Below are 57,671 nucleotides of genomic sequence, written 5' to 3'. Positions count from 1 at the left end.
ATCTGCCAGTACCGTAGGCTTGTTCCAAGAGAAGTTATTGGTGTATGATATTTTTGTTGGAAGATTTTTCTTACCTGATTTGGTTTTAATTAAAACGACTCCAAACGCCGCCCTTGCTCCATAAATTGACGTTGATGCAGCATCTTTTAGAACGGATACACTCTCAATATCGGCCGGGTTAATGATGGAAAGATCGGGAGTTTCTACGTTATCAACAATAATTAACGGTCTACTATTTCCATTTATGGAACCAACTCCTCTAATATTAATGTTAGGCCCTGCAGTTAACCCACCATTGCCATACGTAATGGTTAAACCTGGAACAACACCTTGTAATGCTTTTGTAGGATCGTTTAATGGTTTACTCCCAAAAGTTTTTGCAACATCTACCGTGGTTACTGCACCGGTTAAGTTTGCCTTTTTCTGCGTACCAAAGCCCACAACAACGACTTCCTGAAGCCCTTGTGAATCGGAGGCCAATGAAACATTAATCGTATTGCTCGCGCCCACAGTTTTTTCTTGAGTGGCATACCCTATAAAAGAAAATACCAGAACATCGCCTTTGTTGGCTTTTATGGAATATGCTCCGTTTCCATCTGTTTGTACTACGGTTGTTCCTGTTTTTACCCTAACAGAAACCCCTGGTATTGGCCCATCCTCTGATGTAACCTTACCCGTAATGGTGGTTTGTTGCGCAATGGCATGAGCCACCAGCAAAAATACACCAAGAAAGATTGATAGTAATTTTTTTTTCATAAACACTAGTTAATGCTATTTGTTGTTAGTTTAGATTCACAAACACGCAGAATACCGCATACTCCTGAATTTTAAGTAAATATCATAATTGTTTTCCACTTATTTACAAATATTCAGGCGATAAGTACTGTAATTAGTTTGATATTATTGCAAAAAACCGCACAAAAGCGCAATTAAATAGATTCTAATCTCATTTTAATACTATAAATTTTTAATAAAAAAAGCCACCACTAAATTAGTGGCAGCTTAAACTAAACCAAAGAGACAAAAATTATCTGATCAGGAAGAAACCCAGATAGGGCTTTCTTACCGCATCTGTCCTACCGGTATAACCAGTTGCAAAGGCCGCATACACTCTTCTGTTAAGCATGGTACTGGCACTGGTATATGTTGCCAGGGTAGCTGTTCCACCGGTAGCCTTAACAGTCCAGGCCAAAGCAGTTCCCGTTAAAACCGGCCTGATAAAATATTCGCTTTCTTTTAAATAACCTACATTCGAACACACGAGTGTAGCACCATAATAAAGGTCAACCGCTGGCACATTTGGCATGAGGTTAACGAATTTATATTTTACCATCCCCGAATCCGGCAGTGCGAAATTATCAAAAGCCAAAAAGCTTTTGGTATTGGCCGCAGTATCTGTTAAGTGGAGTGTATATGCTTTGCCTGCCTCAGCAGAAACTGTAGTTTTATTCAAAACAACAGAATCAATAGCCGTACCCTTTTTCGGTATAGAAATCGATACTTCAGAAGTTCCCGGTTTAATTACCAGGTAATCGGGCCTCGAGTCGCCCAATGTTCCATATCCTCCTCCAGGATAGGGATAACGGGTTTTTATCAGCGTACTTACCCTCTGTCCATTGATATTGATTTGCACATTCGGATCAGCTGTATATGCAATGTTGTAATTTACCTTCAGCATGGCCTGATCATCTTTCAACACTTCAAAATCCCCATAATTGATTTCGTTTTTACCACAGGAAATCACAAAGGCCAAAACACCTATCGCTAAGAATATTTTTATAATGAATTTCATATCTATAATTTTAATTTAAGGAAGATTAGACCATGTTTCTTTAGTATGATAATCTGTCTGCAAACCACCCCACTTGGCTAATTCATCCTGGTTCCAAATATATTCCGAACTATATCTCGGCCTTAAACGGTAGGCATACTTTCCGTTGTTCCGCTCGAAAAAATCACCCGCCTCAAGCTGTTTATATGTTTTATACACCAATGGGTCATAATGATATTTTCTTAAATCGCTCCATTGTTCCATCCCTGCCCAGCCCCATTGTGCAACATATTTTTGCTGCATAATATCAGCTATGGTTAATGCTGCAGCATTTTGAGCAACTTCAGTACTAGCTAGATAGCTGTTTATTTCGGCGGTGGAAATTGTAGCTGCTGCCGGGGAACCATTTCTTCCATACTGGTTTATAAAATCCATATGGCCCTTAATGCCGTTAATGTAAGCAGTAAATGCCGTACCAGTTGTTCCTTTCCTAAATAATGCTTCAGCCTTGGCAAATTGCAACTGGGCATAGCTCATAATGGGATACCTGGCAGCATTGGCATAAATATATTTGCCAGGAAATGGCACAACAGAGGTTCCGGATAACGCACCTAAAATATGAGGGGTTGCTGCCGTTCCGTTAAAAGGAAGCGCTCCCCTGTAAACACCCGAAACAGATATAGGGTTCATCATCCTGGTCAATCTTGGGTCAACCCCGGGCAATACCGGATCAACAGCAGCTGCCCCCCTCATTCCGCCCGTAAGTAAACTAACAACAGGCTGCCCAATTCTTCCATAGGTTGGAGCGGTAGTAGCTGTGGCGGTATACATCCCAAAATTCTGACTAAAAGGGTTTGAATCATTGCTATTTGTACCACCGAAATTAATTGTTGCATCATCTGCAGCCGATGCGAAAGACAGGTCTACATATTTTACCACGCTATCTGCGTATTTAGTATTAAATTCGGCTTTATTAATTAAATGGCTGTATTGCTGCGCCAACAAACCGTAAACAAATTTGCGCCACTTAACGCGATCGCCCTTATACATCTGGTCTCCAGACACACCAGCCAGTAACGCTGCAGTACCTGCCGCATCAGTTTTATTAAAACACTCCAATGCCTTTTGACTCCATTCCTGTACCCTTTGATAAACTTCGGGCTGATCCTGATATTTGAATTTCAACTGATTTGCATAAGCCTCATCCAAAATTACAGGGCCATGGGCATCAGTTAATAACTGGAAACCCCAGGCTTTAATGGCATAACCGATTCCGGCATAGGTCCATTTATTTGTAGCTTCGGCATCCTTTATCATATCTTCCAGATTTAAACCGAAGTTGACATACACCATCCGCCACATAGATCCGCCCAGATCGCTTGCCGATTGATAGCCATGTTTCTCCCAGGCAACAGTAAAACTGGTAACATCCTGTCCAAACATATCCTGGGTATATTTAAAAATCAATCTATTGTCTGTAGCAGTATTATTTGCCATCTGGAACATAATGGGCGACAGCAGATATTCGGCCTTAGTAACCTGTGGTGTAGCCGGATCGGTATTAACATCAAGCCATTTCTTACAGCTGGTTATGCATAACACAACAGCTGAAAATATTATTATCTTAAAACATTTCATATTCTATAATTTTAATCTGAAACCAATATTAACTCCTAAAGGCCTTCCCATATTTCCATAATCTATACCATAACCACCAGCTCCGCCTAACGATGGGTTATTTGCGTTGGCATCCGGATCGGTTCCTGAATAATTGGTGATCAGGAAAACGTCAGTTAAGGTTACATAAGCCCCAAGCCCTTGAAGGAAATTAGTCCGCGAAAGCATTTTTGAGGGAAAATCGTACGAGATGGTAACATCCCTTAATCTTAAGGATTTAATATTTTTCTCTACAAACATTTCTGGTGCAATACCACTTGTTGTTGAACTATAATAATTTGTATTTGCCGATGGGGTAATCAAAATGGTGTTAATCGTTGGGTTAGCGGTATTTTCCAGGCCATCCTTTAACACACCGGTTACCACCCTGGGTACATCCCGATCAAGTGTTTTAACACTTAACCCTCTTCTGTAAAGCTCGTACTGAGTTTGGTTATAAACGTCGCCACCCACTCTCAAATCCAATAGGAACGAAAGGCTGAAATTTTTATAGTTTAAACTATTTACAAAACCGAGATTGAATTTAGGGGTTCGATCTCCGATTACGGGAAACTCCTGGTCACTTCCCAAAATTGGCAAACCGGTTGCGGGGTTGATTAAAAGATCACCCCTGTTGTTCCGTTGGTTAACCCACCCAGCAATAGCAAGCGTACTAGCACCAGGGAAAACGGCGCCTCTTAGTCCGTTCGCAACCCAGGTATCTGAATCATAAAGCTCGGGAAGCTCATCAGCTATCGATAGTACTGTGCCCTTATTATGGGTAAAATTAAAGGTCATGTCCCAGTTAAAATCCTTAGACCGGATTGGCGATCCTTTCAATTGTATTTCAACTCCTTTATTAACCACGTCGCCACCGTTCATTAACCTGATTACGGAACCCGTACCATAGCTGATCCTAGGCGCTATAATCTGTTTATGACTATTAAGTTTATAATATGTAAAATCTACGCTAATCCTATCCTTTAGGAAGCCGAATTCAAATCCGGTTTCAAAGTTCTTGGTCTGTTCTGGCACTAAATCGGGGTTTCCTCCATTGGCAAGATCATAGTTAAATCCGCCACCAGTGCTATTTACAGTTAATAAACGTGTAGCCAGTGCGTACGCTTTATACGGCTCCTTACCCGTTATACCTGCTGAAGCCCTCAACTTTCCACTACTAAAAACATTCCATTTTTTAACCGCTTCGAGTTCTGTAAAATTAAAAGCGAAACTTGCTGAAGGGTAAGCAAAATATGGGTTGCTTGGCATTAGCCTTGATGCTGCATCTACCCTACCTGATAATGTTAGATAAAACAAAGACTGGTAACCCAACACTGCCTGGGCAAAAACACCTGCATTCCGGTAACGATTAATAGCTAGTTTGGCCGACTGCGTTGATGGAAGGGTATTGTTTATGCTGTAGAAATCGGGGTCGAACATATTCTGCCCTCTGGCCGAATTGATCGTATTATTTACGTCAGAAAAATTGGCACCAATGATGTAGGTATTATTAAATTTCCCAAATTTATGTGCTGCAGATGCCGTTAAAGAACCGTCTAATCTTTTATTTAAAGCCTGATAGGTATTGATGGTACCGCCCGTTGGTGTAGCCGCACTGCCTGAGCCCGAAAAAGACTGGGTGTGATAGACGGTTAAGCCTGTGGTGTTCGAAATATTGGTACCTAAAATACCCGTAATGGTTAACCATTTGGTTGGCTTATATGATAGATTTGCATTACCAACAATTGCATTGGTTTTATCTTCAGACAGATTTTTGTTTACATCCCAGAACGGGTTATCGCTTTCGCTATAAATGGTACCTGTTGTTACTACCCTGTTGCCTACCGGATCAATCCAATTGTTAACATCAAACCGGGAAGGAAACCTCAATAAACCCATCAAATAACCCTGCACACCCTTATTTGCTTTTTTATTATAAGCATTTGTATAACTAAACCTCGTAGTTACTTTTATTTTATCAGAAATTGGGATTACCCCTGTTACACTTGATACAAAACGCTGATATCTTGTAGTTGGGATAGTTCCTTTATTATCGGTATATTCATTAGACCACCTATAGGTTAAAGCTTCTTTTCCGCCTTCAATTACAACATTGTGTTTTTGTGCGGTACCAACTTTAAAGAAACTTCCAACATTATCATAAATGGGCAATCCTTCGGGATATTTTGGCCCAAAAAAATTAAAAGATCCCCCATTAAATATCCCATTTGCATCACCCTGTCCGTAAACCTGCTGCACTTCAGGAGCATTATTAACGGTCTCAATCCTTAACGAACCATTATATGAAACGCTTGATTTACCTGCTTTGGCTTTTTTTGTGGTAATTACAATAGCCCCACTTGCCCCAAGGTTTCCGTAAAGCGCTGTAGCTTCGGGCCCTTTTAAAATAGTATAACTTTCTATATCTGCCGGATTGATATCGGATGCCCTGTTGGTATAATCCTGACTTCTATTATTCCCGTTCATGGCTGTACTACCCTGATTTAAAACGGAGTTATCAATTGGCACACCATCCAGAACAATCAATGGAGAGTTATCGCCCGTCATGGATACAATACCCCTCAAAATGATCTGGGAAGATGCCCCTGGGTCTCCCGATGTTGGATTTACAAAAAGTCCAGGAACCCTGCCAGCCAAACCATTGATAAAATTTTCACGGCCTGTCTGGGTCACTTCATCACCCCGAACCGTGGGCGTAGAGTAACCTAAGCTTTTGGCATTCCGTTCAATCCCATAAGCGGTAACCACCACCTCATTAAGATTGCTGGCATCGGCAGAAAGGATTACATTAATTGTGCTATTTGCACCAACAACTCTTTCAACACTTTTGTATCCAACATAAGAAAATGTTAATACATCGGTCTTTAATGCCTTTATCGAATAATTTCCATTACCATTGGATTGTGACACCATGGCACTCCCCTTTACCCGAATAGAAACGCCGGGAATGGGGCCATCAGCGGAGCTGACCTTACCGGTAATCGTTATCTGTTGCGCGAAAACTTGCGCACACAGCATAATCGTACCGATAAAACTAAAGAATAGTTTTTTCTTCATAATTTGTTAGTAAGAAAGTTGGTTACTGAGGTTGTTGTTTGTTTCCAGTTTATCAAAAACGCAAATTCACGCATTTTTGATCTTAGTTAAGTAAATATCATGAATGTTTTTGACATAAAAAAACAAATAGGCAAGATTTATCAGACAACCAAACAATATTTTATTGCAAAAACACGCAAATACACGCAACATATAGAAAATTTAAAAATCTTTTATACTTTCGCTTAAAACCAGAAACGATATATATGCTGAAAAAAGAACGCCACGATTTCATCATGCGCCAGATCAATCTGCACAACCGCGTGCTTACATCGGATTTGGTTCAACTACTTAATGTTTCTGAAGATACCATCAGAAGAGATTTACAAGAACTCGTTGACGAAAACCTGCTTTACAAGGTCCATGGGGGCGCTTTATCCAAATCGTACCACAGTTCTTTTGACGATAGCACCGTATATGCCCGCGATAGTAAAATCACTATCGGCAAAAAAGCTGTTCGGCTAATAAAGGATGGCATGGTAGTTTTAACGGGTGGCGGAACTACCATTTTAGAGTTTGTAAAACTACTTCCTCAAGGATTATCGGCTACTTTTTTTACCATTAGTCCGCTGGTGGCAGTAGAACTGGCCAAATACAACAACATTGAAGTGATTTTGATTGGCGGCCTGTTTTCTAAAAACTCGCAGGTAACTTACGGTGGACAAGTAATTACACAGTTATCGGAAATTAAGGCTGATTTATGCCTGATGGGCACCAGTGCCATCCACCCCGATGAGGGCTTAACCGATACCTACTGGGAAATTAACCAACTTAAAAAAGCCATGTTGGCCTGTGCAAAAAAAACAGCGGTACTTTGCATTTCCGAGAAATTGGATATTGCTCTACGGTTAAGGGTTTGCCCGATAGAAAGTATCAGCTACCTAATAACGGAGTTGGATATTGAACACGAATCGCTTTCCCACTACAAAGAAAAGGAATTGAATATTTTATAAAAAAGTCCCGATGAAAATCGGGACTTTTTTTAGCTAAAAGCCTGGATCAGCAGGGGTGTTGGTATTGTTATCTCTTTCTGCAAAAGGATAAGGAAAGAAATTACGCCTGCGATCAGCTAAGGGCTGATTAAACCTTCTCATATCCTCAAGTTTTAGCCCAGACATAAAGAGCTCGATGCAACGGTGCTTGTAAATCAGATCTAAAAGCTGTTGTTGTGTATAGCTACCTGTTAAGGCAGGCAAGCCTGCTCCCATTCCGTAGTTTGCATCGAGTGCATTGCCTGTTGACGGACGCGTTACCACCTTATTCAGCTCAGCTAATGAGGCTGTCAGATCAGGAGTAGACTGCCGAGCAAAGGCTTCCGCTTTAATTAAAGTCATTTCACCAGGCAGATAAACAGGAATCGATGTTAAGCTAGCAGCGCCAAAACCATTAATTCGCACGGTAGTATTAATTACGGTATAAAAAGGAATTCTTGCATCGCCTACATCTGGAATATTAACACCAGTTTGCCCTAAGTTGATATTTTTAGGTTGAATTACATTATTGGTGGAGGTAGCGACTTCGAAAATTGGATTTAAATTTTGCGCGTCGTAAGTCAGTGCTGACCTCTTGGTTAAATCAACAGCGTTGGCACTACTTAAGGCAAGAGCATAATTGCCAGCAAACAAGGCGTAACGTGCTTTTAATGCATTTAATGTATTCGGAATATCTACTCCCACAGGTATATTACTCAAAAAAGAGGTGCTAATTGGATTTGCTGCAATCAAAGTCAAGGCATTATCAATAGTGGCAATTGCCTTGTTAAAACCTTCTGCCCTTGTCATAAAAGTTACATTCTGACCGGTTCCTGCCGGAACTTTTTCCCAAAATTCCGACAAATTACCCAAAGCCAGTGCTTTAAAAATACTGGCATGTGCAATTAAGCCTGAGGCCAAACCTTTATCAGCAAGTTTAGTGGCATTATTAATCACATTATCTGCATCAAAAATGATTTTGTTTGAACTGGTCCAAACATTGAGCAATACCGAATTTGTACCATCTACCTGCACACCTCCCGTCATTAAGCGATCTTCATTGGTATTGCCTGTATTAACAGAAATTAACTCGTTCGTAGTGATACCATTTACTGTAATTGCGGCATACAGAAGTCCTGCCCTAGTTGTAGAGAAATTTTTCTGAAGGCCAACCGTAATTCCCGTCAAGCCTCTTGTTGAAAGGAGCACATCATCCGCTACAGCTCCATTAGGGTTTAAATATTCCTTTTTGCAGGCAACCAGTGAAACGGCGAGTGCAAAGAAAAATATGTAGTGAATATTTTTTGATCTTGAATTTTTCATCTTGATATAATTTATTTTTTCAATGATTAGAACTTAGCTTGTAATCCAAAGGAAAATGTACGTGGAATCGGCACCGCACCAAAATCTATGTTTCTTAAAATTGTAGATTGTCCACCTGCGTTCAGTTCTGGATCATAGCCCTTGTAATTATCCCACGAAACCAGATTTCTACCACTAATATTCACGGTGAGATTTTTAACAAACTTTACCTTACCGATATTATAGCTCAGAGAAATTTCTCTTAATTTCACAAAAGAACCATCATCAATACGCCATTCTTCTACATTGTATGCGCCTGCTACATAACCTCTAGGCAATTGGCCCATTTGCTCTGCTTCGGCAATTTTTCCATTGCCTACACCCTGGCGGGTTCTCCAATCGGCGTTCCATACATCTCCGCCCTGTACAGCATCCAACTGAATGTGTAAGCTTAACTTTTTATAAGTAAAATCGTTCACAAATGATCCGGTATAACCTGGGTTTGGATCACCAAGAACCTTACGTAGAGGATCTCCTGTAGGCAATCCATTTGCATCGCGTTGTACACTATATTCCGTTGGCGATTTTTGAACACCTCTTTCTGTTAATGGAATCCCCTGCGCATTGGTTAATAAACTTCCATCGGCATTTCTGGCAAAAAAAGTACCATAAAAAACACCGACAGGATACCCATCTGTTATAGAAACTGGCGCCCCTGCGTTGGTATTGATTAAACGCTGCGCGCCAGATCCGATAATTTTATTTCGGTTTCTATTATAAATTACAGTAGTGGTCCAGGTAAAATCCTGGGTTTTTAATGGCACGCCTGTAAGCATAAGCTCTATCCCTTTGTTCTTAAGTGATCCCCCGATATTATCTAAAAGGCTGGAATATCCTGTTGTTGGTGCAATTACCACTCCTAATAAAAGATCTTTAACGCTTTTATTGTACCAGCTAAATGTTAGGCCCAAACGATTGTTAAAAAATGACATATCCGTACCTAATTCCAACTCTTTTTGCCGTTCTGGCTTAACATCGTTATTAGCCAATGTGCTGCTAGATGCCAGTGATGTTTTACTATTTAACGCGCTTGGCAAATACACGTTAAAACGATCGTAAGCACCAATACCTGTTAAATTACCCGATTCGCCATACGCTGCCCGAAGTTTAAACGCGTTCCACCATGAGGATACGCCAAGATCCTTCCAGTAGTTAGCAGACGACAAAACATAACTTACATTTGCTTTTGGATAAAACTGTGTTCCATTACCCTCACCAAAAACAGTTGATTGATCGACCCTGATAGCTCCTGTTACAAAGAGGTGATCTTTATATTTGAAGTTCTGTTGCAGGTATGCTCCACTAATAGAAAATTCCGAACGGCTATCATTGTTTGGCAATATCGTACTGGCACCATTTACAGTTTGAATAAGTGGAGCAAGGCCCCTGCCATTTAACAAACTGAACAAATCTTTCTGATATTGATATGATCCGCCCAACTGCGTTGTCGAACCCAACAGATCAGATATTTTTGCATCGTAGGTAAAATTCAATTCATTATTAAACAACGTTGTAGTAGCATTTGCCGCACTGGCATAACCATTTAACGATGGATCTAAGCTAGCACCTCCACCATAAAAACCTGTACTCACATTATAAGTAAATGGCGGAATAAAGGTGGTACCATTTTGGATCGAATTATCAACCCCCATGGTATAATCGATAGTCAGGTTTTTTACCGGATTAAGCTTTAAGCCAAGATTGCCAATGATGCGGTTAGTAAACTCACGTTGTTTAATATCTTCGATAACCGATACTGGATTTACACGACCTCTTTCGCCAACAGCCTGTAAGTTACCTAGTATATCGCGGGCAAAAATATCGTGAAAATTACCAATAATAGTGACTGAGTTCATCGGCGAAAAGAATGAATTTCCATCTGGTTTTTCATTGGCATCGCTGTGTACGTAATTAAATCCGGCTGTCATTTTAGCCCAGTTATTAATTTTTTGATCCAGATTCGCCCTAAAGTTCATTCTTTTAAAATCTGTATTCTTTATAATTCCTTGATTTGAAAAATATCCGACCGATGTGTAAAACTTGGTATTATCGTTTCCACCTGAAACAGAAGCGGAGTTATCTGTTCCAATGCCTGTCCTGAAAATATAATCCTGGTAATTATACCTGGTTACCGGAGTTGTTGTGATTAATGCAGGGGATAATACATCCTGAGTTTGTGCAGTTGGCCCATCTGTTGGTCCTCCAAACTTTGCTGGCGATTGATTGACATCAATTTGTTTGCGCAACTCACTAATGGTTAAACTGGTACTGAAACTCACCTGCGGCTCGCCAGTTTTACCCCTCTTGGTAAAAATCTGGATTACCCCTGCATTTGCTCTCGATCCATAAATGGCCGCAGCTGCCGCACCATTTAAAACCTCAATATGATCAATATCAGACGGACTAATATCAACCATTCTGTTCTGACCAATATTTCCAACCTGCACTCCATTATTAATGTTATCATAATTTCCTGAAGTATTGGTTACCCGGGTTGTAGAATTATTTACAATTACTCCATCGATAATGTATAGCGGCTCCGAAGAGGAGTTAACAGAGCTTACACCTCTCAATCGAACAGAAATCCCTCCTGCCGGATCTCCAGAATTTTGGCTGATTTGCGCTCCAGGTGTTTTACCTTGTAATGAGGCCAGTGCATTTCCACTCGGTGCTTTATTTAAATCATCACCTTTTACCGTACTCACATAACTACCGAGCTGTTTACGGGTGGTTCCCTGCGATGTTCCGGTAACAATTACCTCATCGAGCCCCACTGCATCGCCACTCAAAGCACTATTTGCCTGAACCGTGGTATTCTCACCAAGTGTTACAGTTTCGATATTTGATTTAAAACCGATAAAAGAAATCTGGATCTGGTATTTACCAGGCGCTAAATCAACCGAAAAGCTATACATTCCGCCCGAACTCGTGCTTGTTACAAGATTTGTATTGATAATTTTTACTACAGCGCCGGGGACAGGACTGTTATTTGCCGCATCGGTAACCTTACCACTTATGGTATACCGTTTGTTTTGTGCCTGTGCCACCCCTTTAGATAAGAGCAGCAGAAATGGGATCAACAAAATTGCGAAGAATCCTGGTGACCATTTTAGGTAACTTTTTTCCATAAAATTTGGTTTTGTTAGAAGATTAGTTTAAAACAAATTAAACAAAATACCACACAAACCAAATTTTTAACAGATACAAACTGGTTTACAATCTGTAAAACAACTGCATTTTATTAGGCTGGTAAACTGATTTTACCCATGCAAACCGAAGGCACGCCTTGCCTATTGCCAAAGTCTATTGGTTTACCACAGAGCGCTTCGTTGGCCAAAACGACAAACAAAACAGCTTCCTTAGCATCGGGATTAATATTTAAATCTGCCGTTGTTAGGAATTTGCAAAAAGGCAGTTTGCTCTGAAGAAGCTGAACAAGCAGCGGATTGTGCATCCCCCCACCGCTCATAAAAATTTGCGCTTTGGCCTCATCGCCAAAACAACGTTTTATCGCATTTGCAATGGTTTCTGCAGAAAAATGACATAAGGTGGCCATTACATCTTCTTTACCAAGCGCTGTTGTTGAAGATTGCTCTTGGGCCTCTATTAAATATTCCAGGTTAAACAATTCAGGCCCAGTAGTTTTAGGAAAATCCAAATCGAAAAAGCTGCAATTTAACAATGCAGATAATAGACGGGGATTAAATTCACCAGCCAAAGCAACAGCAGCATTTTTATCGTAAAATTGATTAAAATATTTCTGCATATACTGGTCCATCAAAGTATTGCCGGGACCAACATCCGTCGAAAAAATTTCACTGGCATCGGTACTCCCTGGCAAGTAAGTGAAATTTGCTATACCTCCAATGTTCAGCATTATGCGGTCTTCTCCGGCCTCCGAAAATATCAGGTAATCGCCATAAACCGCTAAAGGTGCGCCTTCCCCGCCTGCAGCCAAATGTTTCTGCCTAAAATCAGAAAGCGTAATAATTCCTGTTTTAATGGCAATATGGTCGCCATCACCAATCTGTAGTGTACCATTAGGATAATCGGCCAGTTGATGCAAAGATTTTGGTGCGTGGAAAATCGTTTGTCCATGGCTCGCAATAAAATCAACCTCTTCATTTCGGACACCCCACTCTTTTAGTGCTTCGTTTATGAGCTGCGCATGGGTATTTGCAATATGCTCGTTCATCAGGCACACCAGTTGCAGGTCTACTTCTTTTTTAGAAAATACAGCCTTTATTTTCGCCCTGAAATCATCAGTATAATCGCCGGTTTTAAATTTCAGCACCTGAATGTTGGTGCCTGCCCCACTTCCCTTAACTGAGCATAACGCAATATCAAGCCCATCCATAGAAGTTCCACTCATTAAGCCGATAATAAAACGTTCTGATTTCCCTGCTTTCGAATACAACTTTTCAATCTGTGTGTTCATATTGGTTTTTATCTTAAAAAGATCAAACGTTTGTCTGCCCCTCTAATCGAATTTTATATAAATACTTGCAATAAAAGTAAATAACCTTTGTTACAAATTGGGCATAACTCTCTATATTTACTGCTCCGTACATTAAAATCCATATAAAAAAAATGGCTAGATTAAATCTACTGGAGGAGACACGTTTCGAGAAATTACCAGTAAGCGTGTTCGAAAATCCAAAAATTGCTTCAATTAATGTAGCACACCGCATCGCCGAGCTCATTAAATCAAAACAAGCAAACAACGCACCTGCAGTACTGGGCTTAGCAACAGGTGTTACTCCAATTGCAGTTTATGCCGAATTGGTTAGACTGCACAAAGAAGAGGGCTTGAGTTTTAAGAACGTAATTACTTTTAACTTGGATGAATATTATCCAATGGCGCCAACTGCGACACAGAGTTATGTTACGTTTATGAACGAAAACCTTTTCAATCATATCGATATTGATAAAAAAAATGTTCACATTCCTGATGGCACACTTGCATTAGAAGACATTCCGGCTTTCTGCCTGGAATACGAAAAGAAAATCGGCGATCTTGGTGGTCTTGACATCCAGATTTTAGGTATCGGCCGTACAGGTCACATCGGGTTTAACGAGCCAGGTTCAGCACCAAATTCTGGTACCCGTTTAGTTACTTTAGATGATTTAACACGCCGTGATGCTGCACGCGATTTCGGTGGGAAAACTTTTGTACCAACAAAGGCCATTACCATGGGTATCGGTACAATTTTCAAAGCAAGAGAAATTATATTAATGGCTTGGAGCCGTAAAAAAGCTTCAATTATCAAAAAAGCTGTTGAAGGCGAAATTTCAGGCGAGGTTCCGGCAACATACCTTCAACTATCCGATCATGTAGAGTTTATCCTTGATGTACCTGCAGCTTCAGAACTCACCCGTTTTGATACACCGTGGTTAGTCAAAGATTGCGTTTGGACGGATGCTTTGATCCGCAAGGCAGTAATCTGGTTGGCCAACACGTTAAAAAAACCGATCTTAAAATTAACGGAAGACGATTACAACAATAACGGTATGGCACAACTGGCCACTGAGAAGGGACCAGTTTACAATATCAACATCCATATCTTTAATAAATTACAGCACACCATAACGGGCTGGCCAGGAGGCAAACCGAACGCTGATGATTCTCAACGTCCGGAAAGAGCTGAACCAGCTAAGAAGAGAGTTATTATTTTCTCCCCTCACCCGGATGATGATGTGATCTCGATGGGCGGCACTTTTCTACGCCTAGTTGATCAGGGACATGATGTACATGTGGCTTATCAAACCTCAGGTAATACTGCTGTATGGGATGACGACGCACTTCGTTTTGTAGAGTTTAATGTAGACTTCACAGAGAAAATGGGCATGGACAATACGCAATTAAAGGATCTTTATAATAAGATGAGGGCCTTTATAGAGCAGAAAAAACCAAACCAGATCGATACACCGGAGATCCAAACAGTTAAAGGGCTCATCAGAAAAGGCGAAGCCATAGCTGGCGCAAGATATTGTGGTTTAGAAGATGACCATATCCATTTCCAGGCACTTCCTTTCTACGAAAGCGGTAAGGTTCAGAAAAACCCGGTAACTGATGCTGATATCGAACTCACAACGGCGCTATTGCAAGAAGTTAAACCTCAGCAGGTTTATGCTGCCGGTGATTTTGAAGACCCTCATGGAACGCATATCGTTTGTTTCAAAATTATTTTAGAAGCACTAAAACGCTTACGCAAAACTGAAGCTTGGGCACAAGATTGCTGGTTATGGATGTACCGCGGTGCATGGCATGAGTTTGAAACTTATGAAATAGAAATGGCGGTTCCAATTTCTCCGCAAGAACTGGAGCGCAAGAGAAATGCGATCTTTAAACATCAAAGTCAGAAAGACAAAGCTGTTTTCCCTGGCGACGATTCAAGAGAGTTCTGGCAACGTGCTGAAGACCGTAACCGTGATACTGCAAGAGCTTATGATGAACTCGGACTTGCAGAATACGAGGCGATGGAAGCTTTTGTTCGCTGGAAATTTGAAGACTAGTTTAAAATAAATACCAATCCTGCTTTGTTAACTCAAAGCAGGATTTTTTTATTCTTCCCAGATTGTCATGCTGGGCGCAACGAAGCATCTTTAAAAAAGCTAACAACATCCCGTCAAGTTCAGTCTCAAATTTCAGGACATCTATGCGACAAGCGTAAAGCTGTCATCCTGAGCCTATTGAAGGACTTGCCACAACATAATATCTTTTAGTGTAGCATCTTTAGATAAGAATTATAAAAAACTACATCTGCTAAAGATCCTTCACGTTGTTCAAGGATGACACATAATCTCCTCAACTTCTTATTTATTTCTCATTCTAAAAACAATATTCTAAATTAGTTTGCTGAACCCAAACAAGCTAACCATGACCGAGCCTAAACAACGATTACTTTCTCTTGATTTTTTTAGGGGATTAACTGTAGCTGCGATGATTTTAGTGAATAATCCAGGTAGCTGGGGGCACATATACGCCCCTTTAGAGCATGCAGAATGGAATGGCTGTACACCAACAGACTTAATTTTCCCGTTCTTTCTATGGATTGTTGGTGTATCTATTGCCTTTGCCATGAGCAGTAGCAAAGCCGATCCGTCTACACATCAAAAAACAATTATAAAAGCCGTTAAACGTGGCATTATACTTTATTTACTGGGTTTCTTCCTGGCTATTTTCGGGAAAATTATCAGCGCCATAATAGATAACAGATCCATATGGGAGGCCTTTCAAACTGTAAGATTGTTAGGCGTTTTGCAAAGGATAGGCATTGTTTTCATTATTAGCAGCATCATTTTTATCAAGGTTTCCAACAAAACCATATTTAAAACATTAATAGTAATACTTGCCGTTTATTGGGCATTAATGACCTTTATCCCTGTTCCGGGAGTTGGCTATCCCAATCTGGAAAAAGAAACCAATTTAGCAGCCTGGATTGATCGTGGAATTTTAACAGAGGCACACACCTGGGCTTCATCAAAAACCTGGGATCCAGAGGGCATTTTGAGCACATTACCCGCAATAGGTACCTGTTTATTTGGTATCCTGGTCGGGGTTTGGATGCGCAGGAAAGATGTAGACAATCCAACCAAGGTTGCCTGGCTATTTACTACGGGGATTACGGCAGTTATTTTAGGTTTACTTTGGGATTTACAATTCCCGATTAACAAATCGCTATGGACAAGCTCTTATGTGTTGTATGCCGGTGGCTTAGCCTCTATCGGATTGGCCCTTTGTTACTGGATCATTGATGTTCAGGGTTATAAAAAATTTACCACTCCTTTTGTTGTTTATGGTGTAAATGCCATTACAGTCTTTTTTTTAGCGGGCTTAATGCCCAGAGTATTAAACCTGATCCAGATTACTAAACCTAATGGTACCAAAACAGGATTACTGGTCCGGTTTTATGAAACTTGTTATGCTCCGTTTTTTAGCCCTATAAATGCCTCACTGGTTTGGGCAATAACCTATGTGCTCGGTTTCTATGTGTTATTATATTTTATGTATAAAAAGAACATTATTATTAAGGTTTAATAAATTTATGCTATAATTGAACGATTGCATCCCTAATTGAAAAAGAAAACCACCATATACGATATAGCGAAAGCGCTAAACATTACAGTATCAACTGTTTCGAGGGCACTTAGTGGCTTCCCCGCAATAAGCGATACTACGAGAAAGGCCGTTGTAGAAATGGCTAAAAAATTAAATTATAGCCCAAATAAACTCGCATCTGCATTAAAATCTGGCAAAACCCATATCATTGGTGTAATTGTGCCAAGTGTACAGGCACATTTCTTTGCATCTATTATCCATTGTATAGAAGATGGCCTGAAGGATAGCGGCTACCGTGTTATTATTTATCAATCTAACGAATCTGTTGAAAATGAAATAAACGGCGTAAGAACGCTACTAGAAGCACAGGTAGATGGCATTATGGCTTCAATGTCATTAGAAACAGAAGATGTTTCGCACTTTGACGAAATTATTAAGCAAAATAAGCCCCTTATATTATTCGACCGTGTAAATACAGATTTAAAAGTCCCTACCATTACACTCGATGATTTTAAGGCAGGATATATTGCTACGAAACATTTGATCGACCAGGGCTATCAAAAAATTGCATTTGTAACCACTGTTCACCAGATTAAAATATTTAATGATCGCTTAGAAGGGTACAAGGCAGCTTTAGCAGACCATAACCTTCCGCTAATAGAAGAGCATATTATTTTTGGAGGTTTATCTATTAAAGACGGCCGATTTGGTGCAGGTAAGTTAATGCGTAGCAAAAATAAACCCGATGCTATTATTGCTGGTGATGATTTTACCGCGCTGGGTGTAATTAAAAAGTTAAAAGAGATTGATGAAACACCTCCCGAAATTGGTGTAATTGGCTTTGCCAATGAAGCATTCTCAGCTTACATCACACCTAACCTATCAACAATTGATCAGCATGCATCACAAATGGGCCAAGAATGTGCTAAAATGTTTCTGAAAATGATTAATCAGGAAAACCCATACGCAAATATGGAGCATATTGTGCTTGACCCAGCTGTTGTAGAAAGAGAATCGACCAATAAAAAGAGTTAAAAAAACCTATTACTCCTTTGCTAAAGGGACTTCAATACCAACAGGCCCACTAGGCTCACTTTCATTTTTTAATCGATCTAACGCTGTTACGAGGTAGCTGTACCGCTTTCCACTTTCTACACTGGTATCAATATAGGAAACATAATCTTCAAAGCTTATTTTAATAATGTTCTTAGGATCGAGTATCGAAATCTTCTCTCCTTCATTAAATCGGTAAACTACAAATCCCGAAGCCGTTTCTCCATCTTTTGCCTTTAGTGGAAGTTGCCATTTTAAATGTACACCATCTTTTAGTGCATCAGCGGTTAATGCTTGAGGCTCGTTTGGTGGTACCTCATCCAGCCATGGCATTTGCGGTGGCAAAGCAGGATATTTATAAAGATCGTTCTTTAGCGAATCGCCAACCGCCTTAGCAACCGTGCTTAATGATTTAGAACTAAAAAACACGCTACCCTGAATCCGGTTGTTATCTCTAAGGTATCTAATCTGCTTGGGTATTTCGCTTAGGTTTTTCCAGGCTGCTTCTGCTCTCGAGTTTACCAGATAGGCACCCTGCCCAATATAAACATGCCTACCGAAGGTATTATTGCTCCACCAATCAACTAAAACACCATAAGGTGCTACTCTCCTGGTAAACGTAAAATAAATTTGAGGATTAATGTAATCTACCCAGCCCTCTTTAACCCACTTACGGCTATCGGCAAATAATTCTGCGTAGTTGGATAGGCCACTGGTAGCAGAGCCTTCTGGATCTTCATTTTTATTTTTCCAGATACCAAAAGGACTAATACCAAACTTCACCCATTTCTTATAATGATGGATACTATCGTCAAGCTGTTTGATGAGCAGATCGACGTTGTTACGCCTCCAATCTTTTATGTCCGAAAAATTATTAGGGTATTTGTAAAAAGTGTTACCATCATTAATCGTTTGCCCCTCTACTTTATAAGGGTAAAAATAATCATCGAAATGAATACCATCAATATCATAGCCCTTTACCACGTCTAAAATTACCTGAACAATATATTCCCTCACATCTGGGATACCCGGATCAAACTGTTTTTTGCCTCCATAGGTAAAAAACCAATCGGGATGTTTACGATAAGCATGGTTTTCGCTCAATACAGCAGTGCTGCTCATACTGGCTCTATAAGGATTAAACCAGGCATGAAGCTCCATTCCCCTGAAATGTGCTTCTTTAACGGCGAAGGCCAAAGGATCATATCCAGGTGCTGGTGCCAAACCCTGTTTCCCCATTAACCACTGGCTCCATGGTTCTCTAGATTTTGCATAGAATGCATCTGCCGCGGGCCTAACCTGCAAAATAATAACATTCATCCCTTGGCTTTTATGCCTTTCTAAAAGGCCAATCAGCTCCTGCTTTTGTTGATCAATGCTTAAACCTGGTTTAGATGGCCAGTCTATATTGGTTACAGTAGCTACCCAAACACCTCTAAACTCCCTTTTTGGTGCAATTTTTGATAATGGTTGTGCATTTAATATATAAGGTATTACAGTTAAAGATAAAAGTGCGTATAGGAAGTTTTTAAGCATTATTTCTGTCTTATTTTTTATTCAGGTTGTGTGTTTGTGTTGATTTGAATACAAATGAACATTAGCAATTAAACGATTTTTTTTAAAAACTCTTATAAGTTTTTAAAAAATTTTAATTTGCGCCCTGCTAAAATTAATTGTGTACCCCCATTTACCTATGGAGAACAAAAGTATATTAATTTACAGAAGATACAGCGTTATTAAAAATGGAACCACAAAAGATTAATAAGGGTGATAGAAACAAAATTTACTTCCTGGTCATCGTTATTGCTGCTTTAATTGGCACAAATGCTTACTTGTTTTTTAAAGACCGACAACAAAGCGAAAGATTTGTTACCGTTAGTGCAGAGAAGGATAAACTACGGCTGGAGGTAGAAAAAATCGAGGTTGAGCTGGATAAGGTTAATGCATTGAACCTGGATTTAAACGAGAAACTTGTTGAAGAACAGAAGCTTGCGCGGGTAAAAATTGAAGAACTTAAAACTGCTTTAGAAAAAAACCAGATTACCCAGGGCGAACTCGACAAAGCCAATGCACAAATTAATGACCTGAAAACATTTGTAAAAAATTACAATGATCAGATTATTCAGCTGCAAAAAGACAATATTTTTCTAAAAAATAGTCGCGATAGTTTACAAAACTCACTAAGAAACATCAGTAATAAGGCATCGAACCTGGAGAACGAAAACTCTAATTTAAATGCGAAAGTGAAAACAGCCGCCGCATTAAAGCTTCAATCGGCCGAAATTATTGCTTTCAGAACAAAATCTAACGGCAAAAAAGTAGAAGTGAGCAAATCATCTACGGCCGAAAAGTTAAGTGTGCGTTTTAACGTTGTGCCGAACCAGTTAGCTGAAAAAGGACATCATAACATTTACCTTCGGGTATTTGATCCGGCAGGAAACCTGCTAGCAGACGAAGGGAACCATTTCGAAGCAGATGGACAGGATATGCAATTCAGTCATTCTATTTTTATTGACTACAATAACGATGACAGCACCTATGTTATCGACTGGACAAACCCTAAACCATTTATAAAAGGCATATATACCGTAATTTTATATGCTGATGGTAATACCATGGGCAAGGCGCAAGTGGAGCTGAGATAACCCCTGTCCGATTAACCAATCTACCTTATTTTTCATTTAAACTAAAGGAAAGTTCAGATAGAACGTTGTTCCTAACCCGCTTATTGAGGTAAATTTAACTGAACCGCCAGCATTTTCTACAGCCTGCTTAACAAAGGCTAAACCTAAACCAGTGCCCGATGTTTTTGTAGTAAAGTTCGGTACAAATATTTTATCCTGCAGGGTTGGCGGTATGCCTTTTCCATTATCCTTTATTTCTATATATGCATTTTTCGCATCTACATATACAATAATGGTAATGCAGCATAAAGTTTCCTCATCTATAGCTTCTATCGCGTTTTTAAGCAGGTTATTAAACGTTCTTAAAAGCTGATCGTGGTCTGCCATGATTTCGATATCCTTCTCGCTCTTGTTTAACACATCAATGGTAACGTTTTCGGTGCTTTTAAATACCTCTCTTGCCTGCTCAATAATCGGAAGTAAAGAAAGTCGCTCCAGGTTGGTATCGGGCATTTTGGCAAAATTCGAAAATTCAGAAGCAATTTTCGAAAGGCTATCAATCTGTTCTATAAATGATTTGCTAAACTTATTAAACTTCAGTTCGAAATTAGGATCTTTCTCTTTCCACGATTTCTCCAACAACTGAACACCTAGCTTTAAAGGCGTTAGTGGATTCTTAATTTCGTGAGCAACCTGTTTGGCCATTTCACGCCAGGCACTCTCCCGTTCCGATCTGGCCAGTTTAATTGCACTATCTTCTAAGGCCGCAATCATATGATTATATTCCTTAATTAAAGAGCCGATCTCATCATGTCTACGCCATACAATAGGCTCATTCTTTTGCCCTATTTTAGTTTTACTAATACTATCCTGAATAAAAGTTAAGGGATTGGTAATTTGATTGGCCAAAAATACAGCCAATACCCCAATGGCCACAAATACCAGTGCATAAAGATTAATCAGGTTACTTACAAAAAGCGCCAGTTTATCGGTATATTCTTCTTCGGTAGAGTAATTGGGCAAACCAATATAGGCAATTGTTTTATTTTGAGCGTTCCTAATTGGGGCATATGCAGCAGCATAGGTTAAATTACCAATTTTCTCCTCTGGGTTGATAAATTCTGATCGGTGTAAACCACTTAGAGAAAAGAAGGCTGTTGGCCCCATTTTCTTGCCAATAATTTTATAATTATAAAGCTTAGGATAGGTCGTCATGATCAGGTTGCCATCCAAGTCATATAAATTCAAATCAGCATTATTGATATCGGCAAAATTGTTAAAATCTGCTGCTGCATTCTCATCGTTTGCAATAATGCCATTACTGAAAATCTGCTTTTCAAAGTTCTGCTGAACCTTTCTTATTTTATCTTTTAATATAGTATCCTGCTGCTCACGGTACTCATGGTTCATGTAATAGTAGGTTCCCCAGCCCACAATAACCAAGGTTGCTACAACGGCCAATACAATAGAAACCTGGATTCTGGTTTTATACAAAATCTTATTGGCATTGATCATTAAAGACCTGTTGATACTGAACCAGCCCACCTTATCATCATCAAGGTTTTTGATTAACCATATTAACCCATAAAGCACTAAGGAGAAGATGATAAACACCAGAAAAAAGAAAGACAGCGCTGCCAAACGTTCTACATAATCTACCTTTGCTTTACTTATCACCACCATTTTACTTGCAGAAGGCTTATAAACCAAATGGCTGTAATGCAAACTATCATCGCTAAGGGTAACAAAATCATCTTTCCTACCTTTAAATATGCTTCCATCTAAAGGATATGTATAATTTCCAGATTGATTAAGCAATTTATTATTGCTGTACAAAGCAATGGAATAACCCTTAAAATCTTCATCTTTGATTAATTTTTGATCACCTAAGAGGTCGGGTAGCCGGTTGTTATAATTATAAGGTTTCGATCGGAGTTCGATAACAAGTGTACCCAATAAACTGCCTTTATTTACCACTGAGATGATCCCAAAGTAATCTTGATAACCAAATGTATTGTTCACCTGATAAAAAAAATTAGATCCATCAATTTTAACAGAGCCAGCTTCAACCAGGTTTTTATACTTATCAATCGGTGGCGTATCAGCATTTTCTATTGCAGCCCCCAATTTATCATAAGGATAGATCTGATAATCGTATCGGTTTAAATAGCCATCCAAATAATCTTTAATATGATTTTTGAGCACCGCATAGCCACCCTTTCGGTTTTGACTAAAATAGTTTGCCAGAAAATTATCTTTAACAATCTCATCGCCCAAAGTACCTAAAGCAATAATGGCATTCGGATCTTCAGCTGATTGCACTTTTCTGGCCAAAGGCTCGCGCAAACTTCTTTCTTTAATATCTTTATACTTGGTATACTTAATAGACGTGTTAAAAGCCAGACAAAAAAATACGATGGCAAACATGCCGATTGAAAAGTTTTTTTCTTTTAAATAAACAGCCCTTGCCACGATAAATAATACAAGCGCAAAAACAATAAAAAATGCATTAAAATCTACCACCAACTTGTAGATAAAAACACCTGCAAAGCCAATTAAAAAAATAATGACCCGCTCTTTATTGCTTACATTTAATTGACTGCTTACTGTTGCCGAGACGGCTGTTATCAGGTAAATCTGAAACCAGGCCAAACATAAAATTACAATACCTACCCAACTGGTTCCGCTAAGCTTGAGGATATTAACGATATCGAAATTAATTTTTGAGTTAAAAATCAATCCGAAGAAAATATCATCGGTATCCCAAACAATCCGGCCAATTAACACCATTAAGCCTGCCTGAATAACCATTCCAATTATTTTACTCCGCTTAATCCACCCCGGAAACTTATATTGTTCCTTATGGTTGTACATAAACAAGAGTAACCAGGTTAGTGCAATTACATTTAACAGAAAATCGCCTAACGAAGGCATCAGGAAATTATCTGCATATATCCTCGGATCAAATAGATCTAAGGTAAACCTGTGGTTAAACCAACCGTAATATAAATCTGTTAACCTAAAGGCTAAAAAGAAAAACAATAGCAAAAAAGTACCCCAGGCAATATGTCCACGCCTGGCAATAAACGAACTTAACGAATTAAAAAACATGCAGATGCATAACATGCCTGCAACAAACAGCCACAATTGTGTGCCCGAATAATGGGTTTCTGCGTACCCGGGTTTTACTTTAAGGCCAAATAAAAACTTATTATCCAAACTTTTTATTACATACACGTCCTTATCGGTAAAAGATGCAAACGTTAATGTTTTGGTGGTTGATAAAATTGGATCGATATCATTTTTAAAATACTTTGTTTCTTTAAAAGGGTATTGAGATTGAATGGTGATTAAGAAAATAAAACTGAAATTACCCTGAGTACTTTTAATCACCTCGTACCAGCCATTATAAAAAAACAATACCGAACTACCCTCTTTTATTGTAGTGGGATCTATTTCGCCAACTTTATAGGTGCTCCAAAACTTAAGCTGGTTGTTTTGATAGGTTAATAGATTTATGCCGTTGTTTTTACGATAGGCATTGATAAAATTTATCGCATTCTGTGGATTGAGGTGAAACTGTTTTGCCTTGGCAACCTGCTGTTTATCGGCCAAAAAGCTTTTTACCGCCTTTTCTTTGATCAAAAGATTCTGTTGAATCTCTTGTGCATCGTGCTCCAGAAGCTCACTTTTGGTTGTAAATCTGCTTAACGAAATAGAAGTTGCAATGAGGCAGCAGCCCAAAACAAGCAATAGAAATCTTATTTTTACACCAAAGCTCATTTTCATCTACGGATAAAGATATTAAATATTGATAAAAAACAACGCCATAAACATTGAGTTTATGGCGTTGGCACTAATATTCTATTTGAATAAAATTAAGCTATCGCAGCACTACTGGTTTGTACTTCGCGACTTACTTTTTTAACCAATCCCTGCAACACATTACCCGGACCAACTTCTACAAATTCTGTTGCACCATCGGCAAGCATGTTACCCACTGTCTGTGTCCAACGTACAGCACCTGTTAATTGTTTAATTAAATTAGATTTTATTTCTGCCGGATCTGTATATGGCTTAGCATCAACATTTTGATAAACAGGGCAAATTGGTGATGCAATATTGGTAGCTTCAATGGCAGCCTGTAATTCGATTTTCGCTGGTTCCATTAAAGGCGAGTGGAATGCACCGCCTACATTTAATTTTAAAGCTCTTTTAGCTCCCGCTTCTGTTAGTTTAGCACAAGCCAGATCAATCCCTTCTATGCTGCCCGAAATTACCAATTGCCCGGGGCAGTTGTAATTTGCAGGAACGACTACGGCATCAATTTCAGCACAGATTTTTTCAACCACATCATCAGCTAAACCTAAAATAGCTGCCATGGTTGATGGCTGTGCCTCGCATGCTTTTTGCATGGCATTTGCACGGGCAATAACCAGTTTTAACCCATCTTCAAAGCTTAATGCATTTGCAGCCACTAAAGCCGAAAATTCGCCCAAGGAATGGCCTGCAACCATATCTGGTTTAAAATCATCGCCTAACACTTTGGCTAAAATAACCGAATGCAAAAAGATTGCTGGTTGGGTTACATTGGTTTGTTTAAGCTCCTCATCTGTTCCGTTAAACATAATATCGCTAATACGGAAACCGATAATTTCATTGGCCTGTTCAAATAAAGCTGCAGCTTTGGGGTGCTCATAAAGATCTTTACCCATACCTACAAACTGTGCTCCCTGTCCGGGAAAAATATATGCTTTCATTATAATTAGTTTGGCGTATCGCGTTTGGCGGCCAGCGTTGAATGCCAAGTGCCTAACTTGATATGCATTTAAGTTCTATGGTTAGCATAGTGTCAAGCGTTTTTCTAAAAGCCTAACCTATACCTTTTTATATTTGGTGTACCATCCAAATCTTGATACTTGATACTCTCTAATTAAGGTTAATCTAAACTTGCAGTAATTAACCTTAAAAACTCAGCCCTCGTTTTATCGTTACTTAAAAAAGTTCCTGTAAAGGCTGATGTTGTGGTTACCGAGTTTTGTTTTTGCACACCACGCATAGACATACATAAGTGCCTGCATTCCATTACCACCGCAACCCCCATCGGACTAAGGGTATTTTGGATACAATCCCTAATTTCGTTCGTTAAACGTTCCTGTACTTGTAAACGGCGGGCAAAGGCATCAACTACACGTGGAATTTTACTTAGACCAACAATGTGCCCGTTAGGAATATAAGCGATATGTGCTTTACCGAAGAAAGGCAGCATATGGTGTTCGCACATCGAATACACTTCAATATCCTTAACCACAACCATTTGGCTATAATCCTCTTCAAACATGGCGCCCCTCAGAATTTCATCAGGTTTTAAATCGTAACCATGTGTTAAATATTGTAATGCTTTAGCCACGCGCTCAGGTGTTTTTAATAAGCCTTCGCGCTCGGGGTTTTCACCCAACTGGCCAAGAATATCTTTATAATGTGTAGCTACAGCTTCAATTTTATCTTCGTTGTAACGGTCTATTTTCACATAACCGTCTCTCGATTCGCCTTTCAATACGTCTTTATCGCTCATTAATTTAGGTTTTTAACCAAAGTATTCAACAAAATTATTTTCGGTTTCGTATATTTTTACGCAATGTAAAACTGCACCGCTCTCTGCAATCGGAGCCCAAAGTTGCTTCCAGATTTCGATGGCCAGATTTTCAGTTGAAGCCAACTTGCCTTTCATAAAATCTACATCAAGATTTAGATTTTTATGATCAACCTTATCTACCACATAATCATTCATTACGTCTTTCAGCCATTTCAAATCAACCAGAAAACCTGTTTCCGGATTCACTTCGCCTTTAACGGTAACATATAACCAATAGTTATGGCCATGCCAGTTGGGGTTGGCACATTTACCATAAACTTCATTGTTTTTATCATCATCCCAATCGGTACGGGCCAATTTATGCGCCGCATTAAATGATGCTTTTCTCGTGATGTAAATCATTATTATAAAATAAAATGCAAATATACAGATAAAGGTTCAAGCTTAAAGACTAAAGACCAAAGCTTACATAAAACCTAAATTTTAACGAAAACAATCTGCTAACTTTACTTTATGAAAACTTTAATTGTTGCTGCCACAAAAGCCGAACTTTCCTTCTTTTACCAGCATTTTAATTTACCAGATGGAGATTTTGTTGAAAGTAAAAATTTCGATTTGCTAATTACCGGAGTTGGAATGGTAGCAACAGCCTTTGCCCTTGGCAAACATCTTTCATCTAAATATAGTCTTGTGGTAAATTTCGGCATCGCCGGAAGCTTCGCCCGGGATATAGCTTTAGGTACAGTGTTAAATATTACTGAAGATACTTTTGCTGAACTGGGCGCTGAAAATGGAGATGAATTTTTAACCATAAGTGATTTAGGCTTTGGTGAGAACCATTACACTTCGAAAACACAAAAAAGCGTTAACCTACCCATTGCAAAAGGCATAACCGTAAATTGTGTAACGGGGAGCGAAAAAAGTATCAAAAATTTAGTGAGGAGGTTAAATCCAACTACCGAAAGTATGGAAGGCGCCGCTGTTTTTTATGCATGTAAACAGTTAAATATAGCTAGTTTACAGATCAGAAGTATATCTAATTATGTAGAACCAAGAAATAAAGACAATTGGAAAATTGGTTTGGCCATTAAAAACTTAAACGATTGGGCCATTGCTTTTGTTGGAGAAATGAACTGATTATGACCGATTAGTTTATCGCAGTACTTAATTTTGATTTATGAACCCGACACAATTAAAATAATTATTTTAATTGTCAAAGGCTCCATCTAACAACTGAAAACAAAAAAATAAATAGATGAAACTTACACTTGGATTTTCTCCCTGCCCTAACGATACATTTATTTTCGATGCACTAATTCACCATAAAATTGATACGGAAGGGTTAGAATTTGAGGTTTCTTATGATGATGTAGAAACCTTAAACCAAAAGGCACTTCGGGGCGAATTAGACATTACCAAATTAAGCTTTCATGCATTTGCTTATGTAGCCAACCAATATGCTTTATTAGATGCCGGTAGTGCCCTGGGCTTTGGCGTTGGCCCGTTATTAATTAGCAAAAATCATTTTGAAGGTTCAGCAGACCCTCAACTCCACAGCCCCAACGCGAAACTCAAAATTGGGATACCAGGAAAGTATACTACTGCAAATTTCTTGTTGGGAATTGCTTATCCCCAATTACAAAACAAACAAGAACTTATTTTTTCGGAAATTGAATCGGCTTTACTTAATGAGCAGATCGATTTAGGCCTGATTATTCACGAAAACAGGTTTACCTATCAGGATAAGGGCTTAACTAAAATAGTTGATTTAGGCGATTATTGGGAAAAACTAACGGGTTGTGCCATTCCATTAGGCGGAATCGTAATTAACCGTAATTTAGAACACGATCTTCAATTAAAGGTGAACCGCTTAGTCCGCCAATCGGTAGAGTTTGCTTTTGCACATCCAAAATCGGGAATCGATTTTATCCGCCAGCACGCCCAGGCTATGGAAGAAAGTGTGATGTACAAACACATCGAATTATATGTAAATAAATATAGCATAAACCTTGGCGAAGAAGGCCGTAAAGCGGTTGATACCCTATTTAAACTTGCCCAGGAGCGGAATATCATTCCTGCTATTCAGGAGAATTTGTATATCTAATTCATCGATCCGTCTCGACCGTAGCGGAGAGATCCATAAAAGATTTCTCCATTCCGCTGCACTCCAGTCGAAATGACGATAAATCGGCATCATGATGACCCTGAAATAAGTTCAGAAGGACGATTGGTCTAGTTAATTTAACTTACCAAAAGCTTATAGCCTTTTCCGTGCACGTTAATAATTTCTACTGTCGGGTCGGCCCTTAGGTATTTACGTAACTTACTTAAAAACACATCCATACTTCTTCCATTAAAGTAATTATCATCATGCCAGATACTTAACAGAGCCTCTTCACGGGTTAAAACGGTATTTTTTTTCAAACACAATAAACGCAACAGCTCGGCTTCTTTGGTAGATAGTTTTTGCTGATTATCATTATCGGTAATAATCTGCGTAGTATAATCGAAATGATATTGACCGATGGAAAACTGTGTTTCGGCAGCCTCATCATTCTGATCTGTTTTATTGGCTATGCGTTTAAACATCGCGTTAATACGCAGTAGTAACTCTTCTATACGGAAAGGTTTGGTAATATAATCATCGCCACCTAAATCATAGGCAGCAGATTTATCTTCTAACATGGTTTTAGCCGTTGCAAAAATAATAGGTACCTGTGTATTTACCTTTCTAATATCTTTACCCAAGGTAAAACCATCTTTTTTAGGCATCATCACATCTAAAATGCATAAATCGAAGTTCTGCTTATTAAATGCTCTCAATCCATCCTCACCATCGGTGCATAACACTACATCAAACTTGCCTTTTAACTGCAAATAGTCTTGCAACAGTAAACCTAAATTTGGGTCGTCTTCTACCAGAAGTATTTTTTTCATTGGTATATAGTTTGTTTTTTATCGGTAATGAAGCTATCAGATTTTTCACCAATGCAGATGTTTTAACGGTGTTCAAGAAGGCTTGAGCCGTTTATTCATCCCGCTGTGTGATTTGAAAAATCATGATGGTTTCATTTTCTTATTTTTATTCACATACGTGGCATTAGCCACATTGAAAGTTTGATCCTGAATATGCATAACGGTTTAATTTATGTTGCAGATTAAATGAATACTCTACTTTATTAGCCAAATTAAACCCGTTTTATTTTAATGTATCAATAGGGCAAGCTTTTGTAACGATGTTTAACTATTTATAAAGGTAAAGATATTTCGAACGTTGTTCCTCTATCTTTTTCGCTACTTACCTTAACCGTTCCGTTCAATTTCTTAATAATATCCTGAACATAATTTAAACCTAGGCCAAAACCTTTAACATCGTGCAAATTACCTGTTGGCACCCTATAAAACTGATCGAAAATCCGTTTAGACTGTTCCTTGGTCATCCCAATGCCTTTATCTGCTATTTCGATAATTAAATTCTTGCCGGCATTGCGGGTAGTAATGGTAATCTCTGGCGTATCACTACTGTATTTATTGGCATTATCAATCAGGTTATAAATTACATTAGACAGATGGAGTTCATCGCCATATACAACGGCATTTTCTGCATCGGTATGTACATTAACAATAGCATTCCTTTTCTGTAACTGCAATTCCATGCTATCCAGCACAATCACAATCAAATCGTTCACATCTACTTCGTTATTCTCCATTTTAAGCTCGCCTTTTTCTAAACGGGCTATACTTAAAACACGCTCGATATGACTACCCAGGCGAACATTTTCATCATAAATAATCCCTGCCAAGCGTTTTAACCTGGCTTTATCTTCTGTAACCTCCGGATCTTTCAAAGCCTCACTGGCAATCATTATGGTAGCCACAGGGGTTTTAAATTCGTGCGTCATGTTATTAATGAAATCTGTTTTCATTTCCGACAGTTTTTTCTGCTTCAAAATAGCATACAAGGTATAAGAGAAAATAAAAACAAGTACCAGTAACAAGCCAATTGATGAGGCAAGCGTAACACTTAGATTAGATATAATAGCCGAATTTTTATTCGGAAAACTGACTAATAGCATCCCGGGATCGCGAAAGATATCGTTTCCAAACAAAGGTGTTTTATAGGTATTTTCGGGCAAAAACTCTCCTTTAACGTTAGAAGCCATCATAAAAATGGTCGAATCTTTTCTGGCCAACGAAATGCGGTAAGAAGGCGCTAATGAAATATTATTAGCAAGGAGCTCTTGCTTTAATAAACGATCTAAAGAACTAAAATTAATACGTTTATAAATTGGCACATTGGTTTCCTGCAGTTCTTTAGATACATCCTCAACCACACTCGATCGGGTGTACGAAAAAGTATCCTTACCCAGTGCTGCAATTTTAAGTTCTAATTTTTTCCGTTCAATCTCATCTTCACGCTTAAATTTTTTCTGTAAATCATTAGGAATTTTAGGAACATTTGCAAAACCAGGGCTACCATCCCGGGGATCAAAAACCAGATATCTTAATGTATCGGGCAAACTCTGCAGACTTTTAAATTCGAATGCTTTTGGCGGTGCGCTAAAAGGTTTTGTACGCATGCTATAGCCTTTTAAAATAAGGCTCTTAATATCAATAATCGCATCCATCTGCAAATCCAGCTTGTCACCGTTTTTCGAACTCAACGAAGTATATTCCCGTTCAGAAATCACATTTGGTGCCCGATAAGATACACGGATAATACTATCTTGTTGGTTCAGGTAACTTTCGATCTGGTTTTCCCGTTCGGCTTGCCGCAGCTCTGCCTCCTGTACGTACTGTTGGCGTAAATCCTTAATATCTAAGGCCCGTTGTCTGGAATCCTGTAACTGCTTTAACTTATTTTCAGCATCTTTCCGGTTTAGGTGATCAGCAACATTTCTCCGTTGTATTTTATTTACTACCGATGTTAGCGTTTGGTTTACCTGCTCATCAAAAAGTTGAGATTTTAGTTTATACGATTCCCTGATGTAATACAGCTGCATTACAAAAACACCAAGCAAAGCCACCGTCATTAAAACGGTAATTAACCAAAAACTCTTTTTCTTCATGAACTAGATTGGTTTTAAAGCTAAAAAAACCAGGGCATAATCTTCTTAAATCTAAACAGATATCAAAAATACTCATTAGCTAAGCGAAGTGTTTGTTTTTAACATATTTTAACAGCGCTGAACGTGGGAAAGGCATCCGAAGTTTGCTGTGTAATGCGCCAGATAAACTTCGGACGTCTGGCAAAAGGGCAAAAAAATGCCGGGGCTAAAGCCTCGGCATGGTTCAAAATTGTTTGCTTAAAAAAGATTCTTTATTTAGAAAGGCAAATCATCATCTTCACCTGGTGCATTGCTTACATCAACCGGAGCTGCATAAGCTGGCGTAGCGGCCGGAGCACCTGCTGCAACTGCATTTATACGCCAAATAACCAAACTGTTAAAATATGATGTTTTACCTGTTTTATCTGTCCAAGGGCGACCACGTAAATTAAAGAAAACCTCAACCTCATCGCCCGCTTTAAATGTATCTAATAATGCAGTTTTATCTTGTAAAGCCTCAAAACGGATATATTCTGGGTATGTTGGGTTTTCTGCGTATTCTACTATTAAATCACGTTTTTTAAACGTTTCACTTACTTGTTGTGTGGCACCTACTTCGTGTACTTTTCCTTTAATTTCCATATCTAATACTACTTAATGTACTATAAACATCAAATCTCTATAATTTTATTGATAACTTCGCATATATTATGATGCAAGTTTTCCACAATAAAAGCAAGGTAATTATTACCTGCAATAAGCGCCTTTCGCCTTATTTACAAGAAGAAGTTACGGCTTTAGGCTATACCATCGAGCGGTCTTTTGCTACAGGCGTTGAGCTTAATATTACCCTTACAGAGTGTATTAAGCTAAATTTGAACTTACGCTGTGCCAGTCAGATCCTATATGCCATAAAAAGTTTCAAAGCCATTACGCCTGATGATTTATACAACGAAATTGCAGCTATTGAGTGGGAAGAACTAATTGATTTTTCGGGTTATTTCTCTGTAACCTCAAATGTTGATAACCCAAATATTACCACCCCCCTTTTTGCTAACTTAAAAGTTAAGGATGCCATTGTAGACCGCATGAAAGAGAAAAAAGGCATCAGGCCTAACTCTGGATCAGACGCAAATAAAACGGTCGTGCATTTATACTGGAAAGATGCTGATGCAGATGTTTTTATGGATACTTCTGGCGAAACCCTTGCCAAACACGGTTACCGCAAAATCCCCGGAAAGGCACCCATGTTAGAAGCTTTGGCCGCAGGAGTTATTTTAGCCACCAAGTGGGATAAAAAATCGCCATTTATTAACCCCATGTGCGGTTCAGGAACTTTAGCTATCGAAGCAGCACTGATTGCCACTAACCGTGCTCCGGGGTTATACCGCATGAATTATGGTTTTATGCATATCTTAGGTTATAATGAAGAAGATTTTTTTGCTGAACGCCGAATTTTAAAAGACCAGGTAATTAAAAATATTGACCTTAAAATTGTAGCTTCAGATCTTTCGGAAGATGCAGTTGAAGTAACCCGTAGAAATGCTAAAACTGCAGGTGTGGATACTTTAATTGAATTTGAAGTCTGCGATTTTGAATTAACGCCAATTCCTGAAGATGGCAAAGGTGTGGTAGTTTTTAATCCGGAGTATGGCGAACGTTTAGGCGTGCACAGCAAGCTGGAACTGACCTATAAACGCATGGGGGATTTTATGAAAACGAAATGTAAGGGCTATTCGGGGTATATTTTCACAGGAAACCCTGATCTTGCAAAGAAAATTGGATTAAAGGCTACTAAAAAAATTGAATTTTATAATGGTAAATTAGATTGTCGTTTACTGGAATATGAATTATATGATGGTTCTCGCCGGGCGCCATTGATTGATGCTTAGTCTTTTTCATTGAAAATTAATATATTACACTCTCTTACGTACCATAACGTAAAAAATTTTGAAAAATATGGAATTTGATGACATGGATCATATGCCCGAATGGGAGCATTTTAGCCGATTTGGCCGAGATGATGAGGATGAAGAAAATCTATCAAGTGTTGATGCGGAAAAGGTTCGGCTGAAAGTGACCAGGGCCAAAAGCCTTTATAACCAGGCAAGAGCCGTTTACAAATACGCCGCCCTGTTCTGCGAAACACTGGAAGGAGAACTGGCAGAAATGACCGCTAACTTAATTATGCAGAATGCTTTGATGTTATGCCCTAAAATTGTAGGGGCAGAAGGTGCAGATATGTATATTTTAAGAATGGAAAATGCATCTATTATCCGAACCAACTGCCGTGAATTAGAAACGCAGGTAAGAGCAGCAGATATGTTCGAAATCTGCACCCCAGAATATAAGGACATTGTTTTAGACGAAATTGAAAAATTCCGTCTACTCTTTATCGAATGGGTTAAATATTTCGAAAAAGACGAATTTGAAGATGATTGGGGGCTATATTAACCCATAATAGTCAATTTTCTGCACTTTTTACCTCCCTTTTTTACTACACACTATTTATTTCTAATATATCCTCACGCTCCTATCCTCCCCCTTCTATTAAAGCACAACAAATCCCGCAAATAACTGATTATCAGCTAAAAACAAAACACTTAAACATTTAAGTTATTTTTTTGTTATAACATTCATTACTGCGTTTCGTGTAATTCTCAATAGTATTAAAATTATACTTTTAAAATCTGTTGGAGTGAAAGTTTCGTACATAATGAAGAACATTAAAAAAATTTATCCCTTTTTTATGGAAGATGTATTGGCTTTAAAGACAAAAAGTGTGGCCGGGAATATTAGAAAAATTAGAGAATACAGAGACTATACTCAGGATTATCTGGCAGCTAAATTAAAAATATCTCAAAATGCATACAGTAAAATTGAGCTTGGTTATAGTAAATTAACCATCGACCGCTTATTTCAAATTGCAGCAATTTTAGAGGTTGAAGTATCTCATTTATTAACCCTTAACCACAATGATTTAATTAAAATTATTGCTGATGACGAGAGAAAGGCAACGGCGGCGAGTTAATGCTCAAGCGCTGTTGATATCATTTCTTTTACCCTGCAAATAATTCCAATACCTTTGGAATAAATTTAGGACTATGCAGGCTACCATTCAAAAAACTATCGATTTTGTTAAGAAAACATTAGCTAATGCCGAAGCAGGGCACGATTGGTTCCATATTGAGCGTGTTTTTAAAACTGCTCAAACCATTAATCAACAAGAAAATGGCGATGAACTGGTGGTGGCTTTTGCCGCATTGTTGCATGATATTGCCGATCCTAAATTTAACAATGGTGATGAAGAGCTAGGGCCGAATATGGCTGCTTCATTTTTAGCATCGATTGCTGTTAATGCTGCAGTTATTACACATGTTAAACTGATTATCCAAAACATGTCGTTCAAAAATAGTTTTGACGGTGCGGGTTTTACCTCTAAAGAAATGCAAATTGTACAGGATGCAGATCGTTTAGATGCTATCGGAGCCATTGGTATTGCAAGGGCATTTACTTACGGTGGATTCAAAAACAGGGTACTTTACGATCCGGCTATTTTGCCAAAAGAGCATCTTAACAAAGAAAGTTATAAAAATACCACGGCGCCTACCATAAACCATTTTTACGAAAAACTCCTGTTGTTGAAAGACATGATGAACACTGAAGCGGGAAAAGCAATGGCGGCAGAACGGCACAACTTTATGCTACTGTACCTGGAACACTTTTATAAGGAGTGGGAAGGCAAATAACCTACAAAAAGACTATTAAAAAATACCTATTAATAAGTATTTTGGAACAATGCAATAGGACTTAAATTTGTAAAAATTAATCCTCATGCATCCCTACAAACTAAAATATCATAAAAATAGTGTTTTGTTAATCGCGATGGTTGGCATTCCTGTTTTATTCATCTCCTTAATGTTGTATTGTCTTTTTAGTTTACCCACCTCACTTTCCGAAACGTCTACTTTGATATTTGTTTCGCTATCAATTATTTTAATGGCGCTTCTTTTATTATGGATTACCAAAACACAGATTTTTGTACATAGTAAAATCTTAATCAGTGAAAAAGGTATAAGTTTTAAATTAAAGAGCACTTCTTTCTTATATCGGAGAACCGAGTTTTTTTCTGGATGGGAAAACATTACCAGTGTAACCGAAATGTTCGATAACCACAATGGGGGTTACTTTTATCAAATTGCATTTAAAAACCCGGATTTCGTGGCCAACTTTAGCCCACTTAAAAACCACGAAATAGAGGCCGACCGCTTCTTTTCTGAACTGAAATACTATCAGGATAGTTATAATATTGCACATCAACTGCCAATAAGCAGAAAACTCAACCCTTCGAACAGTTTTTAGTTTGCATTATTATTCCAAAATAGAATAGGTTAGGCGCATCTATTTACTAATATTTTTAGTTATTAAACTATCTTTGTTAGTAAATACATCCCTATGTTCGATCGAATCCGTGAAAAATTAAATATTCTTGCTGACGCCGCTAAATATGATGTTTCTTGTTCATCAAGCGGCGGCACGAGAAAAAATGCCAGTAAAGGCGTGGGCGACAGTCATGCATCGGGCATTTGCCATACCTACACCGAAGATGGCCGATGCGTTTCGCTTTTAAAAATTCTCCTAACTAATCATTGTATCTACGATTGTTTGTTCTGCGTTTCGCGCAAAAGTAACGACGTAAGACGTGCCGCCTTTACAGTAGATGAAGTGGTAGAACTGACCATGAATTTTTATCGCCGCAACTATATTGAAGGACTGTTCTTAAGCTCAGGGATTTTTAAAAATGCCGATTTTACCATGGAAAGACTGTTATTAGTTGTTAAAAAACTCCGTTTAGAGCAGAACTACAATGGCTATATCCATTTAAAAACCATTCCAGGCGCCAGCGACGAATTAATTAAGGAAGCTGGCTTATATGCGGACCGGATGAGTATTAATTTAGAAATGCCAACCGAAGCCGGCTTAAAGCTTTTGGCGCCCGAGAAAAATCACGAAGAGGTAATTAAACCTTTGGCTTTTGTACAACAGCAGATCAGCCAATTTACTGCCGATAAAAAAATGATCAAACATATACCAACTTTTGTACCTGCAGGCCAAAGTACACAGATGGTTATTGGCGCCACACCAGAAAGCGACAAAGATATTATGTACACTGCGGATACGTTTTACAAAAATTTTTCCCTAAAAAGAGTTTATTATTCCGGTTATGTACCCATTAGCAACGATACCAGAATGCCTATACTTGGTACACAACCACCATTGCTTAGAGAAAACAGACTGTACCAAACCGATTGGCTGATGCGGTTTTATGGCTTTAAAGTACAGGAAATTTTAAATGATGCCAACCCAAACCTTGATATTGATATCGACCCAAAATTAAGCTGGGCGATTAGAAATATGCAACATTTCCCTGTGGACATTAATACCGCTGATTATAAAATGATTTTACGCATACCGGGTATCGGTGTAATGTCGGCCCAGAAAATTGTACAGGCCAGGAAGTTCGGAAAACTCAGGATTGACCAGTTGAAAAAAATCGGCGTAGCTTATAACCGGGCTAAACACTTTATTGTTTACCTGGATAGCCCCTATCAGCTGAAAGATTATCAGGGCACACAGATTAAAGCTTTTATTTTGGCCGAAAGTCAAAGTAAATATTTAAAAACAGATAGCAACCAGATGATATTGTTTTAAAAACCCTATGATCGTCATTCCCAACTTGATTGGGAATCTCAAAGCTATGGCATTAAGATTCCCGCCTTCGCGGGAATGACGGGCTAAAAATAGATTCCATGACTTACATTTTCGATGGCTCCCTTCAAGGGCTTTTAACAGCTGTTTTTGAATGGTTTGAACGCAAGCCTGGCAAAGTAGTGCTCAAATCAACCGAAATATTCCAACCTGAAGCTTTTGCAGAAAGTGCTACGATTATTACTGATCCAATAAAGGCCGACCGCGTTTGGGCTGGGCTTCAAAAGAAACTGAAGAAAGAATGGCTCCGCAAGTTTTATTGCAGTTATTTATCAGAAATTCCAGAAGCTTACAACCATCTCCTTCAATTTGCGCTATATATTTTTCAAAATCAGTTGGGTGCCGAAAGTAACTATGGCAATGCGCATGTAATTGCCCTGGCCAAATACGCCAAAAGTGTAGAGCGAGAAAAACACAGAATGGAAGCATTTATCCGTTTTCAGAAAACCAGCGATGGGATCTTTTATGCCGGTATCGACCCCGATTTTAATGTGCTGCCTTTAATATCTAACCATTTTAAAAACAGATATGCAGATCAACAATGGGTGATTTATGATTTAAAACGTAAATACGGGCTGCACTATAATTTAAGCACTGTTGAAGAAATTACAATTAGCTTTACCAACGGAGTAAAAAAACAAAATCCGGCATCAATTTTAATGGATGATGGTGAAGCTTTATATGCCGCTCTTTGGAAAGATTATTTTAAAAGTGCAAATATTGTAGCCCGAAAAAATACTAAACTACATTTGCAGCATGTGCCCAAAAGGTATTGGAAATATTTAACGGAAAAAGCGATACTTTAAATTTTCAAGTCGTTGCCCTGAATTTATTTCAGGGTCTATCTTGCAGAAAAGATGCTGACCACGTAGTAGCTACAAGGCAATTGAAAATACTATTGCTACTTGTAAAATAAATTCAGCATGATGATCGCGCAGGGAAGGGCCAAGAATTAAACTATAAATCTGTCTCAAAATTTAAAAACTTACTGCCATGCTGACACCCACATTCTCGATTAGGGTAAAAAGATTGACAGTTTGGTGAAAATTTGTCCCTCAAAACCACTTGGCATAAAAAGTGTTAATTGTAAGCTTAGTTAAAAAAACTCAAATCAAAATAAAAAAATAATAAAAGTTATGGCGTTAAACCTTAAACCAATTGCTGGCAGTTCGAACAGAGTTATCGTTGAACCGGCTGCGGCAGAAGAAAAAACTGCATCAGGTTTGTATATCCCTGATACCGCAAAAGAAAAACCATCTAAAGGAACTGTAGTTTCTGTTTCTGAAGAAGATGCTGAAGGTAAAAAAGCGAGTGTAAAAGTTGGCGATGTTGTAATTTATGGTAAATACGGTGGTACCGAATTCCCTTACGAAGGTAAAGATTACTTAATTATGCGCGAAACTGATATTTACGCTGTTGTTGGGTAACAAGTAATGATTGAATGACTGAATTTCGAATGAGTAAATTCAGCATAAATCAAAGAAATAAATATTAAATGAGGGAAACTCAAACATACTCTCATACAATCATTCAAAATTTAAAAAATAATGTCAAAACAAGTAAAATATAACGTAGAAGCACGCGACGCCCTGAAAAGAGGTGTTGATATTCTTGCAAATGCAGTAAAAGTAACTTTAGGCCCAAAAGGCCGTAACGTAATTATCGATAAAAAATTCGGTTCGCCAGCAATCACTAAAGATGGTGTTACAGTTGCAAAAGAAATCGAATTGAAAGATGCAGTTGAGAACATGGGGGCTCAAATGGTTAAAGAAGTAGCTTCAAAAACAGCTGATATTGCTGGTGATGGTACTACTACTGCAACTGTATTGGCTCAGGCAATTATTACTACAGGTATTAAAAACGTTGCTGCTGGTGCAAACCCAATGGATTTAAAACGTGGTATTGATAAAGCGGTTGCTGCCGTTGTAGAAAACTTAAAAGCGCAATCACAAACTGTTGGCGAAGACAACAACAAAATTAAACAAGTTGCATCTATCTCAGCGAACAACGATGAAGTAATCGGTGCTTTGATTGCTGAGGCAATGGGTAAGGTTGGTAAAGATGGTGTAATTACTGTTGAAGAAGCTAAAGGTACTGAAACTGAAGTTAAAACCGTTGAAGGTATGCAATTTGACAGAGGTTATTTATCTCCATACTTTGTTACCAACGCAGATAAAATGGAAGCTGAATTAGATAATCCTTACATTTTAATCTACGACAAAAAAATCAGCAACATGAAAGAACTGTTGCCTGTTTTAGAAAAAACCGTTCAAACTGGTAAACCATTGGTGATCATTTCTGAAGATTTAGATGGTGAAGCTTTAGCTACTTTAGTGGTTAACAAAATCCGTGGTTCATTAAAAGTTGTTGCTGTTAAAGCACCAGGTTTTGGCGACAGAAGAAAAGCCATGTTAGAAGACATCGCGATTTTAACCGGCGGTACTGTTATCTCAGAAGAAAGAGGTTATAAATTAGAAAATGCTGATTTAACTTATTTAGGTTCTGCAGAAAAAGTGGTTGTTGACAAAGACAATACCACTGTAATTAACGGTGCTGGTAACACTGATGACATTAAAGCACGTGTTAACCAGATTAAAGCCCAGATCGAAACGACTACTTCTGACTACGATAAAGAAAAATTACAAGAGCGTTTGGCTAAATTAGCTGGCGGTGTTGCCGTTCTTTACGTAGGTGCAGCGAGTGAGGTTGAAATGAAAGAGAAAAAAGACCGTGTTGATGATGCTTTACATGCAACCCGTGCGGCTGTAGAAGAAGGCATTGTTGCTGGTGGTGGCGTTGCCTTCATCCGTGCAGTTGCTTCAATTGCAGATTTAAAAGGATCAAACGAGGATGAGAATACTGGTATTCAAATCATTCGTCGTGCTATTGAAGAACCATTACGCCAGATCTGCGAAAACGCAGGTATTGAAGGTTCTATCGTAGTACAAAAGGTAAAAGAAGGTACAGCTGATTACGGTTACAATGCCCGTACTGATGTTTACGAAAACTTAATTGGTGCCGGTGTTATCGACCCAACTAAAGTAAGCCGTGTGGCATTGGAAAATGCAGCTTCTATTGCAGCAATGTTATTAACTACTGAAGTTGTTTTAGCAGACGAGCCTGAAGAAGGCGGTGCTCCAATGCCTCCAATGGGCGGCGGCGGCATGGGTGGTATGATGTAATACCATTCTGTAACGAAACGATTTCGTGTAAAAATATTCCCTCAAGGCTTAATGCCCTGAGGGTTTTTTTATGCCCTATTGCTATCAAAAACGAAGCTTTATCAATCCTATAACCCATTCATTTAGTTGATGTTGATGTAAAGTTTTATAAGCGTAGTACAAAAATCACGTTCTTAGCATTCGGATATTTATTGACGCGTCTTAGGCCGAATACTCATTTCTGAGATTGGATTAAAGCAAGTTTAACTAACAAAGCTTCCAGAACGCAATAAAATCATTCCCTAGTGTTAGAGATTTATGAAGATTCATTGTAAAAGGAAATGGATTTCTTTTGTCCTATTTTTTGGGGCATTGTTGTTTACGTCAGCAAGTTTTGCCCAGGTTAATATTGGCACGGTAGATCCTGGGCCGTTTACACCGGGCAGTACGATTGCTGTTCCTTTTACAGTACCAACAAGTTGTATAGCACAGAACAATCAATTCCAACTCTATTTATCAGATCAAAACGGAAATTTCGGTGCCGAAACCCTTATTGGAACTTACACGGGTTTTTATAGCACTTATATAAATGGCATACTTCCTATTCCCCTTACTCCAGGTACCGGCTATAGCGTAAGGGTAAAATCAACCAATCCGGTATCTATAAGCGCGCCCTCTTCCACATTTGAAATAAAGGCAGGGGCGGCGGTTGAGGCCAAGCTAACTTCAACCTTGTTAAATGCAGCAAACAGTGAAACCTTTGGTACCTGTATTAGTAGGGCCAATAATTCTTTCTCCCTCACAAACGAATCTACGGCAAACAGTACCGTTACTGCGCGCATAACCGATGAAGTAAACGGAGGTAGTCCGGTATTAATCAACTTCCCTACTGCAATACAAACTTTTACAGCCCAACAGACACATTATACCATTTATACCAAAGCAGTAATGCCAAATGGTACGGTGGCAACAAAAGCCTACCTATTAATCAATAACAAAGCAATTACAGCCTTTGCTAATACCGGAAATACGGTATTATGTTTGCCGTCTGCCGATTTTACCTTTAATGTTGATGTTACTTCAACTTCAGGTATCCAAAATAATTTCCCCGGAGATATTTATACCATTACTTGGGGCGACCAGGTTACAACGATCCACACCCTTTGCGAAATTATTACCAACGGCGGCAAGGTAACACATCCTTACGCCAAATCATCATGCGGAAGTGTTTCAACGTCGAGTGCTGGCACGATTTACAATGCATTTGATGTATCCATTAGGGTATCAAACGCTTTCTGTTCTACCATGGGTACGCCCGTTTCCTCTTCGGCTAAAGTGGTGGTAAAACCTATAAACTCATTTACTTTTAATACACCGGGTTGTACCAATGCCAATATCATATTTGTTAATACCTCCCTTTTGGGCGAAAATCCGAATACTAATACACCAGCCTGTACCCCAAATAATGTAACCTATAACTGGTATGTAGATGGCGTGATTAAAGCGGCTGATAAGCCTAAATCATACAATTTTACATATATATTTCCAACGCATGGAGAGCATATTATCAGGCTAGAATCTAAAAATATAACAGGCGAATGTGATGCCGATCCTGTAGAAATGACCATCTGTATCCAAGATCCACCAAAGCCTGATTTTAGCTTGCCGTCAACTACAATTTGCTCTGGAACAACGTTAAAAGCCACCGATCTTTCTGTTTTAGATAATATCTGTAATGCGGCTAATAACTATTCGTGGTCAGTTAGCCCAGCTGTGGGCTTTACAGGTGGTACAAATGCCGCAAGCAAAGAACTGGAGTTCAATTTTACCAGTCCTGGCACTTATACCATTACTTTAAGTATCAGCACGCCATCATGTGGTATAATTACCAGCACACCTCAAACTGTTGTGGTAAATGAAAGTCCGGTAGCTACGCTATCACCTAACATCACATTGTGTAACCTGGCCACTTACGATTTTAACAATACTACAACAGGCCCCACCAAAACGCTAATTAGCGGAACCACTCAGGAACTACCTGATAGCTACACCTGGACAGTTACCCCATCGGGATCAGGAACTTATAGCTTTACTAGTGGCACAACTGCAAATTCTAAATACCCATCGATAAAATTCGATAGCTACGATACTTATACAATAAAGGTTGTCCATAAAAATAATTGCGGCACGGCCGAAGATACCCAAACCTTAACCTTCAGCACGGCACCCGTAATTAGTGCAGGTCCTGACCAAAGCATTTGTTTCAACGATCCAAGCTTTACTTTAAGCGGAACAGTGAATGGGGCCACTACAACACAAACCTGGATTGGCGGATTAGGAACATTTACACCCAGCAGAAACGATTTAAACGCAACCTACGAGCCAACCACAGCCGAAAAAACGGCGGGTACGGTTACTTTACGGCTAAGGGTTACTACCGCACTGGCCGCCCCCTGCAACCAGATTGATGACGACATCATCCTAAAAATAAAACCCAATATCAGTTTAACGAGTGCAGCGGCAAAAACCATCTGTACAGGTAATAGCGTTGCATATACCCCAACTTCTGCGGTAGTGGGTGTAACCTATACCTGGACCGCTACCGGAACTGCATCTGCAAGTGGCTATACCAACAACGGAAGCGGATCTATTAACGATATCCTCACCAATACTGATCTTAATGCTGACGCAAGTGTAACTTATATCATCACTCCCCATTTTGATGGTTGTGATGGAATGCCATTTAATTTTGTAGTTACCATTAAACCTAACCCTATTGTAACACCAACTGCAGCTAATACAACCATCTGTAGCGCTACTTCATCAACTATTACCTTAACAACAAACCTAACAGCTGTAAACTATACCTATACCAGTACGGTAACTGGCGCAATAACCGGAAATAGCAATAGAGCCGTGGCATCGGCAGGAACCCAGATCAATGATTTTTTAATCAACTCAGGTACCAGCCCAGGCACGGTAACTTATACCATTATACCCGTATCTGCAAATGGCTGCCCAGGTACATCTGCCAGCATCACTATTACGGTTTTACCAAGTGCAACACTACCAAACGCGGGTCCGGATGAAGCAATCTGCAATGCTAACACTTACACCTTAAAAGGAAATACACCAATAATTGGCACAGGCAAGTGGACAACTGTTACTGCGCCAACCGCCGTAACTTTTACAGATGACACACAGGGCAATACAACAATCACTGGTTTGCAGGCCGGAAATGCGTATACCTTTAGATGGACAATAAGCGATACCAACTGCTCTACATCCAGTGATGATGTTCAGATCACTGTTAATCCGTTAAGTATTGGTGGCACAAGCACAGGCGACGTAAGTGTATGTGCAGGTGCAAATGGTGGAAATATCAATTTAACAGGGCAGGTTGGAAATATTATCCGTTGGGAAAGATCTATCGATAACGGCGCAAACTGGTCTACCATTACCTCAACAGCAAATCCATATGTATTTTCTAACCTCACCATAACCACGCAGTACCGTGCGATAGTACAAAGTGGGAGTTGCGCAGAAGCCACATCAAGCATAACTACAGTTACTGTAAATCCGGGCACAGTTGCAGCAAACGCAGGCGCAGACCAAAGTTTATGTAGTGGGAGCAGCATTAGTTTAAATGGAAATAATCCGGCACCTAACAGCGGTGTGTGGACTTTAACATCAGGACAAATTGGTTATACCATAACCGATCCAACACTTTACAATACCACGGTTACTGGTTTGGTTCCGGGGCAGACTTACACCTTCAGGTGGACCATTTCTGGTTTTAACGGCTGCCCCCCATCTGTAGATGATGTTACCGTTACCTATTACTCACCTGTTACCAATAATATTGGGCCATCATCAGCACCAATTTGTGCAGGCCAAAGCGTCACCATTACTGGCGATATGCCAACTGGTGGAACAGGAACATTCGCCTACCAATGGCAGAGCAGTGCCGACGGAAATACCTGGAGTAATATTCCTTCAGCCATCAACAAAGATTTAAGTCTAATTGTAAGCACCTCAACCTATTTCAGAAGATTGGTGAACAGCACCATCTGTACTTCAATTAGTAATTCGTTACAGATTACCGTTTTGCCAGGTCTAACCAACAATACCATTTCTGCCGATCAAAACATCTGTATCGGCGTAGCTGCTGCGGCTTTAACTGGTGCGATACCGAGTGGTGGCAGCGGAACTTACGTGTACCAATGGCAATCGAGCTTAAATGGAACAGCCTGGAGCGATGTATTGGGTGCGAACAGTGTAAACTTTACACCACCAACACCAACTGTAAGCATTTATTACCGTCGGTCGGTAGCTAGTGGAGCTTGCAGTAACAATTTAAGCAACCAGATTAAAATAACGGTTAATCCGCATGCCCAGGCAGAGATTACCTACACTAAAAATGTTGATTGCGCACCTTTTATTCTAAATGCAAGCAATATCGCTGCAACATTATATCCCGATAGAAACAGTATTTATACCTGGTTTGCCAATAATGTGCAGATCGGAGTGGGGGCAACATTTCCGGGTTATACCATCATGAACGGCAACGAAAGTGTAACCATAAAACTCGTTGTTACCAGTAGCCTGGGTTGTAATACGGATGAAAAAAGTGAAGTATTTAGCACGCTTCCTGTAGTTACGCCATCGTTTACACCAAGCGCGACCGAAGGTTGTGGACCGCTTAGCGTTACCTTTACCAATACCACTAATCCGCTTAACGGCGCAACATACTCTTGGAATTTTGATAACGGCCAATCCTCCACCCTCGCCCAGCCCGCAGCAATAACTTTCCTCGCCGATCCAAGCGGAAAAGACAAAACCTATAACATTACGCTAACAACGACCTTACCTTGTGGTCCGCCAGTTGTAACACCTGCAACGGTTATTGTACATGCCAAACCAGTTGCCATGTTCTCTCCTGATAAAACCACAGGATGTGCTGATTTACTAGTAAACTTTACCAATACCGGTCCAGAGAGCGCCGGTACAACTTATACCTACGATTTTGGCGATGGCAGCACTCCTGAAACTTATACTGACCGACAAACTGTAAGGCACATCTTTAAAACTTTAGTAGTAAAAGATTTTACCGTAAACATGACGGCTACGAATGGCTGTGGTACAACAAACGCTATCCCGGTTATCATCAGGGTTTCACCCAACAACATCATTCCAGAGCTGGTGGTTAACGGGAACGAGAAGAGTGGTTGCGCTCCTTTTACCGTTAACTTTATTAACAACACGAGTGGCGCAAGCAGCTTTACCTACACCTTTACCAACGAAGATACAGGCGAAATCAGCACAGCCTTTTCTACCACTACTGGTGTTTTTCCTAAAACTTTTGACAAACCTGGGAAATACACCATTAGGCTAGATGCAGAAAACGACTGCTCAAAAAACTCGACCAGCGAAACCGTAACTATCTTACCACAACCAACCGTTGGTTTTATGGCTGATAAAACAATTGGTTGTACCAATCTTATCGTTAAATTTAAAAACACCAGCGTTGGCGCAGTCGGTTATATATGGGATTTCGGCGATGGTTCTCCAACTTCGACAGATTTTGAGCCACAGCACACCTATACAGGTTCGGGCGTAAATTATACAGTCACCCTTACGGCAATAAACAGCTTACGGTGCCCCAATACTTTAAGCCTACCAGATTTTATTCAAATTGTAGCTCCGCCTTTGGCTACGTTCACGGTAAGTCCCGGTAATGAGCTTTCTATACCGAATTATAGCTTTGGCTTTAAAGATACCAGTACAGGCGCGATAAGCTGGGAATGGTCTTTTGGCGATGGTGCTAAATCGACCTTACAAAATCCTAACCATACTTATGCCAACGAAGGTGCTTACAATGTAACGCTGAAAGTGCTGAACAAAGAAGGTTGTTCCTCCAGCACCTTTCAATCGGTTCGGATTATCGGTGTACCCGGCTACCTGAACATCCCCAACTCTTTTATGCCTGCAAGCGCGAAAAATGAGATTAAAACCTTTAAGGCAAAAGGCAGGGGTATAAAAGAGTGGAACATGTCTGTTTTTAACAAATGGGGAGAGTTAATTTGGGAAACAACCAAATTGGATGATGGTGCACCGTTAGAAGGTTGGGATGGCACGTATAAAGGCCAGGATCAGCCACAGGGTGTTTATTACTGGAAAGTAGATATCAAATTTATTAATGGCAGCGATTGGAAAGGAATGACCTACGATTCATCTCCTCCAAAAAAAACAGGCGTAATATATTTAATCAGATAGATGATGGGGAGAAGGATAATCATATTTTTATTTTGGTTGCTGCCAATGGTTTCATTGGCGCAGGACCACATTTACTCGCAGTTTTACAATGCACCCATTTACCTAAACCCGGCATTAACAGGTCAATTTGAAGGCGACATCAGGTTTAACGCCCTTTATCGTAACCAATGGACAGGTTTGGCCAGCGATTATTCGTACATGACGGCTTCGGGGGACCTTAACCTGCGTAGATTAAACAGCGGTATCGGCGTTATTTTTAACCGCAGCAGCGAGGGTACGGCCTATCTGGTAAAGAACAACATTGCCCTAAGCTATTCCTATATTATCGGTGGAGATGACTTTGCGCTCTCGTTTGGTTTGCAAGGTGGCATTACCAACCAAAAGCTAAACTGGGATAAACTTGTTTTTGGCGACCAGATTGATATTAATACAGGTTATATTCCGGGCAGTATTTCGGGCGCCGAAAGGCCAAGTGTAGATAGTCGGTATTATTTCGATTCCAACGCCGGTGCTAACCTGGTGGTAGGAAAATTCATGCTGGGATTAGCAGTACATCACCTCAATCGTCCGGATGAATCCTTATCAGGTTTTCAGGCCAGGTTACCGATGCGCATTTCGGGCAATTTAAGTTACAAGTTAACCTTAATGCCAGATGAGTACGATCGCGATGGGAATTACCTCATCCCATCCATCGTTGTCTACAAACAAGGCAATGTAAAATCGTTCAGCGCCGGTATGCAATATAAATATGCCGGTATAAATGCAGGCATCTGGTACAGAAACGATGGTAACTCGAATGGAAACGATGCCATTGTATTTTCTGTAATCTTCGATATTTTTAACCGCAGAACCAATGGCGAAAAATTCAGGTTAGGAGTCAGTCACGATGCTACAATTTCCAAAATTAACTATAGCAACACGGGCGGAACATCAGAAATAGGCGTGGGTTACGAAAAATACTTTCCAAATAGTTCGAATGGTGGCAGGGCAAATGGCCTAAGATGTTACGATTTTTATTAATTTGCCTTTAATAATTCAAGGCAATGAACGAGATTTTAGATAAAGCCCATTTCATTACACAAAGTGAAATCAACAAGTTTCTATTGGCTACCCTACTTTGCGGTATAATCGGAGCGGAACGCGAATACAGAAGTAAATCTGCCGGGCTCAAAACCATGATGATGATTGGTTTGGGCGCTACCCTATTTACCATACTGTCCATCAATATCGGGGCCACCAGTCAGGACCGCATCGCCTCAAACATTGTAACCGGCATTGGCTTTTTAGGTGCCGGCGTAATTTTCAAAGAAGAAAACCGGGTTAAAGGCCTCACCACGGCCTGTATCATCTGGATTGTTGCAGCCATTGGTATGGCGGTAGGCGCTGGCTATTACGAACAGGCCATTGGTGTTACGATTGTGGTCATGCTTGCCCTGATTATTTTTCCATTTTTAGAAGAAATAGGCGACCGCCGTTTTACCAAGCGAGTTTACCGCATTGTTAAAAGACAACATACACACGGTAATTTAGAAAGCTACGAAGATGTTTTTCGCGAAAGTAAACTCAAACCCCAACGCGGGAAGCACCAATTGGCAGGCAATATTATTACCGGAAACTGGACGGCTACGGGCACTCCACAAAACCATCAGAAATTTGTAGACCGCATGCTTAAAGATGATGATATTATAGAGTTTGATTTTTAACCGAATCAAATAGGTCTACCCTTTGGCTTTGTAAGGCCAGTTTTTTCTCGTCAATCACCATTGTGTCCGACCAGCGATCGTGCCAGGGATCACAAGGATTACTCAAGGCGCTAATTGCATTAAAAGGAATCACGCGGATCATATTTCGCGTAAATGCTTTTTGAAAATCGATCTCGCTACCATCTAAGTTCACGGCTTTTGTTCCTGTAATGAGTTTCCCGATTGATTTTCCATGTGAAACAGCTTCTATTAAACACATAATAAAGCCATAACAAACCATTGCAATCAATCGGTCTAAAAGATCATTAATTCCATCTAAAATTCCCGGAAGTAAAATCCCTACACAGATGTAAATACAGAAAAGAATAATGTAAAAGACAATTAAGTCGATGATATAATTGGCAAATCTTTTGCCCGAGCTGGCGCGACAGTAGTCTAAATCAATTTCTTGATAGTTGTTGTTAAAGTCCATTTTTTGGAGCGTTTGGATTAGATTTTTCTAAGATAAAATATTTTCGTTCTCAGCCAAAATTAATTTATTCAAAATCATAAAACAATCATAGCTTTGTGTAACTATATTCATAAATGATCAAGGAACAGATTTCGGTTTTCGATATTTTTAAAATAGGCATAGGCCCATCCAGCTCGCATACCTTAGGTCCATGGCGGGCAGCACAACAGTTTACAGCTTCGCTTGCTCAAAACAATTTGATCGATGAAATTGAAGGCATCAAGATATTGCTTTATGGTTCGCTTGCCAAAACAGGTAAGGGTCATGGAACAGATGTCGCTATTCTGCTCGGGTTAACAGGAGCTGACCCGGTAACTTTTGATGTAGATGCTGTTACCCCTACTTTTGAAAGCATCCAAAGAGATAAAAAATTAAATCTTGCTGATCAATTAATTCTTGATTTTGATTACGATAACGATCTGCTTTTTCTTTTTGCCGAAAGTTTACCCTTCCATCCAAATGCCGTTACTTTTCAGGCATTTTTAAAAGATGGAAAAGCTTTTTCAGAAACATACTATTCTATTGGTGGTGGCTTTGTGGTAAAAGAAGGCGAAGACAATAGCAAAAAAGCCCAGGTAGACCTCCCCTTTCCTGTAGAAAAAGCAAAAGATCTTTTACACTGGTGTTTATCTACCGGTTTAAAGGTGAGCGAAATCGTGATGGAAAACGAACTGGCCTGGCGTACCGAAGCAGAGACAAAAAAAGGCATTTTACAACATTTTGCTGTAATGCGCGATTGTATTTATCGCGGATGCCATACCACGGGTTTTTTACCTGGTGGCTTAAATGTAGCCAGAAGGGCATTCCCGCTAAATAAACGATTAATTGGTAATAATGAATATTCAGATTATAATGGCTGGATAGCGGCCATTAGAAAAGGCGGAAACGGCTTTAATTATATTTTAGACTGGGTAAGCTGTTTTGCTTTAGCCGTTAACGAAGAAAATGCATCTTTTGGTCGTGTGGTAACCGCCCCCACCAATGGTGCCGCAGGGGTAATTCCAGCTGTATTACAATATTTTATTACCTTTTGCGATGGTTATAACGAAGAAAAAATCATTCAATTTATTGCCTGTGCTTCAGAAATAGGTAGTATTTTCAAAAAAGGTGCAACAATATCAGCCGCTATGGGTGGCTGCCAGGCCGAAATTGGTGTTTCCTCGGCCATGGCCGCTGCAGCTTTAACGGAGTGCTTAGGCGGCTCGCAAAGGCAGGTTTTAATGGCTGCAGAAATTGCAATGGAACATCACTTAGGCTTAACTTGCGATCCGATTGGGGGGTTGGTACAGATTCCTTGTATCGAAAGGAATACCATGGGTGCCATTAAAGCCATTACAGCCAGCCAGCTGGCGTTACAAAGCAATCCTGATAAGGCAAAAGTAAGTTTAGATGCAGTGGTAAATACCATGTGGGAAACCGCCCTCGATATGAATGCCAAATACAAAGAAACATCTGATGGAGGATTGGCAACCAACATTCCGATCAGTTTACCAGAATGTTAATTCAACATTGTTGCAATAAAATGACCGAGATTATCGATTTATTACAAAATTCTTGGTGCCTAATCAACAAGTATTTTTACATTCGCTGAATTATTAATTATTCATAAAAAAATGATCAACTACGCAAAAATCAGTGTGATTGGTTTGGCTTTGTCGTTATCTATATCAGCGACTTATGCTCAAGACAATCTCGTTAATTCTTTAAAAAACAACCAAAGCGAAAACAGTGCTGCTTCTTTTAAATTCACAGAAGTGATTAACCTGGCCAATACCCCGGTTCAAAATCAGGGATCTTCAGGTACTTGCTGGAGCTATTCTACCAACTCATTTTTAGAATCAGAAATGATTAAAGCTGGTAAACAACCTGTAACCTTATCTCAACTTTTTTCGGCGCGTAATGCTTATGTAGAAAAAGGTAAAAACTACGTGCGTATGCATGGTGCAGTTTCATTAGGCGATGGCGGTGCTTTGCACGATGTAATCAACATGTACAGAAAATATGGTGCAGTTCCGCAGGAAGTATACACCGGGCTAAACTATGGCACTAAAATCAATAAAACGGCAGAGCTTGGCGATATTGAAAAAGGTGTTTTAGAAGCTGTTGTAAAGAATGCGAATGGCGAGTTAACTCCAAATTGGTTAAAAGCTTACACTGGCGTAATTGATGCTTATTTAGGTGCTGTACCAGAAAACTTCACCTATAATGGCAAAAAATACACACCGAAAACCTTCGCTCAGGAAGTGGTGGGCTTAAATGCCGATAACTATGTGGAACTTTCATCATTCAACGATCATCCTTTCTACAGCAAATTCACTTTATTAGTACCTGACAACTGGTCTTTCGATCAGGTTTATAACGTAAAAGTGAACGAGTTAACAGATATTATCGATAACGCCCTGAAAGGTGGTTATACTGTTGCTTGGGCTACCGATGTAAGCGAAAAAAACTTCAGCTGGAAAAACGGTGTTGCTTTTGTTCCGCAAACGCCTTTCGCTGATATGACAGCAAAACAAAAAGCAGATATGTTTAACGGCCCACAGCCAGAGATGGAAATTACACAAGAAAACCGTCAGCTTGCATTCGATAACTATCAAACTACAGATGATCATGGTATGCACATTGTGGGTTTAGCTAAAGATCAGACAGGTAAAGAATATTATATCGTTAAAAACTCTTGGGGGGCAAGTAACGATTATAAAGGATACTTATATGTAACCAAAAACTATGTAAAATATAAAACAACAGCAATTTTATTAAACAAAGCAGGTATTCCATCTGCAATTGCTAAAAAATTAGCTTTGTAATTAAAACTAAATTATTCAGGGAGCCGCAGGAGAAATTTTGCGGCTTTTTTAATGGGGATTTAACCAAAAAGGGTGCGAAGGTTTTCGCAAAACCTAATGGTCCTCACCCTGAATTTATTTCAGGGTCTATCCTAGCAAGAAAGATGCTGAAACGAGTTCAGCATGACGATCGTGGTAAGAAATTGTGTTAAAATTGATCACGGCGGGTAAATGTTAATCAAACTTAAGCGCATAAGACTTCCTCTGCGCTCGCATACTCTGCGGTTAAAAACGAGATAGATTAAACTAAACCTGAATAGGTTAATACCAACCACCATATACCTGTGGTGATAAAAGATAATAAAATTCCGATTCCAACCACTAAATTAGAAAGCCTCGGATTAAGGTTATACTGATCAGCTACCACACCAGCGGTTAACAAGGTTGGCATAGCCATTTCGAAAATAGTTATTTTGGTAATTATTCCATTCATACCTAAAACAAGTGCCACAACCAAAATTACCGAGGGCGCTAAAATCAGTTTATACAATAAAGCAAAACTGATGTGTTTCAATTCATTAAACCAACCACCAAATTTTAGCTGCAAACCTATAGAAAACAATGCCAATGGGCCAACCGTAGCTGCTAGTTTCTCGAACAATGGATCTAGTGAAGAAATATCAATAAAACGAGGGAGGGTTAGTGCCAAAAAGCAACCTATAAGCGGAGGAAAGGCCACTACTTTTTTTAGGACCAATTTCGGACTTAGCTTTTGATCCTGCGATGAACGGATGGCTACAATAACACCAATGGTAGATAAAAGCATAAAGGTTACCTGATCGCAGATAATAGCTATTGCCAGTTCTTTTTCGCTAAAATAAGCCATAATTAATGGGAAACCTACAAATGACGTATTACTTAAAGAACTGGTTAGTTTTAACCCACCAGATGTGGCTTTACTAATATTCAGGATACGGCCATATAAGGTAATAAATAACCAACCAAATAGCCATACACAAATTGGTGCCAGTACAGGAAAGAATAGATCCTTAGTCCAGGTAATATGCGGCAGATATTTAAAAGAAACCGCTGGTAGTGCAATATAAATAATCCAGGCATTAATACCTTTATGCGCATCTTTGGGTAGCGATTTACTTTTTCTGAAAAGAATCCCCGCTAAAATGCATAAACCTATAATAATGAAGTTTGCCATTGAGTATTAGGGCAAAGATAATTTATAAAAGAAAAACGCCAATAAGAAATGTACTTATGGCGTTTTGGATATTATACAGAAGGTTTTGGTTTTTTCTTTTTGTGCCAAACCTTTTTTTTGCCCTTATGTTGAGGCCGCTTTTCCTCCACATGTGTAATTTCTATTGCAGCTACGCTTTCTGGCAGTGGCATGCGGGGAACTTGCTTCTCGATCAATTTTTCAATGTTATCGAACTTGCGCTTATCTCTTCCATTAATCAACGTAATCGCCGTTCCTTTAGTTGCAGCTCTTGCAGTACGGCCAATGCGGTGTACATAATCGGCCGGATCGCCGGGAACATCATAATTGATTACCAAATCAATGCCCTCTACATCAATACCTCGAGATAATACATCTGTTCCGATTAAAATTGGTAGCCTACGGTTTTTGAAAGCCAGTAAAATATCTTCACGCTCTTTCTGCCCTAAATCGGAGTGAAAAGCTTCTGCTTTAATGCCTAATCCTTTAAAAGTTTTATATAAAGCTTTTACTTTTTCTTTGGTCGAAACGAAAATGATACTGCTTTTGTATTGCCCGCTTTTAAAAATATCGGTTAACAAGGCCTGTTTTTGCTGGTCATGAATGTTATAGGCCTGTTGATCGATCCCCTCTGCAGGTTTAGCAATTGAAATGGTAATCTGCTTCGGTTCGTGCAAAATCTTGCCCGCCATGGTTCTTATTTTCGGCGCCATTGTAGCCGAGAATAAAAGTGTTTGCCTCTTTTTTGGCAGATAACTAATAATGCGGATAATATCATCGTAAAAACCCATATCCAGCATTCTATCTGCTTCATCTAAAATTAAATGCTGCAGATGTTCCAGTTTTAACACCCCCGAAGACAAATGTGCCATTAATCTGCCCGGAGTGGCGATAATAATATCCACACCTTCGCGCATAGAACGTTTTTGTTGTTCGTAAGCGATACCATCTCCCCCACCATAAACAGCTAAAGAACTGATATTGGTAAAATAAGCTAAAGCTTCTACCTGTAAATCTATCTGTTGTGCAAGTTCGCGTGTTGGAGCCAGAATTAAGGTATTATTGTGCCTATCGGCAGCTTTGCTAATTTTATCCATTACGGGCAAAAGATAGCTGGCCGTTTTCCCTGTACCAGTTTGAGCGCAGGCAATCAGATCATGATTATCTAAAATTACCGGTATGGCTTGTTCTTGTATTGGAGTAGCGCTTTTATACCCCATGGCCATTAAGCCTTCGTATAAATCGGGGTTAAAATTAAAGTCGTTAAAATTCAATCTATTGTGTTTATGTCTTTTAGCAAAAGTACCTTAAAATACCGCTATTAGCAAGCCGCATTTTAATATCGGTTTACTTAATTATTCGAAAAGCAATATTGCATAATCCTTTTCTCTCGCAATAAAACAAAATAGCCCCAACTGCTTTAAAACAATCGGGGCTTGGAAATTATAATAGACGAAACTTAGTCTACCAGAATATCTTTCTCTGGTGTATTCGTTTCAGGGTTTTTAGGTAAGTAAACCTTCAAAATTCCATCAGCATAACTGGCAGAAATATTTTCTACTAAAACTTTTCCGTTTAAGCCAAAAGCCCTTTCGAAAGTGCCATTGCTATACTCTCTACGGCTATACTTTTTAGCCGAATCTGCTTCTTCATGAGCTTGGTAAGAAATGGTTAATACATCATCTTTGGTAACCACCTTTAAATTCTCTTTAACCAGGGCTGGCGCAAAAAGTTCAATAATAAAGCTGGTTTCTGTTTCTTCTATGTTAACAGGTACTTTTCTAAAGCCCTGGTTAAACATATGGTGTTTGTAATGGCCGAAAGGTCCGCTAAAGGGCCTTCCAAATCTTCCCTCTCCTGCGCCAAAGCGACTATGCATCTTGCCCGAATGGCATCTATGTTCATTGTACATCTTCTTTAATTTAATTGTTATTTATTCTGTTAATTTATTGGCTTAAGCCAATATTAGCTGTAGGCCGCCTGCTCCGTTTTAGGGATACCCAATAGCTGTATAATGATATTTGCGTAGGGGTACGATGGCGAGAAAACGGCATAATCAAATTTCAAACCCCTTATTTGAACCAAAATATCATCGATAAATTTCATAGGCTCAAGCAAGGCGCTAATCAATCCTGATTTAGGTTTTTCTTCTTCATCAATCTCCTTTTTACCCTGAAAAATATTCAGCTCCTGATTATAGGCTTTAAAATCAGCGCCAATTTGTTCTATAGGGGCTTTAAATTCATCCGAGCTAAAAAAAGTTATCTTCTCTCCACGGGTAATCAGTTCGTTTGCTATATCCAAAATCGGACTAACATCGGCCTGAGATGGATCGCTTAAAAAAAGTACCTGTGACATCACACTATTTATTTACTTTGTTTATACTGTCAACAAGGCCAATCTTCGTATCATCCGTTTTTGCGCTATGGTGACTGTAACCATGGTGTCTATGATGTTCTTGCTGGCAATCATCACGATAGTACCTGTTTTTAAAATCTAACCGATCGCGGTATCCGTTCTGAACGGCAAGTACATTTAAGCTGTAAAAAGTCCCTGCGGCAACAGCCAATGCCAATAATATCCTAAATGCTCTCATAGCTCTTAATAATTTACGTTAATGTTGTTAACCGTTCCATTGCCTTGTACGTTTGGCCTGTACCATTGGTTATCGATTGGTACAATTGGATTGTAATGATTCTCGAAACTACTAAAGCGGTTATGGAAATAATGGCGTCGCCTTCCGATAAAAATCCTGAACATTAAACCGATCAGCATAATGGCCAATATAAATTTGAACACAAATGGTATGAAGAAAGCGGCTGCTCCAAGTACAATCCCGAATCCTATGGTTTTTAATATCTTTTTCATTTTCTTATAATTTTAAAGTACTATAATCAATTCACCTTAAATAAGTTGAACGACTAAGACTGTTGCTTTTGTTATTTATATAGGAAGACGGAACAGCTTTATTTTTACTTTAAAATATTTTGATTTTTTTTTATTTACTAAGAAATTTCATGTTCTGATGTTATCCTGAGCGGAGTCGAAGGATCTTTTTAATAAATTTTTGGAGGTTCGTCATTTCTAGGGATAATTACTTCATAAAAATCAATATGATGACTGATTTTTATGCAAATGTTAGGCTACCAGGAATCGTCATTCCCAACTCGATTGGGAATCGTAATGCAAGCGCTTTAAGATTCCCGCCTGCGCGGGAAAGACGACCACTCTATTAAAAATCTGTCAATGATAATCGATACCTCATTCAGAATTACAGTAAAACAAAAAAGCTCCGAATTTCTTCAGAGCTTTTAACTATTCCTTGTTGCGGTGGTGGCCCCATCCGCCACATCTCCGTTTATATTCTTCCTTAAATTTTGCCCGCTCCTCTTCGTTCATCGAATCCCATTTAGCACGCATCCCCCGGGCACGCTCCCTGAAACCGCCACCACCGTGCCCTCCTTTATTGAAATTTCCGAACAATATCCTACAAAGTACGAGCAAACCAAGGGCCTGCCAATAATTAAGCCGCCCTGCATGGGCAACTTCTGGCAGAATCCAGTTCCATAAAGACATAACTACGTAGCCCAGCAACGCCGCAATAAGCACCGCCACAGGGAAAAAGAACATGAATTTCTTACCGCGATTAAAATTTCTATTCCTCATGTCTGTAAATTTAATAGTTAATAAATTCCTGATATAAATTTTGCAAGCGGTTACGCAGGTGTTTTACCGCATAACCTTTTCTTGATATTAATGTTTTGATATTTTCTCCCGTTTCATCGGCCAGTTCCTGAAATGTACGTTCTTCCAGTTCATTCTGAACAAATACATAACGTTGGTTTTCGGGCAGTTCTTCCAGTGCCAGAAACAATTGATCCCAGAATAATTTCTTTAAACTTTCTTCTTCTGGCGAGTAAGCCTCGGCAAGTAAAATTTCTTTAAAATTAATTTCGCCATCTTCTCCTTCGAAAGTAAAATCTTCTAACGATTCTTCTTTTTGTTTACGGTATTTATCGGTGATCTTATTTCTTGCCACCCGATATAGCCAACCACTAATCTGCTCAATGGTACCCACCTCGGGCTGGTTGCTGAGCTGAAACCAAACATCCTGTAAAATATCTTCCGCATCCTCATCCGTATTCACCCTTCCACGGATGAAACTGAATAAGCGCTTACCATAATTGGCAACCGTTGAAATGATATTTTGAGATTCGTTTGTTGGCACTAAATTCTGCTTAATAACCCAGTAAACGGATGAAACTCAATATTACTTTAAATTTTCTTTACTTTTTTCAGAAAATGAGCAAAGCTAACTTCGAAAGTTTAAAAAAACTGTGAGCAGAAAAGATAGGGTTTTTAATTATTTTTTTGAAAATGAGAGTGTGTTGTTCTTGGCAGGCAGCAGCCCCGCTTTTGGCTTAATCTTTTTGTTCCCCTATTACTCAATCCTGGCTGAAAACAAAAAGGATTTCACCGCAATCCGGGTTTAGGTACCAAGTGGGTGCGCGCTCAACCGCTAAAATGAAATGCAATTTGGCCACCTGGCCCCGGGTGAAGCGGTACACGATAGCATTAAGTTAAGGAAAAGACAAAAAGGTATTGTCATCCAGGGCCAGTAGAAAGACAAATATTTTTTTTCGACTAGTAAAGGTCTTCGGCAAGCTCAGACTGACAACGCCCATGATTCTTCGCAAGTTCATGAAGTCTACCCTACTTTAGTGCACCGGTCGGGTTGGTCCCTTTATCAACCACAGTTTTAATATTCCCGTTTAAATCAGACACATATATTTTGCTTTGCGCAAAGGGTTTTTCAGCTCCGCTATAAAAAATCCGATCATCAGCCGTAACAAAAACATAAGCAACATTTATACCTTTTGGCGAAATCCGCTGTACTTTTTTACTGGCCAGATCTAAAATATAAACCGCTTCGCTCGGTCCTGTTAATCCGTCTAAAATATCGGTATTTCCTGC

Annotated in this window: 46 protein-coding genes (2 of these 46 cut by a window edge); 21 read left to right on the top strand and 25 right to left on the bottom strand. The window is 39.3% G+C overall.

Annotation, left to right across the window (positions count from 1 at the left end; translation table 11 throughout):
- The 4 genes from HDC90_RS09800 to HDC90_RS09785 all read right to left on the bottom strand — a co-directional run.
- Window positions 1-756 carry the beginning of a TonB-dependent receptor gene (locus tag HDC90_RS09800; RefSeq protein WP_184465821.1) on the bottom strand. Its footprint begins 2,475 nt before the window's first position, so only the first 756 of its 3,231 coding nucleotides appear in the window; it begins with the start codon at window positions 754-756; its stop codon lies off the left edge, out of view.
- Between the two features lie 271 nt (window positions 757-1,027).
- Complete coding sequence (locus HDC90_RS09795; protein WP_184465820.1) at window positions 1,028-1,792, bottom strand: DUF4397 domain-containing protein; 765 nt, start codon at window positions 1,790-1,792, stop codon at window positions 1,028-1,030.
- Between the two features lie 15 nt (window positions 1,793-1,807).
- Window positions 1,808-3,409 carry a SusD/RagB family nutrient-binding outer membrane lipoprotein gene (locus tag HDC90_RS09790; protein WP_184465818.1) on the bottom strand — a complete coding sequence of 534 codons (1,602 nt, stop codon included), beginning with the start codon at window positions 3,407-3,409 and terminating at the stop codon, window positions 1,808-1,810.
- Between the two features lie 3 nt (window positions 3,410-3,412).
- Window positions 3,413-6,505: a SusC/RagA family TonB-linked outer membrane protein gene (locus HDC90_RS09785; RefSeq protein WP_184465816.1), complete on the bottom strand. Its 3,093-nt coding sequence runs from the start codon at window positions 6,503-6,505 to the stop codon at window positions 3,413-3,415.
- 245 nt (window positions 6,506-6,750) lie between these two features.
- Here HDC90_RS09785 and HDC90_RS09780 point away from each other — a divergent pair, with 245 nt between their 5' ends.
- Window positions 6,751-7,497, top strand: coding sequence for a DeoR/GlpR family DNA-binding transcription regulator (locus HDC90_RS09780; protein WP_184465814.1), 747 nt, complete (start codon window positions 6,751-6,753; stop codon window positions 7,495-7,497).
- 33 nt (window positions 7,498-7,530) lie between these two features.
- Here HDC90_RS09780 and HDC90_RS09775 read toward each other — a convergent pair whose 3' ends face one another.
- The 3 genes from HDC90_RS09775 to HDC90_RS09765 form a co-directional block, all read right to left on the bottom strand.
- On the bottom strand, window positions 7,531-8,838 hold the full coding sequence (locus tag HDC90_RS09775; RefSeq protein ID WP_184465812.1) for a RagB/SusD family nutrient uptake outer membrane protein: 1,308 nt from the start codon (window positions 8,836-8,838) through the stop codon (window positions 7,531-7,533).
- A gap of 26 nt (window positions 8,839-8,864) precedes the next feature.
- Entirely contained in the window at window positions 8,865-12,005 is a 3,141-nt protein-coding gene (locus HDC90_RS09770) for a SusC/RagA family TonB-linked outer membrane protein (protein ID WP_184465810.1), read from the bottom strand.
- Window positions 12,006-12,118: 113 nt separating this feature from the next.
- The gene (locus tag HDC90_RS09765; RefSeq protein ID WP_184465808.1) at window positions 12,119-13,315 is read right to left on the bottom strand and encodes an anhydro-N-acetylmuramic acid kinase; all 1,197 of its coding nucleotides are present in this window, start codon (window positions 13,313-13,315) and stop codon (window positions 12,119-12,121) included.
- Between the two features lie 152 nt (window positions 13,316-13,467).
- Here HDC90_RS09765 and nagB point away from each other — a divergent pair, with 152 nt between their 5' ends.
- The 3 genes from nagB (at window position 13,468) to HDC90_RS09750 (ending at window position 17,974) form a co-directional block, all read left to right on the top strand.
- Complete coding sequence (gene nagB, locus HDC90_RS09760; protein ID WP_184465806.1) at window positions 13,468-15,393, top strand: glucosamine-6-phosphate deaminase; 1,926 nt, start codon at window positions 13,468-13,470, stop codon at window positions 15,391-15,393.
- 364 nt (window positions 15,394-15,757) lie between these two features.
- Window positions 15,758-16,918, top strand: a complete 1,161-nt coding sequence (locus HDC90_RS09755) for an acyltransferase family protein (RefSeq protein ID WP_184465804.1) — start codon at window positions 15,758-15,760, stop codon at window positions 16,916-16,918.
- 36 nt (window positions 16,919-16,954) lie between these two features.
- Window positions 16,955-17,974 carry a LacI family DNA-binding transcriptional regulator gene (locus HDC90_RS09750; RefSeq protein WP_184465802.1) on the top strand — a complete coding sequence of 340 codons (1,020 nt, stop codon included), beginning with the start codon at window positions 16,955-16,957 and terminating at the stop codon, window positions 17,972-17,974.
- Window positions 17,975-17,983: 9 nt separating this feature from the next.
- Here HDC90_RS09750 and HDC90_RS09745 read toward each other — a convergent pair whose 3' ends face one another.
- Window positions 17,984-19,528, bottom strand: a complete 1,545-nt coding sequence (locus tag HDC90_RS09745) for a glycoside hydrolase family 10 protein (RefSeq protein ID WP_184465800.1) — start codon at window positions 19,526-19,528, stop codon at window positions 17,984-17,986.
- A 206-nt stretch (window positions 19,529-19,734) separates the two neighbouring features.
- On the opposite strand from HDC90_RS09745, the gene HDC90_RS09740 reads away from it, so the two are divergent.
- A complete protein-coding gene (locus HDC90_RS09740) occupies window positions 19,735-20,637 on the top strand; it encodes a hypothetical protein (protein ID WP_184465798.1) in 903 nt (300 codons plus the stop codon).
- Window positions 20,638-20,673: 36 nt separating this feature from the next.
- On the opposite strand, the gene HDC90_RS09735 is transcribed toward HDC90_RS09740, so the two are convergent.
- The 4 genes from HDC90_RS09735 to HDC90_RS09720 form a co-directional block, all read right to left on the bottom strand.
- Window positions 20,674-24,405 (bottom strand): HAMP domain-containing sensor histidine kinase, encoded by a 3,732-nt coding sequence (locus HDC90_RS09735; protein WP_184465796.1) that lies wholly within the window; start codon window positions 24,403-24,405, stop codon window positions 20,674-20,676.
- 89 nt (window positions 24,406-24,494) lie between these two features.
- Window positions 24,495-25,376, bottom strand: a complete 882-nt coding sequence (gene fabD, locus HDC90_RS09730) for an ACP S-malonyltransferase (protein WP_184465794.1) — start codon at window positions 25,374-25,376, stop codon at window positions 24,495-24,497.
- Window positions 25,377-25,555: 179 nt separating this feature from the next.
- Entirely contained in the window at window positions 25,556-26,191 is a 636-nt protein-coding gene (gene folE, locus HDC90_RS09725; RefSeq protein WP_184465792.1) for a GTP cyclohydrolase I FolE, read from the bottom strand.
- A gap of 12 nt (window positions 26,192-26,203) precedes the next feature.
- The gene (locus tag HDC90_RS09720) at window positions 26,204-26,614 is read right to left on the bottom strand and encodes a 6-carboxytetrahydropterin synthase (protein WP_029274209.1); all 411 of its coding nucleotides are present in this window, start codon (window positions 26,612-26,614) and stop codon (window positions 26,204-26,206) included.
- Window positions 26,615-26,725: 111 nt separating this feature from the next.
- On the opposite strand from HDC90_RS09720, the gene mqnB reads away from it, so the two are divergent.
- Both mqnB and HDC90_RS09710 read left to right on the top strand, forming a co-directional pair.
- Window positions 26,726-27,349 (top strand): futalosine hydrolase, encoded by a 624-nt coding sequence (mqnB, locus tag HDC90_RS09715; protein WP_184465790.1) that lies wholly within the window; start codon window positions 26,726-26,728, stop codon window positions 27,347-27,349.
- 118 nt (window positions 27,350-27,467) lie between these two features.
- Window positions 27,468-28,316, top strand: coding sequence for a menaquinone biosynthesis family protein (locus HDC90_RS09710; protein WP_184465788.1), 849 nt, complete (start codon window positions 27,468-27,470; stop codon window positions 28,314-28,316).
- Window positions 28,317-28,453: 137 nt separating this feature from the next.
- Here the strand turns inward: HDC90_RS09710 and HDC90_RS09705 are convergent, their stop codons facing one another.
- The 3 genes from HDC90_RS09705 to HDC90_RS09695 all read right to left on the bottom strand — a co-directional run bounded on the left by HDC90_RS09705 (window position 28,454) and on the right by HDC90_RS09695 (window position 31,902).
- Window positions 28,454-29,149, bottom strand: coding sequence for a response regulator transcription factor (locus tag HDC90_RS09705; RefSeq protein WP_184465786.1), 696 nt, complete (start codon window positions 29,147-29,149; stop codon window positions 28,454-28,456).
- Between the two features lie 311 nt (window positions 29,150-29,460).
- Window positions 29,461-31,281, bottom strand: a complete 1,821-nt coding sequence (locus HDC90_RS09700; RefSeq protein WP_184465785.1) for a sensor histidine kinase KdpD — start codon at window positions 31,279-31,281, stop codon at window positions 29,461-29,463.
- 255 nt (window positions 31,282-31,536) lie between these two features.
- Window positions 31,537-31,902: a DUF3127 domain-containing protein gene (locus HDC90_RS09695; protein ID WP_090501562.1), complete on the bottom strand. Its 366-nt coding sequence runs from the start codon at window positions 31,900-31,902 to the stop codon at window positions 31,537-31,539.
- Window positions 31,903-31,973: 71 nt separating this feature from the next.
- Here HDC90_RS09695 and HDC90_RS09690 point away from each other — a divergent pair, with 71 nt between their 5' ends.
- From HDC90_RS09690 to HDC90_RS09635, 12 genes are all read left to right on the top strand, one after another.
- Window positions 31,974-33,152: a class I SAM-dependent RNA methyltransferase gene (locus HDC90_RS09690; RefSeq protein WP_184465856.1), complete on the top strand. Its 1,179-nt coding sequence runs from the start codon at window positions 31,974-31,976 to the stop codon at window positions 33,150-33,152.
- 67 nt (window positions 33,153-33,219) lie between these two features.
- Entirely contained in the window at window positions 33,220-33,714 is a 495-nt protein-coding gene (locus HDC90_RS09685) for a hypothetical protein (protein ID WP_184465783.1), read from the top strand.
- Between the two features lie 295 nt (window positions 33,715-34,009).
- The gene (locus HDC90_RS09680; RefSeq protein ID WP_167296018.1) at window positions 34,010-34,291 is read left to right on the top strand and encodes a helix-turn-helix domain-containing protein; all 282 of its coding nucleotides are present in this window, start codon (window positions 34,010-34,012) and stop codon (window positions 34,289-34,291) included.
- Window positions 34,292-34,364: 73 nt separating this feature from the next.
- On the top strand, window positions 34,365-35,009 hold the full coding sequence (locus HDC90_RS09675) for an HD domain-containing protein (protein ID WP_184465781.1): 645 nt from the start codon (window positions 34,365-34,367) through the stop codon (window positions 35,007-35,009).
- Between the two features lie 85 nt (window positions 35,010-35,094).
- The gene (locus HDC90_RS09670) at window positions 35,095-35,622 is read left to right on the top strand and encodes a hypothetical protein (RefSeq protein ID WP_184465779.1); all 528 of its coding nucleotides are present in this window, start codon (window positions 35,095-35,097) and stop codon (window positions 35,620-35,622) included.
- Window positions 35,623-35,715: 93 nt separating this feature from the next.
- The gene (locus tag HDC90_RS09665; protein WP_184465777.1) at window positions 35,716-36,972 is read left to right on the top strand and encodes a putative DNA modification/repair radical SAM protein; all 1,257 of its coding nucleotides are present in this window, start codon (window positions 35,716-35,718) and stop codon (window positions 36,970-36,972) included.
- A gap of 98 nt (window positions 36,973-37,070) precedes the next feature.
- Window positions 37,071-37,835 (top strand): TIGR03915 family putative DNA repair protein, encoded by a 765-nt coding sequence (locus tag HDC90_RS09660; protein ID WP_184465775.1) that lies wholly within the window; start codon window positions 37,071-37,073, stop codon window positions 37,833-37,835.
- Between the two features lie 330 nt (window positions 37,836-38,165).
- Window positions 38,166-38,456: a co-chaperone GroES gene (groES, locus tag HDC90_RS09655; RefSeq protein WP_010599229.1), complete on the top strand. Its 291-nt coding sequence runs from the start codon at window positions 38,166-38,168 to the stop codon at window positions 38,454-38,456.
- 117 nt (window positions 38,457-38,573) lie between these two features.
- Window positions 38,574-40,211, top strand: coding sequence for a chaperonin GroEL (gene groL / locus HDC90_RS09650; RefSeq protein ID WP_370576596.1), 1,638 nt, complete (start codon window positions 38,574-38,576; stop codon window positions 40,209-40,211).
- A 297-nt stretch (window positions 40,212-40,508) separates the two neighbouring features.
- Window positions 40,509-46,466, top strand: coding sequence for a PKD domain-containing protein (locus HDC90_RS09645; protein WP_184465771.1), 5,958 nt, complete (start codon window positions 40,509-40,511; stop codon window positions 46,464-46,466).
- Complete coding sequence (locus tag HDC90_RS09640) at window positions 46,467-47,486, top strand: PorP/SprF family type IX secretion system membrane protein (protein WP_184465769.1); 1,020 nt, start codon at window positions 46,467-46,469, stop codon at window positions 47,484-47,486.
- A 23-nt stretch (window positions 47,487-47,509) separates the two neighbouring features.
- Window positions 47,510-48,169: an MgtC/SapB family protein gene (locus HDC90_RS09635; protein WP_184465767.1), complete on the top strand. Its 660-nt coding sequence runs from the start codon at window positions 47,510-47,512 to the stop codon at window positions 48,167-48,169.
- On the opposite strand, the gene HDC90_RS09630 is transcribed toward HDC90_RS09635, so the two are convergent.
- Complete coding sequence (locus tag HDC90_RS09630; protein WP_184465765.1) at window positions 48,150-48,641, bottom strand: RDD family protein; 492 nt, start codon at window positions 48,639-48,641, stop codon at window positions 48,150-48,152. The two genes, HDC90_RS09635 and HDC90_RS09630, sit on opposite strands and share 20 nt — an antisense overlap.
- A 113-nt stretch (window positions 48,642-48,754) precedes the next feature.
- Here HDC90_RS09630 and HDC90_RS09625 point away from each other — a divergent pair, with 113 nt between their 5' ends.
- Both HDC90_RS09625 and HDC90_RS09620 read left to right on the top strand, forming a co-directional pair.
- Entirely contained in the window at window positions 48,755-50,182 is a 1,428-nt protein-coding gene (locus HDC90_RS09625; RefSeq protein ID WP_184465762.1) for an L-serine ammonia-lyase, read from the top strand.
- Window positions 50,183-50,293: 111 nt separating this feature from the next.
- On the top strand, window positions 50,294-51,487 hold the full coding sequence (locus HDC90_RS09620; RefSeq protein ID WP_184465760.1) for an aminopeptidase C: 1,194 nt from the start codon (window positions 50,294-50,296) through the stop codon (window positions 51,485-51,487).
- 280 nt (window positions 51,488-51,767) lie between these two features.
- Here HDC90_RS09620 and HDC90_RS09615 read toward each other — a convergent pair whose 3' ends face one another.
- The 9 genes from HDC90_RS09615 to HDC90_RS09575 all read right to left on the bottom strand — a co-directional run.
- Window positions 51,768-52,679 (bottom strand): AEC family transporter, encoded by a 912-nt coding sequence (locus HDC90_RS09615; RefSeq protein WP_184465758.1) that lies wholly within the window; start codon window positions 52,677-52,679, stop codon window positions 51,768-51,770.
- 71 nt (window positions 52,680-52,750) lie between these two features.
- A complete protein-coding gene (locus HDC90_RS09610; protein WP_184465756.1) occupies window positions 52,751-53,971 on the bottom strand; it encodes a DEAD/DEAH box helicase in 1,221 nt (406 codons plus the stop codon).
- Between the two features lie 185 nt (window positions 53,972-54,156).
- Complete coding sequence (locus HDC90_RS09605; RefSeq protein ID WP_184465754.1) at window positions 54,157-54,609, bottom strand: Hsp20/alpha crystallin family protein; 453 nt, start codon at window positions 54,607-54,609, stop codon at window positions 54,157-54,159.
- Window positions 54,610-54,662: 53 nt separating this feature from the next.
- Window positions 54,663-55,055 (bottom strand): hypothetical protein, encoded by a 393-nt coding sequence (locus HDC90_RS09600; protein WP_184465752.1) that lies wholly within the window; start codon window positions 55,053-55,055, stop codon window positions 54,663-54,665.
- A gap of 4 nt (window positions 55,056-55,059) precedes the next feature.
- Window positions 55,060-55,293 carry a hypothetical protein gene (locus tag HDC90_RS09595; protein ID WP_184465750.1) on the bottom strand — a complete coding sequence of 78 codons (234 nt, stop codon included), beginning with the start codon at window positions 55,291-55,293 and terminating at the stop codon, window positions 55,060-55,062.
- 5 nt (window positions 55,294-55,298) lie between these two features.
- Entirely contained in the window at window positions 55,299-55,565 is a 267-nt protein-coding gene (locus HDC90_RS09590) for a hypothetical protein (protein WP_184465747.1), read from the bottom strand.
- A gap of 447 nt (window positions 55,566-56,012) precedes the next feature.
- Window positions 56,013-56,363, bottom strand: a complete 351-nt coding sequence (locus tag HDC90_RS09585) for a hypothetical protein (RefSeq protein WP_221451823.1) — start codon at window positions 56,361-56,363, stop codon at window positions 56,013-56,015.
- A 10-nt stretch (window positions 56,364-56,373) separates the two neighbouring features.
- Window positions 56,374-56,925, bottom strand: coding sequence for an RNA polymerase sigma factor (locus tag HDC90_RS09580; RefSeq protein WP_184465745.1), 552 nt, complete (start codon window positions 56,923-56,925; stop codon window positions 56,374-56,376).
- Between the two features lie 485 nt (window positions 56,926-57,410).
- Window positions 57,411-57,671, bottom strand: the final stretch of a protein-coding gene (locus tag HDC90_RS09575; RefSeq protein ID WP_184465743.1) for a PD40 domain-containing protein. It continues 675 nt past the right edge of the window; only the last 261 of its 936 coding nucleotides appear in the window; its start codon lies off the right edge, out of view — the gene reads right to left on this strand; its stop codon occupies window positions 57,411-57,413.

This window comes from Pedobacter sp. AK013 (assembly GCF_014205835.1).
Lineage (GTDB): Bacteria > Bacteroidota > Bacteroidia > Sphingobacteriales > Sphingobacteriaceae > Pedobacter.
The sequence above is the reverse complement of the archived record's forward strand: the minus strand, read 5'-3'. Positions and strand labels throughout refer to the sequence as shown.

What these genes read in the sequence shown, in the direction of transcription:
- HDC90_RS09705 (WP_184465786.1), bottom strand. Translation starts at nt 29,149, where the DNA reads ATGAAAAAAATACTTCTGGTAGAAGACGACCCAAATTTAGGTTTACTG.
- HDC90_RS09695 (WP_090501562.1), bottom strand. Translation starts at nt 31,902, where the DNA reads ATGGAAATTAAAGGAAAAGTACACGAAGTAGGTGCCACACAACAAGTA.
- HDC90_RS09590 (WP_184465747.1), bottom strand. Translation starts at nt 55,565, where the DNA reads ATGAAAAAGATATTAAAAACCATAGGATTCGGGATTGTACTTGGAGCA.
- HDC90_RS09775 (WP_184465812.1), bottom strand. Translation starts at nt 8,838, where the DNA reads ATGAAAAATTCAAGATCAAAAAATATTCACTACATATTTTTCTTTGCA.
- HDC90_RS09735 (WP_184465796.1), bottom strand. Translation starts at nt 24,405, where the DNA reads ATGAAAATGAGCTTTGGTGTAAAAATAAGATTTCTATTGCTTGTTTTG.
- HDC90_RS09700 (WP_184465785.1), bottom strand. Translation starts at nt 31,281, where the DNA reads ATGAAGAAAAAGAGTTTTTGGTTAATTACCGTTTTAATGACGGTGGCT.
- HDC90_RS09770 (WP_184465810.1), bottom strand. Translation starts at nt 12,005, where the DNA reads ATGGAAAAAAGTTACCTAAAATGGTCACCAGGATTCTTCGCAATTTTG.
- HDC90_RS09660 (WP_184465775.1), top strand. Translation starts at nt 37,071, where the DNA reads ATGACTTACATTTTCGATGGCTCCCTTCAAGGGCTTTTAACAGCTGTT.
- HDC90_RS09625 (WP_184465762.1), top strand. Translation starts at nt 48,755, where the DNA reads ATGATCAAGGAACAGATTTCGGTTTTCGATATTTTTAAAATAGGCATA.
- HDC90_RS09605 (WP_184465754.1), bottom strand. Translation starts at nt 54,609, where the DNA reads ATGTACAATGAACATAGATGCCATTCGGGCAAGATGCATAGTCGCTTT.
- HDC90_RS09755 (WP_184465804.1), top strand. Translation starts at nt 15,758, where the DNA reads ATGACCGAGCCTAAACAACGATTACTTTCTCTTGATTTTTTTAGGGGA.
- HDC90_RS09640 (WP_184465769.1), top strand. Translation starts at nt 46,467, where the DNA reads ATGATGGGGAGAAGGATAATCATATTTTTATTTTGGTTGCTGCCAATG.
- HDC90_RS09665 (WP_184465777.1), top strand. Translation starts at nt 35,716, where the DNA reads ATGTTCGATCGAATCCGTGAAAAATTAAATATTCTTGCTGACGCCGCT.
- HDC90_RS09795 (WP_184465820.1), bottom strand. Translation starts at nt 1,792, where the DNA reads ATGAAATTCATTATAAAAATATTCTTAGCGATAGGTGTTTTGGCCTTT.
- HDC90_RS09670 (WP_184465779.1), top strand. Translation starts at nt 35,095, where the DNA reads ATGCATCCCTACAAACTAAAATATCATAAAAATAGTGTTTTGTTAATC.
- nagB (WP_184465806.1), top strand. Translation starts at nt 13,468, where the DNA reads ATGGCTAGATTAAATCTACTGGAGGAGACACGTTTCGAGAAATTACCA.
- HDC90_RS09765 (WP_184465808.1), bottom strand. Translation starts at nt 13,315, where the DNA reads ATGAACACACAGATTGAAAAGTTGTATTCGAAAGCAGGGAAATCAGAA.
- HDC90_RS09720 (WP_029274209.1), bottom strand. Translation starts at nt 26,614, where the DNA reads ATGATTTACATCACGAGAAAAGCATCATTTAATGCGGCGCATAAATTG.
- HDC90_RS09600 (WP_184465752.1), bottom strand. Translation starts at nt 55,055, where the DNA reads ATGTCACAGGTACTTTTTTTAAGCGATCCATCTCAGGCCGATGTTAGT.
- HDC90_RS09740 (WP_184465798.1), top strand. Translation starts at nt 19,735, where the DNA reads ATGGAACCACAAAAGATTAATAAGGGTGATAGAAACAAAATTTACTTC.
- HDC90_RS09675 (WP_184465781.1), top strand. Translation starts at nt 34,365, where the DNA reads ATGCAGGCTACCATTCAAAAAACTATCGATTTTGTTAAGAAAACATTA.
- HDC90_RS09780 (WP_184465814.1), top strand. Translation starts at nt 6,751, where the DNA reads ATGCTGAAAAAAGAACGCCACGATTTCATCATGCGCCAGATCAATCTG.
- HDC90_RS09680 (WP_167296018.1), top strand. Translation starts at nt 34,010, where the DNA reads ATGGAAGATGTATTGGCTTTAAAGACAAAAAGTGTGGCCGGGAATATT.
- groES (WP_010599229.1), top strand. Translation starts at nt 38,166, where the DNA reads ATGGCGTTAAACCTTAAACCAATTGCTGGCAGTTCGAACAGAGTTATC.
- HDC90_RS09710 (WP_184465788.1), top strand. Translation starts at nt 27,468, where the DNA reads ATGAAACTTACACTTGGATTTTCTCCCTGCCCTAACGATACATTTATT.
- HDC90_RS09595 (WP_184465750.1), bottom strand. Translation starts at nt 55,293, where the DNA reads ATGAGAGCATTTAGGATATTATTGGCATTGGCTGTTGCCGCAGGGACT.
- HDC90_RS09790 (WP_184465818.1), bottom strand. Translation starts at nt 3,409, where the DNA reads ATGAAATGTTTTAAGATAATAATATTTTCAGCTGTTGTGTTATGCATA.
- fabD (WP_184465794.1), bottom strand. Translation starts at nt 25,376, where the DNA reads ATGAAAGCATATATTTTTCCCGGACAGGGAGCACAGTTTGTAGGTATG.
- HDC90_RS09635 (WP_184465767.1), top strand. Translation starts at nt 47,510, where the DNA reads ATGAACGAGATTTTAGATAAAGCCCATTTCATTACACAAAGTGAAATC.
- HDC90_RS09630 (WP_184465765.1), bottom strand. Translation starts at nt 48,641, where the DNA reads ATGGACTTTAACAACAACTATCAAGAAATTGATTTAGACTACTGTCGC.
- HDC90_RS09690 (WP_184465856.1), top strand. Translation starts at nt 31,974, where the DNA reads ATGCAAGTTTTCCACAATAAAAGCAAGGTAATTATTACCTGCAATAAG.
- HDC90_RS09745 (WP_184465800.1), bottom strand. Translation starts at nt 19,528, where the DNA reads ATGCTTAAAAACTTCCTATACGCACTTTTATCTTTAACTGTAATACCT.
- HDC90_RS09585 (WP_221451823.1), bottom strand. Translation starts at nt 56,363, where the DNA reads ATGAGGAATAGAAATTTTAATCGCGGTAAGAAATTCATGTTCTTTTTC.
- HDC90_RS09785 (WP_184465816.1), bottom strand. Translation starts at nt 6,505, where the DNA reads ATGAAGAAAAAACTATTCTTTAGTTTTATCGGTACGATTATGCTGTGT.
- HDC90_RS09615 (WP_184465758.1), bottom strand. Translation starts at nt 52,679, where the DNA reads ATGGCAAACTTCATTATTATAGGTTTATGCATTTTAGCGGGGATTCTT.
- HDC90_RS09645 (WP_184465771.1), top strand. Translation starts at nt 40,509, where the DNA reads ATGAAGATTCATTGTAAAAGGAAATGGATTTCTTTTGTCCTATTTTTT.
- folE (WP_184465792.1), bottom strand. Translation starts at nt 26,191, where the DNA reads ATGAGCGATAAAGACGTATTGAAAGGCGAATCGAGAGACGGTTATGTG.
- HDC90_RS09620 (WP_184465760.1), top strand. Translation starts at nt 50,294, where the DNA reads ATGATCAACTACGCAAAAATCAGTGTGATTGGTTTGGCTTTGTCGTTA.
- HDC90_RS09685 (WP_184465783.1), top strand. Translation starts at nt 33,220, where the DNA reads ATGGAATTTGATGACATGGATCATATGCCCGAATGGGAGCATTTTAGC.
- mqnB (WP_184465790.1), top strand. Translation starts at nt 26,726, where the DNA reads ATGAAAACTTTAATTGTTGCTGCCACAAAAGCCGAACTTTCCTTCTTT.